This is a genomic window from Kitasatospora sp. NPDC088346, assembly GCF_044740765.1.
GTDB lineage: Bacteria > Actinomycetota > Actinomycetes > Streptomycetales > Streptomycetaceae > Kitasatospora.
This window is the reverse complement of the sequence record NZ_JBIURH010000002.1, coordinates 1-57,671: the sequence shown is the minus strand read 5'-3', so window position 1 is coordinate 57,671 and position 57,671 is coordinate 1. Positions and strand designations below refer to the sequence as shown.

The 57,671-nt window shown below is 73.6% G+C and carries 46 protein-coding genes, 1 tRNA gene and 1 pseudogene (1 of these 48 running past the window's edge); 29 read left to right on the top strand and 19 right to left on the bottom strand.

Features of this window, described 5'->3' with window-relative positions; genetic code table 11:
- Positions 1–1,677: the 5' portion of a glycoside hydrolase family 15 protein gene (locus ACIOFR_RS03950; protein ID WP_400992207.1), read on the bottom strand. It extends 141 nt beyond the left edge of the window; only the first 1,677 of its 1,818 coding nucleotides appear in the window; it begins with the start codon at positions 1,675–1,677; its stop codon lies off the left edge, out of view.
- A 165-nt stretch (positions 1,678–1,842) separates the two neighbouring features.
- Here ACIOFR_RS03950 and ACIOFR_RS03945 point away from each other — a divergent pair, with 165 nt between their 5' ends.
- From ACIOFR_RS03945 to ACIOFR_RS03930, 4 genes are all read left to right on the top strand, one after another.
- The gene (locus ACIOFR_RS03945; protein ID WP_400992205.1) at positions 1,843–2,796 is read left to right on the top strand and encodes a DUF389 domain-containing protein; all 954 of its coding nucleotides are present in this window, start codon (positions 1,843–1,845) and stop codon (positions 2,794–2,796) included.
- Positions 2,797–2,917: 121 nt separating this feature from the next.
- The gene (locus ACIOFR_RS03940; RefSeq protein ID WP_400992203.1) at positions 2,918–4,351 is read left to right on the top strand and encodes a DUF2252 domain-containing protein; all 1,434 of its coding nucleotides are present in this window, start codon (positions 2,918–2,920) and stop codon (positions 4,349–4,351) included.
- 152 nt (positions 4,352–4,503) lie between these two features.
- On the top strand, positions 4,504–5,844 hold the full coding sequence (locus ACIOFR_RS03935; protein ID WP_400992201.1) for a chloride channel protein: 1,341 nt from the start codon (positions 4,504–4,506) through the stop codon (positions 5,842–5,844).
- A gap of 10 nt (positions 5,845–5,854) precedes the next feature.
- Complete coding sequence (locus ACIOFR_RS03930; protein ID WP_400992199.1) at positions 5,855–6,793, top strand: aldose 1-epimerase family protein; 939 nt, start codon at positions 5,855–5,857, stop codon at positions 6,791–6,793.
- A 42-nt stretch (positions 6,794–6,835) separates the two neighbouring features.
- Here ACIOFR_RS03930 and ACIOFR_RS03925 read toward each other — a convergent pair whose 3' ends face one another.
- From ACIOFR_RS03925 to ACIOFR_RS03900, 6 genes are all read right to left on the bottom strand, one after another.
- On the bottom strand, positions 6,836–7,279 hold the full coding sequence (locus ACIOFR_RS03925; protein WP_400992198.1) for a hypothetical protein: 444 nt from the start codon (positions 7,277–7,279) through the stop codon (positions 6,836–6,838).
- Positions 7,280–7,450: 171 nt separating this feature from the next.
- Complete coding sequence (locus tag ACIOFR_RS03920) at positions 7,451–7,765, bottom strand: hypothetical protein (RefSeq protein ID WP_400992196.1); 315 nt, start codon at positions 7,763–7,765, stop codon at positions 7,451–7,453.
- On the bottom strand, positions 7,762–10,320 hold the full coding sequence (locus ACIOFR_RS03915) for an Hsp70 family protein (protein ID WP_400992194.1): 2,559 nt from the start codon (positions 10,318–10,320) through the stop codon (positions 7,762–7,764). The genes ACIOFR_RS03920 and ACIOFR_RS03915 overlap by 4 nt, the downstream gene beginning before the upstream one ends.
- Before the next feature lie 16 nt (positions 10,321–10,336).
- Entirely contained in the window at positions 10,337–11,029 is a 693-nt protein-coding gene (locus ACIOFR_RS03910) for a nucleotide exchange factor GrpE (RefSeq protein WP_400992192.1), read from the bottom strand.
- Positions 11,030–11,034: 5 nt separating this feature from the next.
- Positions 11,035–11,460, bottom strand: a complete 426-nt coding sequence (locus ACIOFR_RS03905) for a hypothetical protein (RefSeq protein WP_400992190.1) — start codon at positions 11,458–11,460, stop codon at positions 11,035–11,037.
- Between the two features lie 72 nt (positions 11,461–11,532).
- Positions 11,533–15,747: a hypothetical protein gene (locus tag ACIOFR_RS03900; RefSeq protein ID WP_400992189.1), complete on the bottom strand. Its 4,215-nt coding sequence runs from the start codon at positions 15,745–15,747 to the stop codon at positions 11,533–11,535.
- A 188-nt stretch (positions 15,748–15,935) separates the two neighbouring features.
- On the opposite strand from ACIOFR_RS03900, the gene ACIOFR_RS03895 reads away from it, so the two are divergent.
- Positions 15,936–17,729, top strand: coding sequence for a hypothetical protein (locus tag ACIOFR_RS03895; RefSeq protein WP_400992188.1), 1,794 nt, complete (start codon positions 15,936–15,938; stop codon positions 17,727–17,729).
- A gap of 192 nt (positions 17,730–17,921) precedes the next feature.
- Here the strand turns inward: ACIOFR_RS03895 and ACIOFR_RS03890 are convergent.
- A tRNA-Leu gene (locus ACIOFR_RS03890) sits at positions 17,922–18,009 on the bottom strand.
- Positions 18,010–18,251: 242 nt separating this feature from the next.
- Between ACIOFR_RS03890 and ACIOFR_RS03885 the strand changes: the two genes are divergently transcribed.
- The 3 genes from ACIOFR_RS03885 to ACIOFR_RS03875 all read left to right on the top strand — a co-directional run bounded on the left by ACIOFR_RS03885 (position 18,252) and on the right by ACIOFR_RS03875 (position 21,236).
- Entirely contained in the window at positions 18,252–19,589 is a 1,338-nt protein-coding gene (locus ACIOFR_RS03885) for a M20/M25/M40 family metallo-hydrolase (RefSeq protein ID WP_400992187.1), read from the top strand.
- A gap of 273 nt (positions 19,590–19,862) precedes the next feature.
- Positions 19,863–20,105 (top strand): chaplin, encoded by a 243-nt coding sequence (locus tag ACIOFR_RS03880; protein ID WP_400992186.1) that lies wholly within the window; start codon positions 19,863–19,865, stop codon positions 20,103–20,105.
- Positions 20,106–20,441: 336 nt separating this feature from the next.
- The gene (locus ACIOFR_RS03875; protein ID WP_400992185.1) at positions 20,442–21,236 is read left to right on the top strand and encodes a chaplin; all 795 of its coding nucleotides are present in this window, start codon (positions 20,442–20,444) and stop codon (positions 21,234–21,236) included.
- A gap of 142 nt (positions 21,237–21,378) precedes the next feature.
- On the opposite strand, the gene ACIOFR_RS03870 is transcribed toward ACIOFR_RS03875, so the two are convergent.
- A complete protein-coding gene (locus tag ACIOFR_RS03870; RefSeq protein ID WP_033817856.1) occupies positions 21,379–21,576 on the bottom strand; it encodes a DUF5703 family protein in 198 nt (65 codons plus the stop codon).
- 353 nt (positions 21,577–21,929) lie between these two features.
- On the opposite strand from ACIOFR_RS03870, the gene ACIOFR_RS03865 reads away from it, so the two are divergent.
- On the top strand, positions 21,930–22,547 hold the full coding sequence (locus ACIOFR_RS03865) for a hypothetical protein (protein WP_400992184.1): 618 nt from the start codon (positions 21,930–21,932) through the stop codon (positions 22,545–22,547).
- Between the two features lie 102 nt (positions 22,548–22,649).
- Here ACIOFR_RS03865 and ACIOFR_RS03860 read toward each other — a convergent pair whose 3' ends face one another.
- The 3 genes from ACIOFR_RS03860 to ACIOFR_RS03850 form a co-directional block, all read right to left on the bottom strand.
- Complete coding sequence (locus tag ACIOFR_RS03860) at positions 22,650–23,528, bottom strand: MBL fold metallo-hydrolase (RefSeq protein ID WP_400992183.1); 879 nt, start codon at positions 23,526–23,528, stop codon at positions 22,650–22,652.
- 96 nt (positions 23,529–23,624) lie between these two features.
- A complete protein-coding gene (locus tag ACIOFR_RS03855; protein ID WP_400992182.1) occupies positions 23,625–25,658 on the bottom strand; it encodes a helix-hairpin-helix domain-containing protein in 2,034 nt (677 codons plus the stop codon).
- A gap of 23 nt (positions 25,659–25,681) precedes the next feature.
- Complete coding sequence (locus ACIOFR_RS03850) at positions 25,682–26,662, bottom strand: aldo/keto reductase (RefSeq protein WP_400992181.1); 981 nt, start codon at positions 26,660–26,662, stop codon at positions 25,682–25,684.
- 260 nt (positions 26,663–26,922) lie between these two features.
- Between ACIOFR_RS03850 and ACIOFR_RS03845 the strand changes: the two genes are divergently transcribed.
- A complete protein-coding gene (locus ACIOFR_RS03845; RefSeq protein ID WP_400992180.1) occupies positions 26,923–27,969 on the top strand; it encodes an LLM class F420-dependent oxidoreductase in 1,047 nt (348 codons plus the stop codon).
- A gap of 58 nt (positions 27,970–28,027) precedes the next feature.
- On the opposite strand, the gene ACIOFR_RS03840 is transcribed toward ACIOFR_RS03845, so the two are convergent.
- On the bottom strand, positions 28,028–29,005 hold the full coding sequence (locus ACIOFR_RS03840; protein WP_400992178.1) for a magnesium and cobalt transport protein CorA: 978 nt from the start codon (positions 29,003–29,005) through the stop codon (positions 28,028–28,030).
- A 108-nt stretch (positions 29,006–29,113) separates the two neighbouring features.
- Between ACIOFR_RS03840 and ACIOFR_RS03835 the strand changes: the two genes are divergently transcribed.
- The 4 genes from ACIOFR_RS03835 (at position 29,114) to mshC (ending at position 32,698) form a co-directional block, all read left to right on the top strand.
- Positions 29,114–29,857 carry a histidine phosphatase family protein gene (locus ACIOFR_RS03835; protein WP_400992177.1) on the top strand — a complete coding sequence of 248 codons (744 nt, stop codon included), beginning with the start codon at positions 29,114–29,116 and terminating at the stop codon, positions 29,855–29,857.
- Positions 29,858–29,944: 87 nt separating this feature from the next.
- Positions 29,945–30,502 carry a DUF3090 domain-containing protein gene (locus ACIOFR_RS03830; protein WP_400992176.1) on the top strand — a complete coding sequence of 186 codons (558 nt, stop codon included), beginning with the start codon at positions 29,945–29,947 and terminating at the stop codon, positions 30,500–30,502.
- Between the two features lie 29 nt (positions 30,503–30,531).
- Complete coding sequence (locus ACIOFR_RS03825) at positions 30,532–31,356, top strand: SCO1664 family protein (protein WP_400992806.1); 825 nt, start codon at positions 30,532–30,534, stop codon at positions 31,354–31,356.
- Between the two features lie 112 nt (positions 31,357–31,468).
- Complete coding sequence (gene mshC, locus ACIOFR_RS03820; protein ID WP_400992175.1) at positions 31,469–32,698, top strand: cysteine--1-D-myo-inosityl 2-amino-2-deoxy-alpha-D-glucopyranoside ligase; 1,230 nt, start codon at positions 31,469–31,471, stop codon at positions 32,696–32,698.
- Positions 32,699–32,777: 79 nt separating this feature from the next.
- Here mshC and ACIOFR_RS03815 read toward each other — a convergent pair whose 3' ends face one another.
- On the bottom strand, positions 32,778–33,839 hold the full coding sequence (locus ACIOFR_RS03815) for a PAC2 family protein (RefSeq protein WP_400992173.1): 1,062 nt from the start codon (positions 33,837–33,839) through the stop codon (positions 32,778–32,780).
- 270 nt (positions 33,840–34,109) lie between these two features.
- A complete protein-coding gene (locus ACIOFR_RS03810; protein WP_400992171.1) occupies positions 34,110–34,907 on the bottom strand; it encodes an SGNH/GDSL hydrolase family protein in 798 nt (265 codons plus the stop codon).
- A gap of 142 nt (positions 34,908–35,049) precedes the next feature.
- Here ACIOFR_RS03810 and ACIOFR_RS03805 point away from each other — a divergent pair, with 142 nt between their 5' ends.
- The 8 genes and pseudogenes from ACIOFR_RS03805 (at position 35,050) to ACIOFR_RS03770 (ending at position 43,587) form a co-directional block, all read left to right on the top strand.
- Positions 35,050–36,063 carry a LacI family DNA-binding transcriptional regulator gene (locus ACIOFR_RS03805; protein ID WP_400992169.1) on the top strand — a complete coding sequence of 338 codons (1,014 nt, stop codon included), beginning with the start codon at positions 35,050–35,052 and terminating at the stop codon, positions 36,061–36,063.
- A gap of 405 nt (positions 36,064–36,468) precedes the next feature.
- Positions 36,469–37,290: pseudogene (locus ACIOFR_RS03800) on the top strand (discoidin domain-containing protein); the annotation flags it as partial.
- Between the two features lie 342 nt (positions 37,291–37,632).
- Positions 37,633–39,033, top strand: a complete 1,401-nt coding sequence (locus tag ACIOFR_RS03795) for an extracellular solute-binding protein (RefSeq protein ID WP_400992805.1) — start codon at positions 37,633–37,635, stop codon at positions 39,031–39,033.
- Between the two features lie 92 nt (positions 39,034–39,125).
- Positions 39,126–40,067, top strand: coding sequence for a carbohydrate ABC transporter permease (locus tag ACIOFR_RS03790; protein WP_400992167.1), 942 nt, complete (start codon positions 39,126–39,128; stop codon positions 40,065–40,067).
- 11 nt (positions 40,068–40,078) lie between these two features.
- Positions 40,079–40,948, top strand: coding sequence for a carbohydrate ABC transporter permease (locus ACIOFR_RS03785; protein WP_400992165.1), 870 nt, complete (start codon positions 40,079–40,081; stop codon positions 40,946–40,948).
- 42 nt (positions 40,949–40,990) lie between these two features.
- Positions 40,991–42,607 (top strand): glycoside hydrolase family 13 protein, encoded by a 1,617-nt coding sequence (locus tag ACIOFR_RS03780; protein WP_400992163.1) that lies wholly within the window; start codon positions 40,991–40,993, stop codon positions 42,605–42,607.
- Between the two features lie 57 nt (positions 42,608–42,664).
- Positions 42,665–43,027, top strand: coding sequence for a DUF1304 domain-containing protein (locus tag ACIOFR_RS03775; RefSeq protein WP_400992804.1), 363 nt, complete (start codon positions 42,665–42,667; stop codon positions 43,025–43,027).
- On the top strand, positions 43,024–43,587 hold the full coding sequence (locus tag ACIOFR_RS03770) for a TetR/AcrR family transcriptional regulator (protein WP_400992161.1): 564 nt from the start codon (positions 43,024–43,026) through the stop codon (positions 43,585–43,587). The genes ACIOFR_RS03775 and ACIOFR_RS03770 overlap by 4 nt, the downstream gene beginning before the upstream one ends.
- A gap of 31 nt (positions 43,588–43,618) precedes the next feature.
- Here ACIOFR_RS03770 and ACIOFR_RS03765 read toward each other — a convergent pair whose 3' ends face one another.
- A complete protein-coding gene (locus tag ACIOFR_RS03765) occupies positions 43,619–44,674 on the bottom strand; it encodes a hypothetical protein (RefSeq protein WP_400992159.1) in 1,056 nt (351 codons plus the stop codon).
- Between the two features lie 155 nt (positions 44,675–44,829).
- Here ACIOFR_RS03765 and metH point away from each other — a divergent pair, with 155 nt between their 5' ends.
- The 3 genes from metH to ACIOFR_RS03750 all read left to right on the top strand — a co-directional run bounded on the left by metH (position 44,830) and on the right by ACIOFR_RS03750 (position 51,144).
- A complete protein-coding gene (gene metH, locus ACIOFR_RS03760) occupies positions 44,830–48,354 on the top strand; it encodes a methionine synthase (RefSeq protein ID WP_400992158.1) in 3,525 nt (1,174 codons plus the stop codon).
- A 140-nt stretch (positions 48,355–48,494) separates the two neighbouring features.
- Positions 48,495–49,193 (top strand): HAD family hydrolase, encoded by a 699-nt coding sequence (locus ACIOFR_RS03755; RefSeq protein ID WP_400992157.1) that lies wholly within the window; start codon positions 48,495–48,497, stop codon positions 49,191–49,193.
- 346 nt (positions 49,194–49,539) lie between these two features.
- On the top strand, positions 49,540–51,144 hold the full coding sequence (locus ACIOFR_RS03750) for an ABC transporter substrate-binding protein (RefSeq protein WP_400992156.1): 1,605 nt from the start codon (positions 49,540–49,542) through the stop codon (positions 51,142–51,144).
- Between the two features lie 86 nt (positions 51,145–51,230).
- Here the strand turns inward: ACIOFR_RS03750 and ACIOFR_RS03745 are convergent, their stop codons facing one another.
- Positions 51,231–51,902, bottom strand: a complete 672-nt coding sequence (locus ACIOFR_RS03745) for a response regulator (RefSeq protein ID WP_371501246.1) — start codon at positions 51,900–51,902, stop codon at positions 51,231–51,233.
- Between the two features lie 45 nt (positions 51,903–51,947).
- Positions 51,948–52,841 (bottom strand): RecB family exonuclease, encoded by an 894-nt coding sequence (locus tag ACIOFR_RS03740; protein WP_400992155.1) that lies wholly within the window; start codon positions 52,839–52,841, stop codon positions 51,948–51,950.
- A gap of 236 nt (positions 52,842–53,077) precedes the next feature.
- Between ACIOFR_RS03740 and ACIOFR_RS03735 the strand changes: the two genes are divergently transcribed.
- The 3 genes from ACIOFR_RS03735 (at position 53,078) to ACIOFR_RS03725 (ending at position 56,108) form a co-directional block, all read left to right on the top strand.
- Positions 53,078–54,286, top strand: a complete 1,209-nt coding sequence (locus ACIOFR_RS03735) for a site-2 protease family protein (protein WP_400992153.1) — start codon at positions 53,078–53,080, stop codon at positions 54,284–54,286.
- 67 nt (positions 54,287–54,353) lie between these two features.
- Positions 54,354–55,319 carry a tRNA (adenine-N1)-methyltransferase gene (locus tag ACIOFR_RS03730; RefSeq protein ID WP_400992152.1) on the top strand — a complete coding sequence of 322 codons (966 nt, stop codon included), beginning with the start codon at positions 54,354–54,356 and terminating at the stop codon, positions 55,317–55,319.
- A gap of 195 nt (positions 55,320–55,514) precedes the next feature.
- Entirely contained in the window at positions 55,515–56,108 is a 594-nt protein-coding gene (locus ACIOFR_RS03725; RefSeq protein WP_400992150.1) for a hypothetical protein, read from the top strand.
- Positions 56,109–56,166: 58 nt separating this feature from the next.
- Here the strand turns inward: ACIOFR_RS03725 and ACIOFR_RS03720 are convergent, their stop codons facing one another.
- Complete coding sequence (locus tag ACIOFR_RS03720; RefSeq protein ID WP_400992149.1) at positions 56,167–56,454, bottom strand: ferredoxin; 288 nt, start codon at positions 56,452–56,454, stop codon at positions 56,167–56,169.
- A 288-nt stretch (positions 56,455–56,742) separates the two neighbouring features.
- On the opposite strand from ACIOFR_RS03720, the gene ACIOFR_RS03715 reads away from it, so the two are divergent.
- The coding region (locus ACIOFR_RS03715; protein ID WP_400992148.1) for an AAA family ATPase at positions 56,743–57,671 on the top strand (929 nt) is incomplete at its 3' end.

Here is a 57,671-nt window from a genome sequence, read left to right as displayed (position 1 = left end):
GTAGGTGTGCATCTTCTCGAAGGTGTAGCGCGCGGTGCGCAGCCGCCCGGCGCGGGCCAGCGCGTCGACGTACAGGTAGGTGCAGAGGCTGAAGGTGCCCTCCGAGCCGCGCAGGCCGTCCGGGGAGGCGGCGGGGTCGTAGCGGTAGACGAGGCTGTCGGAGACCAGCTTGCGCTCCATCGCGTCCAGCGTGGACAGCCAGCCCGGGCTCTTCGGCGACAGGAACCCGACCCGGGGGATCAGCAGCAGCGAGGCGTCCAGCACGTCGCCGCCGTAGTGCTGCACCAAGGCCTGTTCCCGCTGGCTCCAGCCCTTGTCCATGACCTGGTCGAGGATGGCGTCGCGGGCGCCGGTCCACAGCTCGGTGTTGGCGGGACGGCTCAGGTCGAAGGCCAGCCGCAGCGCGCGGTCGAAGGCGACCCAGCACATCACCCGGCTGTAGGTGAAGTCCTTGCGCCCGCCGCGGGTCTCCCAGACGCCCTCGTCCGGCCGGTCCCAGTTGTCGGCCAGCCAGTCCATCGAGCGGGCCAGGCCCTTCCAGCCGTGGTAACCGGTCTGCACCCCGACCTCCATGCTCTCGGTGAGGGCGTACATCGCCTCGCCGTAGATGTCGAGCTGGAGTTGGTCGGCTGCGGCGTTGCCGGCCCGCACCGGGCGGGAGCCGCGGTAGCCCTCCAGGTGCTCCAGGACCTCCTCGGTGAGGTACGGGTCGCCGTCGACCCGGTACATGATCTGGAGCCGTTCGCCGGGGATCTCCGCGCGGTCGCGCATCCGGTCGCCGAGCCAGCGGGTGAACTGCGTGGCCTCCTCGACGAACCCGAGGTCGAGCAGGGCGCGCACGGACAGCGAACCGTCCCGGACCCAGGTGTACCGGTAGTCCCAGTTGCGCTCGCCGCCGACCTGTTCGGGCAGCCCCATGGTGGCGGCGGCGACCGGGGCGCCGGAGGGCGCGTAGGTGAGCAGCTTGAGGGTGATCGCGGAGCGGTTCACCATCTCGGCCCAGCGGCCGCGGTAGTGCGAGGTGTGCAGCCACCTCTGCCAGAAGTCGACGGCCTCCCAGAGCTCCGCGGTGGTCTCCTCGACGGTGCGCGGCGCCGGCGCCGGCCCGTCGGGGTCGCAGGTCGTGAACGCGGCCATCGCGGACTCGCCGACGGCGAGCGTGACCGAGCCCCGCACGTCGTGGCCGTCGCGCTCCAGCGGGAAACTGGCCTGGAGGTGGCCGGTGATCCCGGGCGCCCGGAAGACCGCGCCCTCGGGCCGCAGGTCGAGCTCGTGGGCGGCGCGTCCGTAGTCGAACCTCGGCCGGCACTCCAGGGTGAACCGCACGGTGCCGCGCACGGCCCGGACCACTCGTAACAGGGTGTGCCGGTCGGTGGCGGTGCGACTGGTGTTCGCGTTCATCCAGTCGATCACCTCACCGACCCCCTCCGGCGACATGAACCTGGTCACCAGGACGCCGGTGTCCGGGTAGTAGAGCTGCCGGCAGGTCGAGTCGGCGCCGTCGGGCGCCAGCAGGAAGTAGCCGCCGCGGTCGTGGTCGAGGAGCGCGGCGAAGATGCTGGGGGAGTCGAACCGGGGGGAGCAGAACCAGTTGACGGCCCCCTGGGAGGACACCAGGGCGGCGGTCTGAAGGTCGCCCACCAGACCGTGGTCGGCGATCGGGGGATAGCGGTCCATGGGGCCGTCCAATCTCAGACTGATCCCTACACGGCCACTATCCGACAATCCGGGCACCGGTGCCTCCCGTACCCCGGCGGGCCGTCCGCGCGCGATTGCCGACCCCCTTGGGCGCGGCCTTACTTGAGGTGGGGACCGGGGTACCGCAGGCACGGAGGTTCGTGGATGGACCTGCTGCACATCAGGGTCGTGAGCCCCCCGGACCTCACCGGGCGGGCCGTCGCCCTGCTGAGCGCCGACCAGAGCGTGCTCAACCTGGTCGTCCAACCCGGTGTCGTCCGCCACCCGGACGGCGACGCCGTCGCCTTCGACGTCCTGACCGGCGCCGCCAACGAGATCCTGCGCGGCCTGCGCGACCTGGAGCTCGACCGCCGCGGCTCGATCGCCATCGAGCCGGTGGACGTGCACTTCTCCGGGGAGCTCGCCGAAGCCGCGGCGCGGCAGCTCGGCCCGGTCGGCGGCGCGCCCGTCTGGGAGCAGGTCGAGGCCCGGATCCGGGCCGAGGGCCGGTACGCGCCGAGCTTCTTCCTGTACCTCGTCATCGCCGGGATGATCGGCGCGGTCGGGATCGTCACCAACTCCCAGATCCTGATCGTCGCGGCCATGGTGGTCGGCCCGGAGTACGGTGCGATCGTCGGCATCGCGCTGGGCATCGACCGGCGCGACGGCCTGCGGATCCGGCGCGGGCTGCGGGCCCTGGTCCTCGGATTCCTGCTGGCCATCGCCGTCACCCTGCTGTTCGCCCTGATGATCAACGCGTTCGGGCTGGAGTCGAAGGCGTTCCGGCTCGGGGTGCGGCCGGTGTCCAACCTGATCAACTCGCCGAACTTCTTCTCCTTCGCGGTGGCGGCGCTCGCCGGGATCGTCGGGATCGTCTCGCTCACCGAGGCGAGGACCAGCGCCCTGCTCGGGGTGTTCATCTCGGTCACCACCATCCCGGCGGCCGCCGACATCAGCGTCTCCATCGCGTTCGGCGCCTGGAGCGAGGCCGGCGGGTCACTCGTCCAGCTGCTGGTCAACATCGTGGTCCTGGTGGTCGTCGGCACGCTGGCGCTCCGTGTCCAACGGGCGGTCTGGCGGCGGATCCGACTGCGCAACCGGCCCGCGGACACGCCGTAGCGGCCCCGATGGGCGGCGTCCGGGCGACAGCTGCGGCTGCGCCGCCGACACTGGAGACCGGGGCCGGGAACAGGTCCGGCCGCCGGTCGCCCGGCGGCCGTCACGAGCCAGGAGGGCCCGCATGCCGAAGAAGCAGACCACGGCGGCCGGCGGCGGCGCGTACCGCACGCCCCAGGAGCGGGCCGACCGTGGCAAGGAAGCCCGCCGTCACGTCCCGCGTTCGAGCCACGCCGAGTACGCGCCGACCAAGAAGCGGCCGGATCCGGTGGACCTGCTGGAGGCCCAGTCCGCGGCCCGGGTGCCCGAACTGGTCCCGGTCCGCTACGGCCGGATGATCGAGTCCCCGTTCCGGTTCTACCGCGGTGCCGCCGCGATCATGGCCAGCGACCTGGCCGATACCCCGAGGTCCGGGATCAGGACCCAACTGTGCGGCGACGCCCACCTGTTGAACTTCCGGATGCTGGCCTCGCCGGAACGGCACCTGCTGTTCGACCTCAACGACTTCGACGAGACCCTGCCCGGCCCCTGGGAGTGGGACGTCAAACGGCTCGCCACCAGCATGGTCATCGCGAGCCGCGCCAACGGCTGGGACGACGCGGAACGGTCCGCCATCGTGCTGGCCACCGTCCGCTCGTACCGCGAGACCATGCGGCAGTTCGCGGGGATGCGGACGCTGGACGTCTGGTACGCCCAGGCCGACGTGGAGCTCGTCCAGCAGCTGGCCGAGGGCCGGCTGGAGAAGCGCGGGCGCAAGAAGCTGGCCCAGGCCGCCGCCAAGGCCCGCGGCCGGGACAGCCTCCAGGCCTTCGACAAGCTCACCGAGACCGTCGGCGGCCGGCCCAGGATCGCCGCCGACCCACCGCTGCTCGTCCCGCTCACCGACCTGCTCCCGGACGTCGAACGCAAGGCGCTGATGGAGCAGTTCGGCGAGCTCGTCGACCGCTACGGCAGGACCCTGGCCGCCGACCGCCGGCACCTGCTCGGCCAGTTCCAGCTGGTGGACATCGCCCGCAAGGTGGTCGGCGTCGGCAGCGTCGGCACCCGCTGCTGGATCTTCCTGCTGCTCGGCCGGGACAACCGGGACCCGCTGTTCCTCCAGGCCAAGGAGGCCGACACCTCGGTGCTGGCCCCCTTCGCCGGCGCCAGCGAGTACCGCAACCAGGGCGAGCGCGCGGTCTCCGGCCAGCGGCTGATGCAGGCCGCCAGCGACATCTTCCTCGGCTGGGAGCGGGTGGACGGCCTGGACGGCCGCCGGCGCGACTTCTACATCCGCCAGCTGCGCGACTGGAAGGGCATCGCCGAGCCCGAACTGATGCTGCCGCAGGGGCTGGAGGCGTTCGGCCAGCTCTGCGGCGCCATCCTGGCCCGCGCCCACGCCCGGGCCGGCGACCGGATCGCCATCGCCTCCTACCTGGGCGGCGGCGACAGCTTCGACCGGGCCGTGGCCACCTTCGCCGAGCTCTACGCCGACCAGAACGAACGCGACCACCAGGCCCTGGTCGACGCCGTCCGCACCAGTCGGGTCGCCGCCCAGCAGGTTACCCCCGCCTCCTGACGCCGGCGTTGGGCCGGGGGGATGACAGTCGCACCGCCCCCGGGCCGCGGCGGTCGGCCCTCCCCGGGGTGCCGGCCGCCGCGTGGTAAACCGGCAGGGACGCCCGGGGAGGGCGGACCCCGAGCACGTCCGGCGCTGAGGAGACGGTGATCATGTCGGACCGGCCCGCCGGATCACCCGCGACGGCCCCGGCGGACCCGTTCGCGCTCGTGCGCACCCGCAGCTACCTCGGCCTGCTGGCGATGGCCGCGGTGCTCGGCGTCCCGATCTCGGCCATGGCGTTCGGCTTCCTCGCGCTGGTCTCCGAACTCCAGTCGCTGACCTACACCGACCTGCCCAGAGCCCTCGGCTTCGACGGCACGCCCGACTGGTGGCCCGTCCCGCTGCTCGCCCTCTCCGGCCTGCTGGTCGCGCTGACCATCCGCCACCTGCCCGGCATCGGCGGCCACAAGCCGGCCGCCGGACTGAACACCTCGGGCGCGCCCACCGCCGCCGAGCTGCCCGGCGTCCTGATCGCCGCCCTGGCCACCCTCGCGCTCGGCGCCGTCCTCGGCCCCGAGGCGCCGCTGATCGCCCTGGGCGGCGGGGTGGCGGTGGCCGCCGTCCGCCTGGTCAGGCGCGACCTCCCCCGGGACGCGGCCGCCGTGGTGGGGTCCTCCGGGAGCTTCGCCGCCGTCAGCACCCTGCTCGGCTCGCCGCTGCTCGGGGCGTTCCTGCTGATGGAGGCCTCCGGACTCGGCGGGGCGACGCTCGGCATGGTCCTGGTGCCGGGGCTGCTCGCGGCCGGGATCGGTTCGCTGATCTTCATCGGGCTGGGCTCCTGGACCGGCCTCGGCACGTACTCGCTCACCCTCCAGGGCGTCCCGCACGCCTCCGCGCCCGACATCGCCGGCTTCGGCTGGGCCCTGGTCATCGGGCTGGCCTCCGGCGTCGTGGGCGTGGGGATCCGCCGGGCCGCGCTGTTCCTGCAACCCCGGGTGGAACGGCGGATGGTCCCCGCCACCGTGCTGGCCGGCATCGCGGTCGGCCTGTTCGCCCTCGCCTACGCCGAGCTCAGCGGGAAGTCCGCCTCCGAGATCCTCTACTCCGGCCAGAACGCGCTGAGCCCACTGCTCGACGACCGGGCCCAGTACACCGCGGGCGGGCTGGTCCTGCTCGTGCTCTGCAAGTCCCTGGCGTACAGCGTCTCGCTCAGCTGCTTCCGCGGCGGGCCGGTCTTCCCGTCGATGTTCGTGGGCGCCGCGGGCGGGCTCGCGCTCTCCCACCTCCCCGGGCTGCCGACCGCGGCCGCCTTCGCGATGGGCATCGGCGCGATGTGCGTGGCCCTGCTCGAACTCCCCATGACGGCCGTGCTGCTGGCCACCCTGCTGCTCGGCGCCGACGGCCTCACCGTGATGCCCCTGGTGATCGTCGCCGTGGTGGTGTCGTACGTGGTGTCGCTGCGCCTGGCCCCCCGCCCGACGGCCGCCCCGGCCGCCCGACCCGCTCCGTAGGAGGTCCGCCATGTCCGCCGTCCGGCCCGAGGGCCCCACCGGACAGCAGCTGACGCTGCACCACGACGAGCAGACCGCCACCGTGGTCGAGCTCGGCGCCGCGCTGCGCGAGTACACCGCCGCCGGGCGGCCCGTCCTGGACGGCTTCGCCGCCGACCGGCCGATCACCGGCGGCCGCGGGCAGCTGCTGGTGCCCTGGCCCAACCGGATCGGCGGCGGCCGCTACCGCTGGCGGCGGCAGGAGCTGCAACTGCCGCTCACCGAGCCCGAGCGCCGCAACGCCATCCACGGCCTGCTCCGCTGGACGTCCTGGCAGGTGCTGGAGCGCGACCCGCACCGGGTCCTGCTCGCCGCCACCGTCTGGCCGCAGCCCGGCTACCCCTTCCACCTCGACGTCCGCGCCGAGTACCTGCTGACGGACGGCGGCCTGGAGGTCGCCGTCACCGCCCACAACCTCGGCGAGCACGCCGCACCCTACGGCGTCGGCCAGCACCCCTACCTGACGGTCGGCACCGACCTGGTCGACGAGGCCGTGCTCGGCCTCCCGGCCGGGAGCCGACTGCCGACCGACCCGCAGGGCATGCCCACCGGCACCGAGCCGGTGGCCGGCACGCCGTACGACTTCCGCACCCCGCGCCCGATCGGCGCCCAGCGGCTGGACACCGCCTTCACCGACCTGGAGCGGGACGCGGACGGACTGGCCGTGGTGAGCCTCGCCCACCCGTCCGGCTCGCACGGGGTCGACCTGACGCTCGGCGAGGGCGCCGAGTACGTCCAGGTGTACACCGGCGACACCCTCCCCGAGGCGGCCCGCCGCCGGGGCGTCGCGGTCGAACCGATGAGCTGCCCGCCGGACGCCTTCCGCAGCGGCACCGCCCTGGTGGAGCTCGCCCCCGGCGCCCGGCACACCCTGCGCTGGGGGCTGCGGCCGTGGCGCGCCGGGGGCTGACCCTCGGACCTTCTCCCGGAACTCGGACCTTCTCCGGGAACTTCAGACCTTCTCTCGGAACGCGCCCGCGCACAGCGCCCAGATGATGAAGATGTCCATCGCTATCACGATGACGGCCCAGAACGGGTAGTACGGCAGCCACAGGAAGTTGGCTAGCGCCGACAGGCCCGCGAGCACCACGCCGACCGTCCTGGCCCAGACCGCCCCGCTGAACAGCGCGAACCCGGCCAGCACGATGACGATGCCCAGGATCAGGTGCACCCATCCCCACCCGGTCACGCTGAACTGGAACGCGTAGTTCCTGGTGGAGACGATCAGGTCGTCCTTCGCGATGGCCGCGATCCCCTGCGCGATCGCCATCGCCCCGCCGAAGATCATCAGTACCGCGGCGAGCACCGTCCAGCCGGACCGGAACGGGTGCCCCGAACTCGCGGTGGCGGTGCCGGCCGTACCGGCGGCCCTCGGATCGTTGACGTTACCGGCCATCTCGGCCTCCTCGACTGGCGAAACCGCCGCGCCGGACGATGCCGACCCGCAGCGGCCTTTTCGTCCAGTTTTCCACGACCCGGCGGACTCGGCCCCCCGGCGCGGCCCGCCACCGTGCGGAGCCGGAGCCGGAGCCGGAGCCGCACGCGCGGTCCGGCCCCGGCTCCCGCCTCAGATCCGCAGCACCCCGGCCGCCGCGCCGGCGCCCTCCCCGGTACCCGCCCGCGCGGACAGCTCCGCCAGCAGCGCCCGCGCCGGACGCAGCTCCGGCTCCGCCGCCACCGCACGCCGCAGCAGCACCAGCGCCGACGCGCCGTCACCGGCCCGGGCCAGGGCGAGCGCCTCGTTGTAGTCGATCCGCCCGGCGTACCGCAGCCGCACCAGCGCCGCCAGGTCCTCCCGGCAGGACGGGCAGCGCAGGCTCTCCTGGTCCGCCGGCACCGCGCACTGCGGGCACGGCACCTCGATCGGGGCCACCTGGCTCATCGGGGACCGGCCTCCTCCGGGCGGACCGGGCCGACCTGCTCCGGCAGCGGGTCGTCGCCGAGCTCGCGTTGCGCCTCCGCGTACAGCAGCAGCAGCGCGGAGTTGTGCCGGTTGGCGGCCTCCATGTTGGCCGACTCCACCGCCCGGTCCAGGCCGCGCAGTTCGGCGATGATCCGCTGCGCCAGCGCGGGGGAGACCAGGCTCTGGTTGACGTACACGTTGCACATCGTCAGCATCCGGAAGGTGTGCCCGAGCGAGTCGCACAGCTCGTCCGCGTGGGCCGCCGCGGCCATCGCGCCCTCCCAGTCCGCCGCCTCGCGGCGCAGCCGGAGCTCGGCCGCCACCGCGCGCAGCCGGCTCAGGTCGCTCGGGTCGAGGTGCTTCTCGCAGTAGTGCAGGAACAGGCTCAGGTACGCCTCGGAGCCGCGCACCCAGCGCTGCGCCTTCAGCTGGAACTGGGCCCGCTCCAGGGCCGCGTCCACCGACTGCCCCTTGGTCTGGCCGGCGGCCATGTCGTCCAGGGTGTCCATCAGCTGCTGCGCCTCGCGCAACTCGGCCTCGGTGAGCTCGGCGCCCCAGCGGTCGGTGAAGCTCTCGATCTGCCGCTGCTGGTCCTCCACCTGCACCTTGAGCTCCGGGTCGAGGGTGACCCGCTCCAGCTTGACGGTCTTCTCGTCGCCGCCCTGGATCCGGACCGACAGGGTGATGGTGCGGTCCCGGTCGAGGCCGAACGAGACGTCCACCGGGGTGCGGCCGCCGAGGCCCGCCGGCAGCCGTAGGGTGAGGTGGCCGATCAGCTCGTTCAGCTGGGCGATCTCGTGCTCGCCCTCGTAGACCGCCACCTCCAGCCGCTGGCGCCCGCTGCCGGAGACCACGAACTCCCGGCTGACCGGTGCGGAGGTCGGATAACTGGTGTTCTTGGGGATGATGACGGCCAGCCGGCCGTCGTTGAGCTCGATGCCCAGGTTCTTCGGGGTGATGTCGAACGGGTTGGTGACCTGCATCAGCTCGCCGCAGGAGGCGCAGACCTCGGTGCCCGGCGGGTTGACCACCCCGCAGCCGGCGCAGCGCAGACCGATGTCCTCGGCGGCGCTGGAGACGGCCGCGGGCGGTGCGCCGCGGCCGTCCAGGGCCTGGCCGCAGAGCTCGCAGGCGGTGGCGCCGGCCGCGGCCGGGGTGCCGCAGCGGGGGCAGCCGAGGGTCTGCGCGGCGGGGGCGGCCTGGGCGGTGGCGACCGGCGACGCCCCGGCGGCCTCCAGCACGTGCTCGCACTTGGGACAGGCGTCCGCGGCCGGGTCCACCGGCAGGTGGCAGCCGGGGCAGGAGATCCGCGGGCCGCCCAGCAGGGAGGCGGCGCAGTTCGAGCAGGCCGAGGCGGCGAGGTCGCCCGGTGCCCGGCACTCCGGACACTCCACCTCGGACACCAGCGCGGACTGCACGGCGGCGCCCAGCGCCACGCACTGCATCGGGTTGACACCGCGCCGGATCCGCTTGGGGCCGAAGACCTCGCCCAACCGCCGTGCCACCAGCGGGATCGAGGTGGAACCGCCGACCAGCAGCACCTCGTCGATGTCCCCGACGGTGAGGTTGGCCTGCATGATGGCCTTGTGGGTGAGCTCGATGGTGCGTTCGATCCGGGCCTCGATCAGCTCCTCGAAGCGCGGCCGCTCGAACACCGTCTCCAGCACCAGCTGGCCCGCGCCGAGCCCGGCCAGCACCACGTCCGAGGCCTCCTGGTTGGACAGCTCGATCTTGACGACCTCGGCGGCCGAGGCGATCCGCGGCCGGTCGCGGCGGTCGGGCTGGTAGTCCGAGCCGTACTCCTCGCGGATGTCCTCCAGCAGCGCGGTGGTGATCGCGCGGTCGAAGTCGTCGCCGCCCAGCAGGTTGTCGCCCTCGATGCCGAGCACCGAGACCGATCCGGGCACCAGCAGCAGGATCGAGATGTCGAAGGTGCCGCCGCCGAGGTCGTAGACCAGGACCGTCCGGCCCTCGTCCCCGGCCTCGTTGGTCATCCCGTACGCGAGGGCGGCCGCGGTGGGCTCGTTGATCACCCGCAGCACGTGTAGGCCCGCCATCCGGCCGGCCTCCTGGGTGGCGGCCACCTGGCGTTCGCCGAAGTACGCGGGGACGGTGATGACGGCCCGCTGGAAGGGCTCGCCGAAGCGCTGCTCGGCGTCCTCCTTCAGCCGGTGCAGGATGATCGCGGAGATCTCGACCGGGGTGTAGGAGCGCCCGTCGAACCAGACGTTGACGTCGCCGTCGGTGCCCGCGGTGACCTTGTAGTCCAACTCGTCCAGGGCGGCCTGCACCTGGGGGTCGCGGAACCGGCGGCCGACGAAGCGCTTCACCGAGCGGATCACGTTCTCGCCGTCGAGCGCCAGCCGGCCCCGCGCCGTCGAGCCGACCAGCAGCTCGCCGCGCCGGCCGCGGCCGACGACCGAGGGCGTGGCCTCCTGGTTCTGCCGGTTGAAGATGATCTCCGGTTCGCCCCGGCGGAGGTGTGCCACGACGGAGTTGGTGGTGCCCAGATCGATGCCGAGTGTGCGGTACATGTCTTCCCCTCTGTTCCTAACGCTTCCGTCGCCTGCGCCGGCCGTGCCAGGCCGTGCCCTTGCGGGGGTCGCCGGCGGCCGTCCTCGGGGCCGGGTCCGGGGCCGGAGCCGGAGCCGGTGTCTCCGGCTGTGCCGGTGCCGGCGGTGGGTCGGCGGGCCCGGCTGCCGTCGGGTCGGGCGCCGTCGGGTCGGGCGCCGTCGGATCGGGCGGCGCCGCGTCCTCGGGTGGTGCCGCGTCCTCGGGCGGCGCGGTGGCGACCACCACCTGGGCCCGGCGCAGCACCTCGTCGTTCCAGAAGAAGCCGGTCACCACGGTCTGCACGACCGTCTCCGGCTCCAGACCGGGCCGCACCTCGCCGCCCACGATCTCGGACAGCGCCGGGTCCGCCGCCAGTCCCTCCAGCCGCATCGGCCGCACCCCGGCCTTGGCCAGCTTGCCCAGCAGCCGGCGGCGGGTGGCCTCGATCCCCGCGCCCCGGCCGAGCAGGACCAGTTCCGGGTCCAGGCCGAGCGCGGCCAGCGCGTCGTCCACCTCGACCAGCAGCCCGAGCAGGTCCCGCTGGGCGGCGGCTGCCGACCGCGCCTCCTCGCCCCGCAGCCGCTGGAGCAGTGAGGCTCGGAAGAGCAACTGGCTGAAGGCCTGGGCCAGATCGACCTCCAGGGCCCGCTCCGGCACCTCCAGCGGTTCGGCCGTCTCCAGTGCGGTCATGGCGCTCACTCCGGTATCTCGATCGGCGGCAGCACGGACAGGTCGACGGCGAAGCGCTCCGGGACGGGCGGCTCCGGGTCCGCCCCCGCCGGCGCCGGGTCGGCGAAGTCCGCTGCCAGCTCCGCCCGGTGCAGCACCAGGAACTGTTCGGCGGAGGGCGGTCCGGGCGGTTCGACCACCAGCAGCGGTTCGGCCAGGGCCGGGGCCAGCAGCTCGGCGACCCCCTCCACCGGGTCCGGCGGCAGCTGCTGCTGGACGTCCAACTCCAGCCGCCGGTCCGGGTTGCGCAGCAGCGCCGCGGCCTCCTGGATCTGCTGGCGGCTGTGGCGGCCCGCCCGCATGGCCGGGCCCACGGCGAGGTTGATCTCGCGCACCCCGGCCGTGAGCGGGATGCCCAGGACCTCGTACGGCGACGGTTCGTGCAGCGGCACGACGGCGGTCTCCTTGCTCCGGACGGCGTCCGGTCGGGCGGTGCGGTGCGGTGTGTACGGGGAGGGGTGCGGTCAGCGCAGGCTGTTGATCCGGCGCTGGAGCGCCCGCAGCTCCCGGTCGTTCGGGCTGTACTCGACGGCCTTGGCGATCAGCACCCGCGCCTGCCGGAACTGGCGGGTGTTCGCGTGGCCCACGGCCTGCGAACTCAGCACGATGCCCAGCTCGTTGCGGATCGCCGCGGTGTCCTCCGCGCTCTCGCACATCGCCAGCGCCTGCTCCAGCAGCGAGAGGGCGTCGGCGTAGCGGCGGGCGTTGTAGTCCTTCGCCGCCTCGCTGCGCCAGACGCTGACCATCACCCGGCGCAGCTCGGAGGAGTCGTCGTAGGTCTGGGCCTGCCGGAGCATCGCCGAGCGTTCCGCGAACGGGCGGTCCTGGAGGTCGTCGAGCACGTGGTTGGCCAGCAGCACGGAGACCCGGCGCGGCGCCTCCCGGGCGGTGTCGCCGGTCCACTCGGGGTCGGCCCTCAGTGCCGCGGTCATCCGCTCGACCGCCGCGGCACGGTCGTCGGCCAGCGCGGCGGCGCGCGCCAGCAGGCGCATCGCGTAGGCGAGCCCGAGCCGGTGCTCCGGGTCGGCGTCGAGGTCGACGAGCTCCTGCCACAGGGCCGCGGCCTCCCGGAGGTCCTTCTCCGAACCGGGCTTGGTCAGCTCGTTGGCGCGGTTGCCCAGGGCGGCCTGGAGGAAGTGCCGGGCCGTCGGGTCGGTGGGGGCCAGCTTGAGCGCCTTGCGCAGCAGGACCAGCGCGCTGGAGTAGTCCGTGCTCTCGTTGTTGATCTTCCGGGCGAGCTGGGCGTACGCCGCCCCGAGGTTGCTGCGGACCTCGGCGTGGTCGGGCGCCACGGCCAGCGCCCTCTCCAGCAGCTCCACCGCGCCCGACTGGTCGTCGTCGCTCTCCTTGAGCAGCGCACGGGCGGCCCGCAGCCCGGAGTCGGCCGCGAGCTCGGCCAGTTCGGCCGGGACCTCCCCGCCCGGCAGGGCCCGCAGGCGGTCCAGGACGGCCAGTGCCTCGCGCCAGTCCTGGTGCCGGTGGTGCTCCCTGGCCTGGCTGGTCAGGGCCTCCCGCAGCAGGGTGTGCCAGGCCTCGTCGCGCTCGGCCTCCGGTACCGCGTCCAGCGCGGCGACCGCCGCCGCGTGGCGGCCCTGGAGCAGCAGGTAGCGGTGCGGGCCGAGTGCGTCGAACAGGCCGAGCGCCTCGGTCAGCGGGTGCACGCCGAACGGTCCGGGCCGGCGCCACGGACGGACGGCGTAGTCGAAGTCGCCCGCCCAGGCGACCAGCGGGCCCGCGTGCGACACACCGCGCGACTCCTCGTGCAGCAGCCGGCCGAGCGCCGGACCGAGGACGAGCCGGCGGCCTGCGCCGCCGTCCCGGGCGACGTGCAGCTCCTGCTGGGCGAAGGCCTCGGCGCTGCGGGTCTCCATCCCGAGCCGGACGGTCCAGGCGTCCACGTCGTCCCCGCTGAGCCCGCGCGCCTGGTCCAGCTCGCGCAGGTCCCCGCGGAGCCGGTCGGTGAGCGCGGTGCGGGCGGCGGCGATCCGCGGCGCCTCGATCGGGCGCCCGGTGACGCTCGCCGTCCGGTCCCACAGGTCCGGCAGGTGCAGGGCGGACACCAGGCAGCCGATCGCCCACGGCCAGTACCGCGCGGCGTCCTCGCCGCCCGAAGGGCCCGCCGCCTCGCAGGCGACGGCCAGACGGTAGCTGACCAGGCCGAGCGAGTGCAGCAGCCGGGGGTGGCCCGGGTCCGCGAGCAGCAGCGCGTGGTAGCCGTCCCAGGCCTCCCGGTGCCGGCCCTCACCGGCGTGGTGCAGCGCCTCGTGCTCGGCCAGCGTGCCGAGTGCGCGGCCGGCGTGCGGGTCCTCCGGCGTCAGTCCCACGGCCTCGCGCAGGTCGGCGACGGCCCGTCCGGCGTCCTGCGCGTCCAGGGCGGCCGCCGCGCGGCGGACCAGGACGGCGCTGCGGGCCCGGGGGGCCGCGGTGGGCATCAGGGCCAGCGCGGCGTCCAGCTCGCCTGCCTCGGCCCGCAGCAGCGCCAGGTCCCGCCGGACCGGCACGGCGGCGGCGCCGTCGCCGAGGACCTCGGCCCACGCGGTGAGGATCCGTTCGGCCTCGGGGACCAGCCCGGCCCGCCGGGCGCAGCCCAGGACGGCCCGCAGGGCGGGCCCGGCGCAGCCGGCGCAGCGGGCGGAGGCGGCGGAAGCGGGCCGGTACAGGTGCGCGGCGCAGCCCTCGCGCCCGCAGCCGGCGCAGGCGTCCACGGCCGGCTCGGTGCAGTCGGCGGCCCCGGCGCCGCAGCGCGCGCCGCCCGGGGCGGCCGGCCCGGTGCCGGGCGCGTCGAGGAAGCTCCGGTGCCACTCCAGTGCCGCCGGCCAGTTCCCGGCCCGCTCGGCGAGCAGGGCCCGGAGCCGGGAGAGCGCCGGGTCGCCCGCCGGATCCGGTTCCACCGGCGCGAGCAGGGTCACCGTCTGCACCGCGCGGCCGGTCAGCAGGGCACCGGCCGCCAGGTGGTAGCGGTCCCGCGGGCCGTCGGCCTGGTCCAGCAGCCCGGCCTGGCCCTCGGCCGAGCCCGCGGCGAGGGCGATCGCGGCCCGCAGCCGCCGCTCCCGGACGGGCGGGGCGGCGGGGCCGGCACCGGTGGGCGGCGCGTCGGTCGGCTCGGTGTCGGCCGGCTCGGCGCCGGTCGGCGGTGCGGCGAGCGAGCCGGCCAGCGCGAGCGCCTCGGCGGCCGCGGCCCGGGCGTCCGGGAGGTCGCGGGCGGTGAGCAGCAGGTGCGCGGCCTCGCGCAGGGCGGCCTCGCGCAGCGCCAGGCGGTAGCCCGGTACGTCCGGCGCGTCGGCGACGGCCTGCTGCCACAGCGCGCGGGCCGCCGCCGGGTCGGCCGCCAGCCGGAGCCGGGCCAGCCGGTCGCGCACCAGGGCCAGCCGGCCCGTCAGATCCGCGTCGCGCAACGGCTCCCAGCGCTCCAGCGCGCCCGCCGGGTCGTCCGCGCGGGCCAGCGCCAGGCCGTGGTGGAAGGCGGCGCCGCGCTCCCAGTGCGAGCCAGTCCCGGCCTCCGCGCGCAGCAGCGGCTCCGCCTCGGCCGGCCGTCCGGCCGCCAGCAGCGCCGCACCGAGCCTGACCCGCGCCGGGCGCCACTGCGGCAGCCCGTCCAACCCGGCCCGGTACTGCTCCGCGGCCTCGGCCGGCCGCCCGGCGCGCTCGTGCAGCAGCGCCAGGCCCAGCCGGGCGGGCGCGTACGAGGGGCTGGCCGCCAGGGCGGCGGTGAACCGGTCGGCGGCCTCGTCGTCCGCGTGGTGCAGCAGGGCGAGCCGCCCGAGTGCGTACCGCGGGCGGGGATCCGCCGGGGCCTCGTCGGCCGCCGCCCGGAAGTCGGCCGCCGCCCCCGCGACGTCCAGCAGGAACTGCCGGGCCAGGCCCCGGAAGAGCAGCGACTCCGCCCGCAGCGCCGCGCCCCGCGCCCACGGGGACGCCTCGCCGGGGCCGCGCCGCAGCGCCTCGCCGAAGGCCTCCACCGCCTGGGCGTGCCGGCCCGGCGTGCTGAGCAGCGCGCCCAGGCGGAACCACAGCTCGCTGCCGCCGGCGGGCGCCGCGGTGGCCAGCAACGCCTCGGCCTCGGCCGCCCGCCCGCCCTCGCGCAGCAGCGCCACGCGGGCCAGGACCGGCCAGTCCCGCTCCGGCAGCGCGGCGCGGGCCGCCACCGTCACGTGCTCCCGCCGGTCGGTGGCGCCCTCCCGGCACAGCCGCTGCAGCCAGGCCAGCGAACGGGAGGCCGACTCGGCCTCGACGCCGGGCTCCGCGCCCGCAGCCGTCGCCCGCAGGAAGGCCAGAACCGGGGCGAGGTCGCCGTCCGGGGCCTGCATCCGCTCCTCGGCGAGCTGCCGCAGCACCCACCGGGGCAGCTGCCGGGCCGGCTCGGCCAGCAGGGGGAAGGCCTCGCGGTAGTGCGGGAGCGCGCCGGCCGCGTCGCCCAGGGCGGCGGTCGCCGCGGCCTGGCCGAGCAGGGCGAGACCGCGGTGCGGCCGCAGGGGCGGGGGCGCGACCGCCAGCCGGTCGACCAGCGCGGCGTAGCGGCGGCGGGCCTGCTCCTGCTGCCCGGCCGAGGCCTTGGCCGCCGCGGCGGTCAACGCCTTGGCCACCGAGTCGGGTTCCAGCGCCCGCCCGCGCCGGACCAGCGCGAACCCGCCCCAACCGGCCAGTGCCGCCAGCACAAGAAGCACCGCGAGCAGCGCCATGCCCGTCCCCCTGCAGTTCCGGATCCGCCGGCGCCGCTCAACCATGATGATGATCAAGGAGATTGACGCCTCGTCATGATGTTCCCCGAGTAGGGTCAGGATAGGGCTTCGGGGGGCGCCGGGTCGGAAAAGCGCACTATCCTGGGGCCGCGGAACGCTGGGGCCGGGTCGTGTCAGTCGGGGGTGGAGTGTCCGAGTCGCGTTGGGTGCCCGGGCTGCGGTTCGGGCCGGAGTTCGACCCCGAGCAGTACGAACTGCTGGAGTTCCACCACCGCGGCGGCGAGGCCGAGGTGTGGCGGGCCGTCCGCACCGGTCACAGCGGCCTCAAGGAGCTGGTCGCCGCGAAGATCATGCTGGAGCGCGACCCGTCCGAGGTCCGCCGCTGGCTCGGCCGCTGGGACGACGTCTCGCACAACGCCCACCGCCTCGGCATCACCGACCTGGTGGTGCCCTCCTTCCTGCTCGGGCCCTCGCCGCACCGGCCGGGCAGCCCACCCGGCAGCGGACTCCTCGGCTACCAGATCTCCCCCTGGGTCGAGGGCGTGCCGCTGCACACCTGGGCCCGGGCCAACCGCGGCGGGCTCCCGGCCGCCGCCGACGTGCTCGTCCGGCTCTGCCGCATCGTCGACGACCTGCACCGCAAACGCTGGGTCCACCGCGACATCTCCCCGGCCAACGTGCTGGTGGACGCCGACGGCCGGGTCAAACTGATCGACCTGACCTTCCTCGCCCCGCTCGACCACACCCTCACGGTCGCCGTCTTCACCCCCGGCCACGTACCCCCCGAGGCGGAACAGGTCGGCGGCTTCCCGGCCGTCGCCAAGGACCTCTTCGCCGTCGGCACCCTCGCCCGCGGCCTGCTGCTCCCCGAACACGGACGCCTCGACCACCGGTCCGCCGCCGACCAGGCCCGGCGCGAACTGTCGGCGGCCGGATTCGGCGAGGAACTGGCGCAGTGGGCCTGCGAACCGCTGCACCACGACCCGGCCCGGCGGCCCGCACCGCTCGGCCCCTGGGCGGCCCGCGGACGCGAACTGCTGCGCACCCAACGGGCCCTGCCGCGCACCTCCTGCCTGACCGTGCTCCCCGACACCGCCGGCCGGCCCCTGGTGGTCTCCGGCGGCGCGGCCGGAGTGGCCTTCGCCGGCCCCGGCCGCGCCGCGCACGAACTCCCCTCCGGCCGGGGGCCGGACGCCGTCGCCGACCTGGTGGCCGGCCGGGCCGGACGGCGGGCCGAACTCGCGGTGTTCGCCGAGGACCGCGCCGGCACCCTCTGGGTCGGCAACGCGGCCGGCTGGTGGGAGGCGGCCCGCGGGGTCAGTGGCGTGGCCGGAGCCGTGAACGGCTCGGGCGAGCTCGTCGTCTGGACGGCCCGGGCCGGTGCGCTGCACTCCTTCCGCTGGGCCCCGGGAGTCACCCTCACCGGCCAGGAACTGCCCCGCTGCCCCGCCGAACGGGTGCTCGCGGCCGTCGAGGAACGGGCCGGGAGCTGGTCGGTGCTGGTGGAACAGCGCGGACGGCTGCTGTGCTGGCGGGTGGGTGCCCAGGACCACCCCGAGCAACTGGGTGCCCCCGGCGCCGTCCGGGGCGCGGCGCTGGCCCGGTCCTCGGCCGGACCCCAGGCCGCGGTCCTGCGGCCGGACGGCTCCGTCCAGCTCCACCGGCTCACCGAGGCGCCCGCCGCCCCCAGCGAGATCGGCGAGGCCGAGTCCTTCCTCGGCGTGGCCATGGCCGGCCACCGCGGCGGCCCCACCATCGCCCTCGCCGGCGCGGGCGGCGTCCGCGTCCGCCTCCCCGCCGCCAACGGCGCCCGCCACCCCCGCTGGTGGCGTCCCACCCTCCGCCCCGCCACCCGGGTCGCCCTCTCCCTCGGCGAGGACTGGCGCCTGTCCCTCGCCGCGGTGGTCGAGGACGAACTGCAGTGCTGGCAGGAGGACGCGGCCTACCGCTGGCAGCCCGTCGCCCTCGACCAGGACCGCTGACGGCCGCCCGGCCCGTGACACGGGCCCGAGGCCCGGTGCGGCAGCCCGCCCACGGCCACCGGTGGACCGGCAGGGGGCAGGCGGTGGTGGGCCCCGGTCGGCCGTCGGTCGCGCCGTGGCCGGAAACGCGGTAGCCCGGAGACGATGTAGCCCGGAAACGCAGAAGACCCCAGATCAACTGGGGTCTCAAGCTGGTGTCCGAGGGGGGACTTGAACCCCCACGCCCGATAAAGGGCACTAGCACCTCAAGCTAGCGCGTCTGCCATTCCGCCACCCGGACTAGGTGTCGTCCGCGCCGCTCTCCGCCGCGCTGACTCCGTAACTGTAGCAAAGATCGGCTGGCTGACCCAAAACCGTCCCCGGGGCCGGCGCCGGCGGCCGGGGCTGCGGATATTCGCTCTTGGGCGGGGGCGTCCGGCGGGGGAGGATGGCGGGATGGGTGCCCGTGCCCGGCTGGGCCGGGGTGGTGTGCTGGCCGCGCCGCACGGGCCACGGAGACGTCGGCAGAGACGAGGAGTGACCGTGAGCGAGTCGAGGGCGGAGCGGGCGGGTGCCGCGCGGGTGACGGCGGAGTCGGAGGTCGCCGAGATCTGCCGTGACCTGATCCGGATCGACACCAGCAACTACGGGGACGGGTCGGGCCCGGGGGAGCGCAAGGCGGCCGAGTACGTCGCGGAGCAGCTGGCCGAGTTCGGCCTGGAGCCGACGATCATCGAGTCGGCGAAGGGGCGGGCCTCCACCGTGGTCCGGATCGAGGGGGAGGACCGCTCGCGCCCCGGCCTGCTGATCCACGGGCACACGGACGTCGTCCCGGCCGACGCGGCGGACTGGACCTACGACCCGTTCGGCGGCGAGATCGCCGACGGCTGCGTCTGGGGCCGCGGCGCGGTCGACATGAAGGACATGGACGCGATGACCCTGGCGGTCGTCCGCGACCGGCTGCGGACCGGCCGCAAGCCCCCGCGCGACCTGGTGCTCGCCTTCGTCGCGGACGAGGAGGCCGGCGGCACGTACGGCGCCCGCTACCTGGTGGACAAGCACCCGGACCTCTTCGAGGGCGTGACGGAGGGCATCGGCGAGGTCGGCGGCTTCTCGTTCACGGTCAACGACGACGTCCGGCTCTACCTGATCGAGACGGCCGAGAAGGGCATGCACTGGATGCGGCTCACGGTCGAGGGCCGGGCCGGGCACGGGTCGATGGAGAACGACGACAACGCCATCACCGAGCTGTGCGAGGCGGTGGCCCGGCTCGGCCGGCACACGTTCCCGCTGCGGATCACGAAGACCGTGAAGGCCTTCCTGGACGAGCTCTCGGACGCCCTCGGCGTGCCGCTCGACCCGAACAACATGGACGAGACGCTGCGGGTGCTCGGCGGCATCGCCAAGATGATCGGCACCACGCTGCGCAACACCGCCCAGCCGACCATGCTCGGTGCCGGCTACAAGGTGAACGTCATCCCCGGCCAGGCCAGCGCGCACGTCGACGGCCGTTTCCTGCCCGGCTACGAGGAGGAGTTCCTGGCCGAGCTGGACAGCGTGCTCGGCCCGCGGGTGAAGCGCGAGACCCTGCACTCGGACCGGGCGATCGAGACCGGCTTCGACGGCGCCCTGGTGGACGCCATGCAGCTGGCGCTGCGCGCCGAGGACCCGATCGCCCGGGCGGTGCCGTACTGCCTCTCCGGGGGGACGGACGCCAAGTCCTTCCAGGACCTCGGGATCCGCTGCTTCGGCTTCGCGCCGCTGAAGCTCCCGCCGGAGCTGGACTTCGCGGGCATGTTCCACGGCGTGGACGAGCGGGTGCCGGTGGACGGCCTGAAGTTCGGCGTGCGGGTGCTGGACCGGTTCCTCGACGCCTGCTGAGGCCCGGTGCGGCGGCGCGCGGCGGCGCCGTTCGGACGACGGCCCGTTCCGGGATGTCCCGGGGCGGGCCGTCCGCATTGTCTGAGCGGATGATTAGGGACAGTCCGACACGCGGGTGAAGAAACGATACGTCTTGGAATTCAGGGTCGTTTAAATGTTCGGCCTATCACCTCTGGGAGTGAACGGGTGATCCCCTCCGTACCCCGTTTGCCACACCCTCGTTCACCCATATGCAGTCCGGGGAACGGGCTGCGGAATCGACCAGGAGGAACCATGAAGGTCAAGAAGATCGCCGCCGTCGCCGCTGCCACCGGTGGCCTGGTGCTCGCCGGCGCGGGCATCGCGTCGGCCCACGGCGGGGCCACCGCCCAGGGTGCCGCGGTGGGCTCCCCGGGCGTGCTGTCGGGCAACCTGATTCAGGTCCCGGTGCACGTGCCGGTCAACGTCTGCGGCAACACCATCAGCGTGATCGGCCTGCTGAACCCCGCGTTCGGCAACGGCTGCCAGAACGTCTGAGCCGGCGAAGGCCCGTTCGGGCCCGCCCGGCCCGGGCAGGGCTCGACGGGGCCCGACGGCGACCGGGTGGCGGCCCCCTCGGGGGCCGAGGAGGGCCCGGTCGCGGCCCGCGGGTGACGATCGGTTGACCGAGGCGCCTCTGAGCGGTGGATCCGCCGCTCAGAGGCGCATCCGCGTGTCCGGGCGACGTCAACTCGGCGCGCTGCTATCACGCTCACTCGATCGGATGAATTGCGGCCTTCCGGCTCAACCTTCACCGGTCTCCGTCGTTGTAGAGGGGTACCGGCGATGTTATTCGTCGGGAATTCCGACAAGTACAGAAGTCAGGGGAGTCAATTGCGACAGGTCGCTAAGAAGGGCCTCCTCACTGCCGTGGCCACCGGCAGCGTGCTGGCCTCGACGGCGGGCTACGCCTACGCCGCCGGCAGCGAGGCCCAGGGCGGGGCGGCGAACTCGCCGGGCGTCGCCTCGGGGAACTCCGTTCAGGTCCCCGTGGACATCCCGGTCAACGCCTGCGGCAACACGGTGGACGTCGTCGGCCTGCTGAACCCGGCCTTCGGCAACCAGTGCGGCAACGCCACGCACAGCCGCAGCGCCCACCAGCCGACCCGGGCGGGCGGCGCCTCGGCGAGCGGGACGACCGCCAACTCGCCCGGCGTCGGTTCCGGCAACGCGGTCCAGGCACCGATCCACGTCCCCGTGGACGCCTGCGGGAACTCGGTCAACGTGGTCGGCATCGGCAACCCGGCGTTCGGCAACGACTGCGCCAACCACAGTCACCCGGCGCCGGTCCACCCCACGCCGTCCACGCCCCCGGCCGACGAGGACTGCCCGGACACCCCCGGGCAGCACAGCCCGCCGCCCACCCATGCCCCGCCCACGCAGACGCCGCCGACCCAGACCCCGCCGACCGGCACCACCCCGCCCGCCGGCACGGACCGCACCGGCGTCCCCGGCGGGAACCAGAACGGCCCCGGCACCACCCCGGTGGTCGACACCACCGCCCAGGCCGCCCCCCAGCACCAGCTGGCCTCCACCGGCGCGGCCGGCGTGGAACTGCTCGCCGGCACCGGCGCCCTGCTGCTGATCGGCGGCGGAGTGCTCTACCGCAGGGCCCGCGCCGCGGCCTGACGCCGCCGGGCGGCACACCCGCCGACCGGGCGCCCGTGGCCGTGGGGGCACGGTGACGGGCGCACCGCGCGCCACCCTGCCCGGGCCACCCTGCCCGGGCCGCGCGGCGGTGGCGTGCGGCGGTGGCGTGCGCCCGCCGCCGTCACCAGCTGCTGCGCACCTGTCGGATGATCCTCCGCCGCAGCAGGACCGTCCGGCTGCCGTCCGGGAACAGCCGCAGGCGGTCCAGCTCCCAGTGGCCGTACTCGGCGTGCTCGGTCAGCAGCTGGCGGGCCGCGTTGCGGGTCGTGCCCCGCGGCAGCCGAAGGGACTGGTACTCGTACTCCGGCTGCCGGGTCAGCTTGGGTGGCGTCAAGTCTCTCCTCCTGCGTTTCGGCTGTCGGCAAGCCTAGGGCCTGCCGGGGACATCCGGACCGGGCCGAGGGGCCGGGCCGGCCGGACCCGCAGTCCCTCCCGCCTGCCGGGTTGCCCGCCGAGCCTGCCCCGGCCCGCGCTGATCGTCCATCAGTTTTCGGATGTGGACGAGATACCCAGCGATCGGCCGCCGACGCCCGGAATCACCCGTTCCGCTGGAGTCGCGGTCCGGCACGAAACCACCCGGATCGGACATCGAGGGGTAACTTGCCGGGATTTAACGGCTGTAGGTGACAACCGCTGTGCGTGTCGCCGCCGGGTGGGGATAGCGTCTGCACCATGTCTGATGCCGCGCAGCTCACCGTCACAGAGGTACGCGCCGCCGCCGAGGCGGTCAAGGTCGCAATCGATCGCCACCTGGAAGCAGTTTCGAGTGCCACCGAGGCCGGCGAACCCGCTGTGGTCACTGCCTACGAGGAGCTCGCCGCGGCCGCCATCGCCTACGACCAGCTCCTCTACGAAGCCTACGACGAGGTCACGCCCTTCGAGGTCCCCGGTGACGAGGCGGGCGGCGCCTACCGCGGCCCCGACCAGCCGGAGGCGATCAGCGTGCTGATCCGCCGCGACTACCTGGTCGCCGACCCGTCCCGGCTGCGGGCCCAGGCCGAGCGGGTGGACAGCTCGCTGACCCCCGGCGGCGGCTCCGGCGACGGCGTGACGGCCGCGATCGGCGTGCTGTTCGGCGAGTTCGAGCCGGACGAGATCGCCGCCCGGGCGGAGGAGTTCGGGCTGGAGGAGGGCGACTCCACGCTCTGGGTCTCCGCGGCGGAGCCGAGTGACCCCGGCGAGTGGCTGCCCGAGCCGTTCGAGGCGCTGGACCCGGAGCTGCTGATCTGCCGCTTCGACGTCAGCGAGGTCTACGACGACGAGCTGGAGGGCTTCGAGCAGGAGCACTGAGCGGCCGGAGCGGGCGGGCCGGAGCGGAGCCGGGCCGCGGGCCCGGCTCCGGGTGGGGACGCGGGACCACGCGTCCCCACCCGGGCCACCGGCCGCAGGTGCTCAGGCGTCCCGGCAGAGGACGAAGTCCGGGAAGGCGTGCCGGCCGGTCCGCTCCCCGACCTCGTCGATCGCCCGGCGGATGTCCCGCAGCTGGGCGACGGACATCTCCAGCGGCGGCTCGTCCGGCTGGTAGACGGTGCGGATCGGGTAGTCCACACCCGGTTCGGTGGTCATCTCGATGTGGCAGCCGAGCACGTGGGTGACCGGGCGGGTGCCGGCGAAGTCGATCAGCCGGTCGACGGTCCGGCGGAAGGCCGGCCAGTCCGACACGTACAGCCGCCCGGGGTAGACCGTGTCGCCGGTGAGCAGGAAGCCGGTGTGCGGGTCGTAGTACGTCACGGCCGCCGGATGGTGCCCGGGCGTGGCGAGGCACTCCAGGACGCGGCCCCCCAGGTCCACCCGGGCCACCCGGTCCGGGTCCTCGGCGAAGCCGAAGTACGGCCAGGCCTCGTCCAGTCCGGCCGGGACCACGACGGTGTCGGGCCGGTCCGCGAACTGCCCGTCGCCCGCCACGTGGTCGCCGTGCGCATGGCTGTGCAGGACCAGCAGCGGGTAGTGCGCCCGCGGGTACGCGACCAACCGGCGTTCGACCAGCTCGTCGACGACCCGGCGCAGCGGGAAGAGCTCGGCGGACGCCGTGGCGCCGGTGTCGATCAGGACGGCCCGGTCGTCGCCGAACAGCAGGTAGAGGAACGGCGCCTCGTAGTCGATCGCCATGTTCTGGCGCAGGATGACGGTGTGCTCGTCGTGGACGTGCACCTGGATGTCCGGATCGGTGTTGTGCTTCGCCGACGGCGATCCGTGGATCCAGTCGACGCCCAGCGGGCGCGGCTCGGGAACGCCCGAGCCGAACTCCGCCTGCCGTGTGTCCGTGTTCATGCCGGCTCCCGCCCCCGCTGTGTCCGTACTCCCGACCCGGACCGGCGGTCCGGCCGACCTGCCGGCCGCCCTGGTCCCCGACGGCCGGCTCGCAGGCTACCCCTGCTCGGCGTGCTCGGCGAGGACGGCCCGCAGCCGGGTGCCGCGCGGCTGCGCGGGACGCTCGGCGACGGCCTGCGGCAGCGCCTGGCCGACGGCGTGGACCACCGACAGGTGGCGCTCCGCCCGGCCGAACGCGGTGTAGACCCACTGCCGGGTCAGGGTGGCCGCGGCGTCCTCCGGCAGGACGGTGACGACGGCGGCCCAGCGGCGGCCGACGGCCTGGTGGGCGGTGAGCGCCCAGCCGTGCCGGAGCCCGGCGGCCTGGGCGGGGGAGAGGGTCAGCCGCTCGCCGTCGGCCAGTTCGAGGTGCAGCCCGGCCGCGTCGCCGTCCAGGACCCGGCCGGGGCGGCTGACCCCGAGGGCGGGCGAGTGGACCACCCGGTCGCCCGGGTCGAAGCCGCCGAACCGGCCGGGCCCGGGGTTGAGCCGGGCCTTGGCCGCGGCGTTCAGCGCGCGGGTGCCGGCGCTGCCGCCGTGCCCGGGGGTGATCAGCACGGTGTCCTCGGCGGCGATGCCGAGCGCGCGGGGGATCGAGTCACCGAGCAGCTGCACCGCGCGGTGGACGGCCTCGGCGCCGTCCTTCGCCGCGAGGATCACCACCTCCTTCTCCGGTGCCTCGACGGTGAGCAGCTCACCGATGCCGATGCCGGAGACCAGTTCCCCGATCGGCCCGAAGTCGGGGGTGCGGGAGGCGACCACCGGGCAGAGCCTGCTCGCGGTCAGGTCGGCGAAGAACCGGCCCGGCCCGGCGGACCAGAGCTGGCCCGGGTCGCCGCTGAGCACCAGCCGGGTGCCGTCGGCGAGCGCCTCCAGCAGGGTGGCGGCCTGCTCGACGTCGAGCAGTGGGGCGTCCAGCACCAGCAGGAGGTCGAGGGCCAGCGTGCCGTCCGCGGCGCGGCCGGGGCCGGCGGTGCCGGAGAGCAGGTCGGTGAGGGTGGCCACCTGCCCGGCGGCGGGGGAGTCCGGGATCAGTGCGGCCATGTCCGCTCGGCCGCGGGCCGTCCAGGTGGCGGCCCAGGCGCGCAGGCCGAGGCCGTGGGCGGCGTCCAGGACGGCGGCCGGTTCCGCCCGGGAGGCCTCGCCGCCGGTGTGGACGACCAGGGCGCTGTCGGCGACGGCGCGCAGCAGGGCGGCGGCGGAGGAGGAGGGCGCGGCGGCGGCCGCGGCCGCCCAGGCGGACGGGCCGGGGGCCGCGGGACCGGCGGGGTGGGCGGAGTCGGCCTCGTCGCCGGAGCCGGCCTCGTCCTCGGTGGTGTCCTCGTCGGTTTCCACGTCCGCGTCCTCGGCCGTGGGGTCGGGGTCGGGGTCGGCCGCCTCGTCGGAGCCGGGATCGAAGGTGGAGAGCACCCGGACCAGGCCGTCGGCGAGGCTCTCCTCCGCCAGGGCGAGCCGTTCCAGGGCGAGCACCGTCCGGGTCGGCGGCTCCTCCTCGTCGTCGGCGCCGGGGCGGGTCGGGAGCTCCTCCTGGAAGGCCATGACCAGGCCGTCCACCACGACCGCCTGGAGGGCGGCGGCCGGGTCGGGCAGACCGAGCCGTTCCAGCCCGGTGGCGACCTCGCCGATCTCCTGGGCGGAGTGCCCGCGCAGCGCCGCCTGCTCCAGCAGCCACGGCACCAGGGCCGCGGCCCGCCGGGGGTCGCCCGGGCCGGCCTCCTGACCGAGCAGCCCGCGGGCGAACCCGTCCGCCTGCTCGGGACGGACGCCGGGGAGGGCGAGCACCGCCCACGGGTCGGCCCGCAGGGCCTCGGCGGCGTTCTCGCCGAGCTCGGCGACGGCGGCCGGGGCGAGCGCGGCCGGGGCGCCGCCCGCAGCCAGCACCTCGGCGGCGGCGCGCACCGCGGCGGCCCGCTGCTCGTCGGAGGGCGGGGCGCCGGCGTCGGCGTCGGAGGCCTCGGCGGGGGTGCCGGGGGCGTCCTCGGCGACGCCGCTCCGGCCGACCGTCCGGATCGCCTCCGCCAGCGCGGCCACCGCGCCCGCCCGCTCCTCGGGGGTGGTCGGTTCGGTCGCGCTGTTCGCCGCTTCGGTCATCGGTTCGCTCCTCACAGCCGGCGCTACAGCTCCGTCCAGCCCTGGTCCGGGTAGCGGCGCAGTGGAGCTGACACGTCGTCCAGCGCGCCGCGGATCTCATCCGGAAGCGTAAGGCTCTCCACCGACAGGGCCGCCAGCAGCTGGGTGGCGTTCCGGGCGCCGACCAGCGCACTCGCCACGCCGGGCCGGTCCCGGACCCAGGCGAGGGCGACCGCGAGCGGGCTGCTGGCGAGGCCGTCGGCGGCGGTGGCGAGGGCGTCCACGATCCGGCGCGAGCGGTCGCCGAGGTAGGGCTGGACGAAGCCGGACAGGTGGGCGGAGGCGCCGCGGGACTCCGGCGGCACGCCGTGTCGGTACTTGCCGGTGAGCACTCCGCGTCCGAGCGGGGAGCAGGCGATCAGGCCGAGTCCGGCGTCCCGGGCGGCGGGCAGCACCTCCCGTTCGATGCCGCGCTGGAGCAGGGAGTACTCCATCTGGGTGCCGGCCAGCGGGACCCGGTCGTGGCGGGCGCGCTGCCAGGTGGCGGCCTTGGCCAGCTGCCAGCCGCTGAAGTTGGACACGCCGACGTAGCGGGCGCGGCCGGAGGCGACCGCCAGGTCGAGGGCGTGCAGGGTCTCCTCGGTCGGCGTGGCGGGGTCGAACGCGTGCACCTGCCACAGGTCCACGTGGTCGGTGCCGAGCCGGCGCAGGGAGGCGTCGAGGGCGGCCAGCAGGTGGCCCCGGGAGCCGTCGAAGCGGCGGTCGGTGCCCGGCACGCTGCCCGCCTTGGTGGCGATGACCAGCTCGGAGCGGGGGACCAGGCTGTCGGTGAGCCGGGAGATCAGGTACTCGGCGCCGCCGTCCGCGTACACGTCGGCGGTGTCCACCAGGGTGCCGCCGGCGTCGACGAAGACCTTGAGCTGTTCGGCGGCCTCGTGTTCGTCGGTGTCCCGGCCCCAGGTCATGGTGCCGAGTCCGAGCCGGGAGACCCGGAGCCCGGTCCGTCCGAGGTGGCGCTGTTCCATCGGGCCGGCCTTTCGTCTGCTGACGAACTCGCAGGTCGGACAGGTTCCGCCCGCTGTCGCCCGAGCGTAGCGTCCACGCCCCCGGCCGCCTCGGAAAGACCCGCGCACACGCCGCGCGCGCCCCTTCGTCGCAGCGCGCAGCTCCTGCTGCGCGCCCTCCTCGTCCGGGTGACGCAGCACACACCTACCGGCCAGTAGCATGACTGCCGAAGGCAGGGCTACGCTCGCGCCACGGACCGACTGGAAGGCTTGGCACCCACATGCGACTCGGGATCAACCTCGGCTACTGGGGACTCGGCATGGACGCCGACAACATCGCCGTCGCCCAGGAGGCCGACCGCCTCGGCTACTCGGTCTGCTGGGCCGCCGAAGCGTACGGCTCGGACGCGGCCACCGTGCTCAGCTTCGTCGCCGCGAAGACCGAGCGGATCGACGTCGGCTCGGCGATCTTCCAGATCCCGGCCCGCACCCCCGCGATGACCGCGATGACCGCCGCCACCCTGGACACCCTCTCCGGCGGCCGCTTCCGGCTCGGCCTCGGCGTCTCCGGCCCGCAGGTCTCCGAGGGCTGGTACGGCGTCAAGTTCGACAAGCCGCTCGCCCGCACCCGCGAGTACGTCGAGATCATCCGCAAGGCGATGTCCCGCGAGCGCCTGGTCCACGAGGGCGCCAACTGGACGCTCCCGCTGCCCGGCGGCCCCGGCAAGCCGATCAAGCTGACCGTGCACCCCGTGCGCGAGCACATCCCGCTGTACATCGCCGCGATCGGCCCGAAGAACCTGGAGCAGACCGGCGAGATCGCCGACGGCTGGCTCGGCATCTTCTTCGCCCCCGAGCACGCCGCCCTGTCCGTCGACCCGCTCACGGCCGGCCGCGCCACGGCAGGCCTGACCCTGGACGGCTTCGACCTGTGCCCGACCGTCGCCATCTCGGTCGGCGAGGACGTCAAGGCCGCGGCCGACTCCCAGCGTTCCTACGCCGCGCTCTACATCGGCGGCATGGGCAGCAAGGACAAGAACTTCTACAACCAGCTCACCCGCCGGATGGGCTACGAGCAGGCCGCCGACGAGATCCAGGAGAAGTACCTCGCCCGGGACTACGCCGGCGCCGCGGCCGCCGTCCCGCACGACCTGATCGACTCCACCGCGCTGCTCGGCACCAAGGAGCGGATCGCCGACCGGATGCAGGCCTACGCCGACGCCGGCGTCACCACCCTCACCCTGGCCCCGGCCGGCTTCACGCTGGAGGAGCGGATGACCGCGCTGCGCACCGGCGTCGAGGCCCTGGAGCTGGCCGGCCTCGCCTGACGCGGACGCCGCCGGGCCGCCGGGGTCACTCCCGGCGCCCGGCGTGCCCGCGGGGCGCTCAGAGCCAGCCCGCCCGCTTGAAGGCCCGGTACAGCCACACGCAGACGCCCGCCATCACGGCCAGCACCGCCGGGTAGCCCCAGATCTGGTGCAGCTCCGGCATGTGCTCGAAGTTCATCCCGTAGATGCCGGCGATCATCGTCGGCACCGCCGCCAGCGCGGCCCAGGCCGAGATCTTCCGCATGTCGTCGTTCTGCTGCACGCTCACCTGCGCCAGGTTGGCGTTGAGGATGTCCGAGAGCAGCCGGTCCAGCCCGTCCACCAGCTCGATCACCCGGTGCAGGTGGTCGCCGACGTCCCGCAGGTACGGCCGCAGCGGCTCCGGCACGAACGGCACCTCGGGCCGCAGCATCCGGGCGGCCGGCTCCTGGAGCGGCAGGGTGGCCCGGCGGAACCGCATCACCTCGCGCTTGAACCCGTAGATCCGCTCCGCGACGCCGCGCGCCCGGCCGGGGGCGAAGACGTCCGCCTCCAGGTCGTCCAGCTCCCCCTGGAGCGTGGTGACCAGGTCCAGGTAACTGTCCACCACCAGGTCGAAGACCCCGTACAGCACCGTGGCCGGGCCCATCCGCAGCAGCTCCGGCTGCTTCTCCAGCTCCGCCCGCAGCCCCTTGAGCGGGCTGTCCGGTCCGTGCCGGACGGTCATCACGAAGGAGTCCCCGACCATGACCATCACCTCGCCGACGGTCATGCTGCGGTCGGCGGGGTGGTAGCCGACCGTCTTGAGCGCCATCAGCAGCAGGTCCTGGTACTCCTCCAGCTTGGGGCGCTGATGGGCCGTCACGGCGTCCTCGACGGCCAGCGGGTGCAGCCCGAACTCGGCGCTGACCAGGTCGAACTCCTCCTCCGTCGGGTCCGCCAGCCCTATCCACACGAAGCCGTCCCCGGCCGCCCGGGCTGCCTCCAGGGCATCCGAGAGGTCGTCAGGCCCCTCGGTGCGGTGGCCGTCCCGATAGACGGCGCAATCGACGATCATGCCGTCCATTCTCGCTCGCCCCGCGTCGAACGGCCGTCACATCCACGGAAAGCGCACGAGCCGGGCACCCGCTGCCACCCGCGCCCCGCACGTCGTACGCTTGGCCGCATGCCCACCCTGCTGCTCGTCCGCCACGGCCGTTCCACCGCCAACACGGCCGGCGTCCTGGCCGGCTGGACACCCGGCGTCGACCTCGACGGGACCGGGCGCGCCCAGGCCGCCGAGCTGCCCGCCAGGCTCGCCGGGATCCCGCTGGCCAAGGTCGTCACCAGCCCGCTGGAACGCTGCGGGCAGACCCTGGCACCGCTGCTCGCCGCCCGCCCCGAACTCGGCGCCGCCGAGCCGGACGAGCGGCTCGGCGAATGCCACTACGGCGACTGGACCGGCCGCCCGCTCGGCGAGTTGGCCAAGGAACCGCTCTGGCGGACCGTCCAGGACCACGCCTCGGCCGCCGCCTTCCCCGGCGGCGAGTCGCTGCGCGCGCTCAGCCACCGGACCGTGGACGCCGTCCGGGACTGGAACGACCGGATCGCCGCCGAGCACGGCCCGGACGCCGTCTGGGTCGCCTGCTCGCACGGTGACGTGATCAAGGCCGTGGTGGCCGACGCCCTCGGCCTGCACCTCGACCACTTCCAGCGGATCTCCGTCGAGCCCTGCTCGGTGACCGCGATCCGCTACACCGCGCACCGCCCCTACCTGCTGCGCCTCGGCGACACCGGCAGTCTGGTCTCGCTGGCGCCCCGGCCGGACCGCCCGACCGCCGACGAGGACGCGGTGGTCGGCGGCGACACCGGCGCACCCGCACCGGCCCCCGCGTCCGGGCCGGCACCCGAGCCCGCACCCGCGCCCTGACCCCACCCCACGCCGCACCCCGGCCGCGGTGCAAGCCGTAGGCTGGCCACAGACAGCCCCTGCCCGATCCCGATCCGGAGCGAGAGAGTGCCCCGTCAGGTCTACTTCTACGACCAGCCCGAGCGGTTCGTGGCCGGTACGGTCGGCCAGCCCGGCTCCCGGGCGTTCTACCTCCAGGCCAGCTCACGCGGGCGGATGACCAGCGTGCTGCTGGAGAAGACCCAGGTCGCGGCACTGGCCGAGCGCGTCGAGGAGGTCCTCGACGAGGCCCTGCGACGCACCTCCGGGTCCTCCGCGATCCCCGCCGTGGCCCCCGCCGACCTGATCGACACCGCCCCGCTCGACCTGCCGCTGGAGCAGGAGTTCCGGGTCGGCACCATGGCCCTGGCCTGGGACAGCGTGGACGAGTGCCTGGTGGTCGAGGCGCAGGCGGTGACCGAGGAGGAGGACGAGGAAGCCGCCCTGGAGGACGAGGAGAACGGCCCGGACATGCTCCGGGTGCGGCTCAGCGGGGCGATGGCCCGGGTCTTCGCCAAGCGCGCCCTCGACCTGGTCGCGGCCGGCCGCAAGCCCTGTCCGTTCTGCAACCTCCCGCTGGACCCCGAGGGCCACCTGTGCCCCCGCGCGAACGGCTACCGGCGCTGAACACCGAGCCGGACAGCGACGCCGTCCCGGTGACGGACCCGGCCACCAGCGCGGCCCTGGCGGCCGACACCGGCACCGCCCTGGACCTGCTGGGCTCCGGCGCGCTCACCGTGCACGGCCGGGTCACCGAGGCCTCGAACGCCGTGCTCTACTGCACCGCCGAGCTGGACGGACTGACCGCGCCCTGCGTCTACAAGCCGGTCGCCGGGGAGCGCCCGCTCTGGGACTTCCCGGACGGCACCCTGGCCGGCCGGGAGGTGGCCGCCCACCGGCTGGCCGCCGCCACCGGGTGGCAGCTGATCCCGCCGACCGTCCTGCGCGACGGCCCGCACGGCCCCGGCATGGTCCAGCTCTGGATCGAGCCCGACCCGGGCGCCCCCGAGCTGCTGGCCCTCCAGGACCCGGCCGGACCGGAACGGGGCTGGCTCCCGATCGTCCGGGCCGAGGTGGGCGAGGGCCGCACCGCGCTGCTGGTCCACCGCGACGACGAGCGGCTGCGCCGGCTGGCCGTGCTGGACGCCGTCCTCAACAACGCCGACCGCAAGGGCGGCCACTGGCTGCCCGCCGCCGACGGCCGGATCTACGGCATCGACCACGGGGTGACCTTCGCCGTCCCCGGCAAGCTGCGCACCCTGCTCTGGGGCTGGGCCGAGCAGCCGCTCACGGACGAGGCCCGCGAGGTGCTCGACCGGCTGGCCGCCGGACTCGACGGCCCGCTGGCCCGGGAGCTGGGCCCGCACCTGACGGCGGCCGAGCTGACCGCCACCCGGCAGCGGGTGGCCGCGCTGCGCCGCACCGGGCGCCACCCGCTGCCCTCGCCTGACTGGCCGTCGATCCCCTGGCCGCCGGTCTGACCGGAGTCGCCCGAGGTGCCCCGTTCCGCACCCGAAACGGTCGGAAGGCGATTCAAGCCGATCCTCGCGACTGGTTAGCCTTTCAAATGATCGCAAGGTTAGAGTCGGATCCATGCATTCCTGGCCCGCCTCCGAGGTTCCCGCCCTGCCCGGTCAGGGGCTTCCCCTGCGCATTCACGACACCGCCACGAGCAGTGTCCGAGAGGTCGCTCCCCAGGGGCCGACCGCCCGCCTGTACGTCTGCGGCATCACTCCGTACGACGCCACCCACCTGGGCCACGCTGCCACCTACAACACCTTCGACCTGGTGCAGCGGGTCTGGAAGGACGCCGGCCACGACGTCCTCTACGTGCAGAACGTCACCGACGTGGACGACCCGCTGCTGGAGCGGGCCGTCGCCACCGGCCAGGACTGGACGGCCCTCGCCGAGCGCGAGACCGCGCTGTTCCGCGAGGACATGACCGCCCTGCGGATCCTGCCGCCCGCCCACTACATCGGCGCCGTCGAGTCCATCCCGTGGATCGTCCCGCTGGTCAAGAAGCTGCTGGCGAGCGGCGCCGCGTACGAGCTGGACGGCGACGTCTACTTCTCGGTGGAGTCCGACCCGCGCTTCGGCGAGGTCTCCGGCCTCACCCGCGAGCAGATGCTGCCGGTCTTCGGGGAGCGCGGCGGCGACCCCGAGCGGCCCGGCAAGAAGCACCCGCTGGACGCGCTGCTCTGGCTGGCCGCCCGCCCCGGCGAGCCCGCCTGGGACACCGAGCTCGGCCACGGCCGCCCCGGCTGGCACATCGAGTGCGTGGCGATCGCCCTGCAGTTCCTCGGGATGTCCTTCGACATCCAGGGCGGCGGCACGGACCTGTCCTTCCCGCACCACGAGATGGGCGCCGCGCACGCCCAGGTCGCCACCGGCGAGCACCCGTACGCCCAGGCCTACGTGCACGCCGGCATGGTCGGCCTGGACGGGCACAAGATGTCCAAGTCCCGCGGCAACCTGGTGTTCGTCTCCGCGCTGCGGCGCGAGGGAGTCGACCCGGCGGCGATCAGGCTGGCGCTGCTGGCCCACCACTACCGCAGCGACTGGGAGTGGACCGACGGGGACCTGGAGCGCGCCGTCGAGCGGCTGGCCCGCTGGCGCGCGGCGGTCTCCCGGCCGGACGGGCCGTCCGCCGAGGGCCTGCTCGCCGAGGTCCGCGCCGCGATGGCCGAGGACCTGGACGCGCCGGCCGCGCTGGCCGCCGTCGACCGCTGGGCCGCGCTCCAGGCCGAGACCGGTGGCGAGGACATCGGCGCCCCCGGGCTGGTCTCGCGGACCGTGGACGCGCTGCTGGGCGTCGCGCTGTAGGAACCCGGCACGGCACTCGACGCACCGACGCCGGAGGGGGCGTCAGGACCTGGTCCTGACGCCCCCTCCGGCGTCGCGTTCAGCCCGTGGCGCCGTCGCCGTCCCCGTCGGCGCGGTTCTCCGGCCGGTCCTCGGGCTCGTCGCCGGCCCTGTCCTCGGCCGTTCCCCCGGCCGTGCCCTCGGCGGTGTCGTCGGACTTGGCGTCGGCCTTGTCCTCGGCGGACCTGACCCCCGGTTCGGGGTCGGCCGGGCGCTCGGCGGTGGCGTGCCCGGCCACCGGCTTCTCCCCGGTCGGCCCGAGGTTGTCGCGCCGCCGCAGGTAGCGCTCGAACTCGCGGGCGATCGCGTCGCCGGAGGCCTCCGGCAGCTCCGCGGTGTCCTGGGCCTCCTCCAGCTGCTGCACGTACTCGGAGACCTCGCTGTCCTCGGCGGCCAGCTGGTCCACCCCGAGCTGCCAGGCCCGGGAGTCCTCGGCCAGCTCGCCCGGCGGGATCCGCAGGTCGAGCAGGTCCTCCAGCTTGTTGATCAGGGCCAGGGTGGCCTTCGGGTTCGGCGGCTGGGCCACGTAGTGCGGGACGGCGGCCCAGAGCGTCACGGCCGGGACCCCGGCGTGCGCGCAGGCCTCCTGGAGCACGCCGACGATGCCGGTCGGCCCCTCGTAGCGGCTCTCCTCCAGGTCGAGCGTGCGGGCCAGCGCGGCGTCCGAGGTCACCCCGCTGACCGGGACCGGCCGGCTGTGCGGGGTGTCGCCGAGCAGCGCGCCCAGGATCACCACCAGCTCGACGCCCAGCTCGTGCGCGAAGCCGAGCAGCTCGTTGCAGTACGAGCGCCAGCGCATGCTGGGTTCGATCCCGCGGACCAGGACGAGGTCCCGGGGTTTGGGCTCGGTCACCCGGACCACCGAGAGGCGGGTGGTCGGCCAGGTGATCCGGCGGACCCCGCCGTCCAGCCAGACCGTCGGGCGGTTGACCTGGAAGTCGTAGTAGTCCTCTGCGTCGAGTGCGGCGAACACCTTCCCGCCCCAGGTCTCGTCGAGGTGTCCCACGGCCGCGGAGGCCGCGTCACCCGCGTCGTTCCAGCCCTCGAAGGCGCAGACCATCACCGGGTCGATCAACTCGGGAACGTCCTCCAGCTCGATCACCCAGCGTCTCCCTCCATCGGTCAGCCGCCGCCCCCGTCCGGTGCGCACCGGCTGGCCGGCCGCCGACTGTTCAACTCACCCGTGGAACGCCCCGTTCCACGGTCCCTACCTGCCCAGCCTACGGTCTTTGATACCTGCCCCGGCCGGAGGGAGAGAGCCTATCCGAGGGCACCTGGGGCGGTGCGGAATTAGGTCCGGTCCGGTCGGTCCTGTCGGATCGGCCGGCCCGGGCCCGGACCCCGCGGCAGCCCGCACGGCGGCGGGGGCGGTTCACCCCGCGAGCGCCGCGGTGACGGCCGGGAGGTAGCCGTCGGACTGGCCGCGGGCGGTGGGGTGGAAGGACTCCCACAGGTGGGTCAGGACGAACCGGGTGATCCACTCCTGGCTGCCGCCCGAGCAGACGCCGTGGCCGGCGAAGGCGGGCCGGACGTCCGCGAACTCGAAGCCCTGCTTGGTGGCCTGCTGCTCGATCAGCTCGTCCAGCCGGTCGGTGAGGGCGTTGAAGCGCACCCGGCGGGGTTCGGTGCCGATGATGCAGACGGTGCCGGTGTGCAGCAGGTGCGGGTAGCCGGTGACCACCACACGGGCCGCCGGGGCGGCGCCGCGCACCTCGCCGTAGAGCGTGGCCAGCCGGTCGGGCAGCTCCTCGCGCAGCCGGCGCTCGGTCTCGTCCAGCGCGCGGTCGCAGCGGCTGTCGGTGGTGATCGGCTGGAGGCAGGCGACCACCCCGTCGGCGAACCCCAGGTCGTTGCCGCCGACCGTCAGGGTGACCTCGGTGGCGTCGGCCGGAACCCGGGGCAGCTGGTCGCGCCGGACGTCGTCCACGGTGGCACCGATGCAGGTGACGTCGACGAAGGCGTCCGGCCGATGCGCGGCGGCCCACAGCGCGGGGTAGGACCGGGTGCTGCGGTGGCAGTCACCGCTCGCGGCGTCGTACGCGCCCGCGGCGACCCCCGCGGCGTACGAGTCGCCGAGGGCGGCGTAGCCCCCCGTGGCCGCGGCCGCGGGCGGGGCGCCCGCCAGCAGCAGCGGGAGGGCGACGAGGGCGGCGAGCAGGCGGTGGCGCACGGGTCTCTCCGGAGGTGCACGGGCAGGCCGGACGGCCTGCGGTTCGACCACGGATCGTAGTCGATCGAATGCGGAGGGTGTGCGTGTCTCGATGTGCAAATCAGCGCAAGCCGTTTGCGTGATCTGACGTAGACTCGCCGACATGACACGACGACTTGCCGAGGTGGCCAAGAAGGTCGGGGTGAGCGAGGCGACCGTCAGCCGGGTGCTGAACGAGAAGCCCGGCGTCTCCGAGGCGACCAGGGCCGCGGTGCTGACCGCGCTGGACGTCCTCGGCTACGAGCGGCCCACCCAGCTGCGCGGCGAACGGGCCCGGCTGGTCGGTCTGGTGCTGCCCGAGCTGCAGAATCCGATCTTCCCCGCGTTCGCCGAGGTGGTGAGCGGCGCGCTGGCCGGCCAGGGCTTCACGCCGGTGCTCTGCACCCAGACCGCGGGCGGGGTCTCCGAGGCCGACTACGTGGACCTGCTGCTGGAGCAGCAGGTCTCCGGCGTGGTCTTCTTCGGCGGCCTGTACGCCCAGGGCGACGCCCCGCACGAGCACTACGACCGGCTGGCCGAACGCAGCCTGCCGACCGTGCTGCTGAACGCCGCCATCGACCACCTGGACTTCCCCCGGGTCTCCTGCGACGACGCCGTCGCGGTCGAGCAGGCGATCGGCCACCTCCGACAGTTGGGCCACCGCAGGATCGGCCTGGTGCTCGGCCCGGCCGACCACGTGCCGTCCCACCGCAAGCTGGCGGCGGCCCGTGCGGCGATGGCCAGGGCCGGTCTCGACCTGCCCGACGAGCACGTCGAGCGGGCCCTGTTCAGCCTGGAGGGCGGGCAGGCGGCGACCACCCGGCTGCTCAGGCGCGGGGTCACGGGTGTGGTCTGCGCCTCCGACCCGCTCGCGCTCGGCGCCGTCCGGGCGGTCCGCCGGGCGGGGCTGGCCGTCCCCGACGACGTGTCGGTGATCGGCTACGACGACTCCTCCTTCATGATGTGCACCGATCCGCCGCTGACCACCGTCCGGCAGCCGATCGAGGCGATGGGCCGGGCCGCCGTCGAGCTGCTGGTCGGGGAGATCGCCGGGGTCAAGGTGACCCACGACGAGTTGCTGTTCGAGCCGGAGCTGGTGGTGCGCGGCTCGACCGCGCCGGTGCGCGAGCGGGACTGACCGCGGCGGGCCGACGGGCCCTCGCCGAGCGGGCGGGCACTTCGGTGCCCGCCCGCTCTCGTGTGTCCGGGCGCGCTCGGGGCCGGGTCGGCGGGCGGCTCCGGATCCGGGTCCGGACCTGACGGGCGATCTGATGCCGGGGCGGTACGGGCCGTTGACATGCCCGTAGCCCCTCTGTAGCTCTTGGCTGCCATCGCGCAAAAATTGTACAGATCTACGTCATTTTCTTGATTTGATCTGCAACTTCCCTGGGGTGTGCGGTTCTCAGGGCCGTCGCACCACCAGAGCTCCGGGTCACCGCCCTGACAGCGGCGGCCCGGCCAGGCCCGGACCCGGACCCGTCGACGGGTCGCGCGGGCGCCGTGAGCCGTCATCGATCGCCGAATCTCGGGACAGAGGGACGCAATGAGATCGAAGCGCACACTGCCGCGGCTGACCGCGGGGTCGGCCGTGCTCGCAATGCTCCTGCTGGCGGGCCCGCTGCTGCCCGCCGCCCAGGCCGCGGGCGGCCCGAACCTCGCGGCGGGCAAGGCCGTCACCGCGAGCAGCGTCGGCGACGTGTACGCCGTCACCAACGTCAACGACGGCAACCAGGGCAGCTGCTGGGAGAGCGCGGGCAACGCCCTCCCGCAGTGGGTGCAGGTCGACCTGGGAGCCGCGGCCGCCGTCGACCAGGTGGTGCTCAAGCTCCCGGCCGCGTGGGAGTCCCGCACCGAGACGCTGACCCTCCAGGGCAGCACCGACGGCTCGAACCTCTCCACCCTCGTCGGCTCGGCCGCCTACACCTTCGACCAGGGCGCGGGCAACACCGTCCGGATCACCTTCGCGTCCACCACCACCCGCTACGTGCGGGTCGCCGTCTCCGCGAACAGCGGCTGGCCGACCGCGCAGTTCTCGGAGTTCGAGGTCTACGGCGCGGCGTCCTCCTCGGCCAGCCTGCTCGCCGGCCGGACCGTGACGACGAGCAGCGCCACCGCGCTTTACACCGGCGGCAACGCCGCGGACGGCAACCAGGGCAGCTACTGGGAGAGCGCCGACAACGCCTTCCCGCAGTGGATCCAGGGCGACCTCGGCTCGGCCGTGCCGGTGAACAGGCTGGTGCTCAGGCTGCCGGGCGGATGGGAGCGGCGCAGCGAGACCCTCAAGGTCCAGGGCAGCACCGACGGGACCACCTTCACCGACCTGGTCGCCTCCGCCGCGTACACCTTCGATCCGGCGGGCGGGAACACCGTCACGCTCAACCTGGAGACGGCCACCACCCGCTACCTGCGGCTGACCTTCTCCGCCAGGTGGGCGGTGGCCGGCAGGCGCCGTCCCGGGCGCTCCGGCCGGGCGGACGCAAGCGAGCAGTCGCTATTTTGCGAAGTCTCGTCGACATATTGTGGCCATCTGTCGAGACTGGTTAAGTGGTCGACGCCAGCAGGCGATGCGTCACCGCAGCGGCCGAGGTACCACCTCGCTCACCCTTCCCCGCCACCCGACCGTGTTTCTCGGGGGCGGCCCCTACCGGAAATCACGGGCTACTCCCGCGCCTCGGCGCTGCCCACGTGCTCGAAAGGGTCCACCCGTATGAACAGAGACCGGCTCCTCCGCAGATCCGTCGCCCTCGTCGCCGCCGCCGGCCTGGCGCTCGGCGCCGCCGCCTGCAGCTCCTCGGGCTCCTCCGGCGGCTCCGCGGGCGCGGGCGGATCGTCCGACGCCGCCACCCCGCTCGACCCGGCCACCAAGGTGACGATCAGCATCGACTGCCAGCCGCCGGTCACCAAGGCCGCCGAGCGCAAGCAATGGGCCGACGACGTGGCGGCCTTCAACAAGCTCTACCCGAACGTCACCGTCAAGGCGAAGGACGGCTTCCCGTGCGAGGAGCCCGCCGCCTTCACCGCGCAGCTCAAGGGCAAGGCCCAGACCGACGTCTTCTACAGCTACTTCACCGACCTCGACCAGGTGCTGGACGCGGACGGCGCCGAGGACATCTCCGCCTACGTCAACGAGAAGTCCGTGCCGGCCCTCGCGGACATCGACCCCTCGGTGCTGGCCACCCTGAAGTCGGAGGGCAGGTTGTACGGCCTGCCCTACTCCAACTACAAGATGGGCCTGCTCTACAATCGCAAGCTCTTCACCCAGGCCGGCCTGGACCCGGACAGGCCGCCGACGACCTGGGAAGGCATCCGCGAGGCCGCCGGGAAGATCGCCGCACTCGGCAACGGCGTCAACGGCTACGGCGACTACAGCGCCACCAACCAGGGCGGCTGGCACTACACCGCGGAGCTGTACGGCCTCGGCGGGTCGATGACCACCGAGGACGGCAGGAAGGCGGCGTTCAACACCCCCGAGGGCAGGAAGGTCCTGCAGAACCTGTACGACATGCGCTGGACCGACCACAGCATGGGCGCCACCCAGGGCCTCAAGTGGCCCGACCTGATGACCCAGATGTCCACCGACAAGCTCGGCATGTACGTCGGCGCCCCGGACGACATCACGTACATGGTCCAGACCCTCAAGGGCAACTACGACGACTACGGCATGGGCCCGATGCCCGGCGGCAAGGCGGCACTGCTCGGCGGCAACGACTACCTCTTCAAGAAGGGGTCCGGCCCGGACCAGATCAAGGCCGGCATCGCCTGGATCAACTTCAAGTTCCTCACCATCGGCAAGGGCCAGTTCGACTACGCCCGCAACAAGGCCGACGGCCTGCCGGTGGGCCTGCCGCAGCCGTTCTTCTTCACCGGCGCCAGCCTGGAGGCCGACAACCGGGCCAAGGCCGCCGACGCCACCGTCCCGGTCGGGAACTACGCGCCCTACCTGGCCGCGTCGGTGCCCGGCAGGACCGAGCCGGCCAACGCCCAGCAGATCTACAAGATCCTCGACAACGCGGTCTCGGGTGTCCTGACCGACCGGAACGCCAACGTGGACAAGCTGCTCGCGGACGCCGAGAGCCAGGTCGACCAGGTCCTGGCGAGCCTCGGCTAGCGCGGCCGACGGGGGCCGGCGCGGCCCCCGCGCCGCCGGCCCCCGCGCCGCCCCGCACCTCTCCCGCCCGCAGACCCAGGAGCCCCCTCCCGATGGCAGCGATCAGCGTCTCCGCCCGCCGCCGGCCCGCCGGCCCGGCCCCGGACCCCGCCTCCCGCCGCGCCGGCCTGAAGCAGCGCGTCCGCCGGAACCTCACGGCCCACGGATTCCTGCTCGGCGCGCTGCTCTGCTTCGCCTGCTTCTCGTGGTACCCGATGGTCCGCGAGGTGGTGATGAGCTTCCAGCGGACCAAGCGCGGCCGGACGACCTGGGTCGGCCTGGACAACCTGCACCGGATCCTCCAGGACCCGGCCTTCTGGCAGGCCTGGCGCAACACCCTGCTCTTCACCGCGCTCGCCCTGCTGCTCGGCTTCGCGGTGCCGTTCGTGGTCGCCGTCCTGCTGAACGAACTGCGGCACGCCAGGGCGTACCTGAGGATCCTGGTCTACCTGCCGGTGATGATGCCGCCGGTCGCCTCGGTGCTGCTCTTCAAGTACTTCTACGACCCCTCGTACGGCCTGTTCAACTCCGTCCTGCGCTTCCTCCACCTGCCCACCTCGGCCTGGCTGAACTCCTCGTCCACCGCGATGCTCTCGGTGGTGATCGCCGCCACCTGGATGAACATGGGCGGTGCCACCCTGGTCTACCTGGCCGCGCTGCAGGGCATCCCGGGCGAGCTGTACGAGGCGGCCGAACTGGACGGGGCCGGCCTGCTGCGCAGGATCTGGCACGTCACGATCCCGCAGACCCGGCTGATCCTCTCGCTGCTCCTGCTGCTCCAGATCGTCGCCACCATGCAGGTCTTCGTCGAACCCTTCCTGCTCACCGGCGGCAACGGCCCGCAGGGCTCCACCACCACCGTGGTCTACCTGATCTACCAGTACGCCTTCAACTTCAACAACTACGGCAGCGCCTCGGCGCTCGGCCTGGTCATGCTGATCGTCCTCGCCAGCTTCTCCGGCCTCTACGCGCGGCTCAGCCGCGCCGCCGACTAGGGAGTGACCGGATGCGCACCCTGATCTCCGACGCCCGGATCAGCCGCCGCGGCGGCCGGATCGCCTACTGGGCGGTGCTCACCCTGGTGGTGGCCGTCTTCACGCTGGTCTTCCTCGGGCCGCTGTACTGGCTGGTCACCGGCGGCCTCAAGTCGGCGCGGGAGGTGGTGCAGAGCCCGCCGACGCTCTTCCCCGAGCAGGTCCACACCGCCACCTACGGCGAGGCGTGGAGCCAGCTGAGGATGGGCCGGCTGCTGTTCAACACGCTCTACTACGCCTTCGGGGCGCTCGCCTTCCAGCTGGTGTTCGACGTCGCGGCGGCCTACGCCCTGTCGAAGCTCCGGCCGGTGCTGGGCAAGCTGATCCTGGGCATGATGCTCGCCACCCTGATGATCCCGGCGGCTGTGCTGCTCGTGCCGCAGTACCTCACCGTGCTGGACCTGCCGCTGCTGCACGTCAACCTGGTCAACACGCCCTGGGCGATCTGGCTGCCCACGGTGGCCAACGCGTTCAACGTCTTCCTGCTGAAGCGCTTCTTCGACTCCGTCCCCGAGGAGCTGATGGCCGCCGCCGCGATCGACGGCGCCACCCCGCTGCGCGCGCTGTGGTCGATCGTGCTGCCGATGTCCCGGCCGATCCTCGGCGTGGTCTCCATCTTCGCCGTGGTGAACGTCTGGAAGGACTTCCTGTGGCCGATGCTGGTCCAGCCCGACCCCGCCCGGCAGCCGCTCAACATCGGCATCAACTCGCTCTCGCTGGGCGTCTCGCAGAACGTCGTCATCGCGGCGCTGGCCATCGCCTCGGCGCCCACCGTCGTGTTCTTCCTGATCTTCCAGCGCAACATCATGGCCGGTCTGACCTCCGGCAGCCTGAAGGGCTGACGGACCGTCGACCGCATCGAGCCTTCTGAAAGGGGCCCCACCGTGGCACAGCAGCCCGAGCCTTCGGACTGGTGGCGGGACGCCGCGATCTACCAGGTGTACCCGCGCAGCTTCGCCGACGGCAGCGGCGACGGCACCGGGGACCTTGCCGGGGTCCGCTCCCGCCTGCCGTACCTCGCCGAACTCGGCGTCCAGGCGGTGTGGTTCAACCCCTGGTACCCGTCGCCGATGGCGGACGGCGGCTACGACGTGGCGGACTACCGGGACGTCGACCCGGCGTTCGGCACCCTCGCCGAGGCCGAGAAGCTGATCGCGGAGGGCCTGGAACTGGGCATCCGGACGATCGTCGACATCGTGCCCAACCACGTCTCCGACGCCCACCCGTGGTTCCGCGCGGCGCTGGCGGCCGCCCCCGGCAGCCCGGAGCGAGAGCTCTTCCACTTCCGGCCCGGGCGCGGCGAGTCGGGGGAGCTGCCGCCCAACGGCTGGACGTCGGAGTTCGGCGGCTGCCCGTGGACCAGGACGGTGAACCGCGACGGCACCCCGGGGGAGTGGTACCTGCACCTGTTCGCCGCCCAGCAGCCGGACCTCAACTGGGCGCACCCGCAGGTGCGTTCGGAGCACGAGTCGATCCTGCGGTTCTGGTTCGACCGGGGGGCGGCCGGCGTGCGGATCGACTCGGCCGGCCTGCTCGCCAAGGACCCGGCCCTGCCGGACTTCGAGCCCGGCCGCGACCCGCACCCGTTCGTCGACCGCGACGAGCTGCACGGGATCTACCGTTCGTGGCGCGCCATCGCGGACTCCTACGCCGAGCCCCGGGTGCTGATCGGCGAGATCTGGGTGCCCGACACCGAGCGCTTCGCCCGCTACCTGCGTCCGGACGAGCTGCACACCGCCTTCAACTTCGACTTCCTGGCCCGGCCCTGGGAGCCGACCCGGCTGCGGGCCTCGATCGACGCCACGCTGGCCGCGCACGCCCCGGTCGGCGCCCCCGCGACCTGGGTGCTGTGCAACCACGACGTGACCCGCACCGTCACCCGCTACGGCCGGGCCGACACCCGCTTCCACTTCGCGGCCAAGGCCTTCGGCACCCCCACCGACCTGCCGCTCGGGCGCCGCCGGGCCCGGGCGGCGGCCCTGCTCTCGCTGGCGCTGCCCGGTTCGGTCTACCTCTACCAGGGGGAGGAGCTCGGCCTGCCCGAGGTGGAGGACCTGCCGCTGGAGCGGCTCCAGGACCCGATGCACCTGCGGTCCGGCGGCACCGACCCCGGCCGGGACGGCTGTCGGGTGCCGCTGCCGTGGTCGGGCTCCGAGCCCCCGTACGGCTTCGCGCCGCCGGGGGTCGAGCCGTGGCTGCCGCAGCCGGCGGGCTGGGGTGCGCTCACGGTCGAGGCGCAGTCCGGGGACCCGTCCTCGATGCTCTCGCTCTACCGTGCCGCGCTGCGGATCAGGCGGGCCACGGTGACCGGCGGTTTCGCCTGGCTGCCCGCGGGGCCCGAGGTGCTGGCGTTCCGGCGGGCAGGCGGCTTCAGCTGTGTGGTCAACCTGGGTGCGGAGCCGGTGGCGCTGCCGCCGCACGGCGCGGTGCTGCTGGCCAGCGCGCCGCCGGCCGGGGGTCTGCTGCCGCCGGACACGGCGGTCTGGCTGCAGGGCTCGTAACTTTCTGGACGTCTGTCTATGATGGGTGGACAGTTGTCCAGAAAGCGGTGAGTGGCGATGCAGATCCTGTCCGTCGTGCTGGTGGCCCTGGTGGCGCTGCTGCACACGTACTTCCTCGTGCTGGAGATGTTCCTCTGGCAGCGCCGGCCCGGGCGCGAGCTCTCCGGCTTCGACGCGGAGATGGCCGCGGCCACCGCGCCGCTGGCCGCCAACCAGGGCCTCTACAACGGCTTCCTGGCCGCCGGCCTGGTCTGGGGCCTGGTCGCCGCCGACCCCACCGGCCACCGGGTGCAGGTGTTCTTCCTCTGCTGCGTCGTGGTGGCGGGCGTGTACGGGGCCGCCACCGCCAACCGGCGGATCCTGTTCGCCCAGGCACTGCCGGGCGCGGCCGCGCTGGCCGCCGTCCTGGTCGCGGGATGACCCCGGCGGGCGACCCGCGGGCCGAGCGCACCAGGGCCGGCCTGCGGGCGGCGCTGCTCGCCGAGTGCGCCGAACGGCCGCTGGAGCAGGTCAGCGTCTCGGCGGTGGTCCGCCGCGCCGGCGCCGGCCGCGCCACCTTCTACCTGCACTACCAGGACCTCCAGGCGCTCGCGGTGGACGCCTGCGCGGACGTGGTCCGGGAGGCGGTCGACGCCCTGCACGCCTGGCGCGGCACCCCCGACCCGGCCGCGCCGCCGCCCGCCCTGATCGACTTCCTCGACCAAGCGCGCGGCCGGCGCGACCTGTACCGCTCGCTGCTCCACCCGGGCGGCAGCGGGCCGCTCGGCGAGCTGCTCAACCTCCAGCTGCGCGAACGCAGCCGGACCGAGCGCGCACTGGCCGGCGCCCCCCACCCGGACGTGGTCGCCGCCGCGGTGGCCGGGGCCTTCACGGCCCTGTTCGCGGACTGGCTCCACAGCGAGCGGCCCGCCGACCCGCCCGACACCGCAGGTCAGGTCTGGCGGCTGCTGATCTCCCTGCACCGCACCCGCTTCGCCTGACCGGCGCTGCCGCGAGTGCCGTCACCGGCCCCTACCGGGCGCCCCAGCCGTCGCGGTACTCGGCCCAGTGCCGGTCGGTGGCGGTGAAGTCGACGTACAGCGCCAGGCCGAAGGACCGGCGGTCGCTGTCGCCGAGGCCGAGCCGGGCGCCACGGACGGCGGCGGCCACCGTCTCGGCGGAGCCGCGGTGGCTGAACGTGTCGTCCCAGTAGGCGGGCAGGCCCATGAGCAGGTCGACCCGGTCCGGGGTCACCTCCAGCGCGAGCCGGGTCTGGTGGACGACGTAGCCGCCGTACAGCGACTCCAGCTGCATGCTGGTGTCGTAGGACATCAGCGCGATCTGGTCGACCCGCCGGGCGGTCTCGGCGAAGTACGCCTGCGACCACCACTTTCCGTGGCCGGTCAGGCCGGTGCCGGCGACGTGCAGTCCCGGCACCGGGTCGATCTGCGGGGCCGCCACCGACAGCGGGACGCCCCGGGCGGCGGTCATCGCGTGGGTCCGGTCGAGCAGCGCCAGGAAGCCCGGGTCCTCGGAGTGCACCGGCTCCATGTCGAAGTGCACGCCGTCGAAGCCGACGTCCAGCACCTGGGCGGCCGAGGCGGTGATCCGGTCGCGGACCTCCGCCCGGTCCAGGTGCAGGCCCTCCTTCTCCGGCGCGACCACGTCGCCGAGCCAGGACTGCACCCGGACCCCGGGCAGCGTCCGGTGCACGCCCTCCACGAACTGCCGGGCCCGCGGGTACAGGGCGGGGTCGAGCGAGCCGTCGTGGGCGAGCGGCCCGGTGTGCACGTACAGGTCGCGGATCCCGGTGCCGGCCAGCCGCGCGCCGAGTGCGGCGAGCTCCGCGTCCCCCTTTCGGCCGTCCACCCAGGCATGGCCGAGCCAGACGGCGTCGCGGCCCCTGGTGCGGGCGTCGGTGGCGGGCTCCCCGGTGTACGCGAGCCGCAGGGCGGCGGCCGCGGTCGCGATCGGCAGCAGCACCAGGGCCAGGCCGAGCAGCGCCGCGACACCCGTCCGGCGCCATCGGCTCCACCTTCGCCACCGGGCGCGGATCGCCCTCAGCCTCGCCCGTATCGCTCGTCGCACAAGCCCTCCCCGTCCTCGTTCGGCGTCCATCAGGACGCCCACGATGCGAAACGGGTTCCGTGCGCGGGCCCTCGGCCGGATACCCTGACCGCGTGCGTTCCGGATCACAGGCCGGGACCGCATAGCCGACAGCCGTCGCACCCAGGAGCAGCCACATGGCCACAGCCGTCCCTTCGCCCTCCCAGACCGCGTCCGCCCAGCAGGGCCGCGCGAGTGCCCTGCGTGAAGCCCTCGCCACCCGGGTGGTGGTGGCGGACGGTGCGATGGGCACCATGTTGCAGGCGCAGGATCCGACGATGGAGGACTTCGAGCAGCTGGAGGGCTGCAACGAGATCCTGAACGTGACCCGTCCGGACATCGTGCGTTCGGTCCACGACGCGTACTTCGCGGTGGGTGTGGACTGCGTGGAGACCAACACGTTCGGTGCGAACCATGCGGCGTTGGGGGAGTACGACATCCCGGAGCGGGTGTTCGAGCTGTCGGAGGCGGGTGCGCGGATCGCCCGTGAGGCGGCGGACGCGTTCACGGCGGTGGACGGCCGGGTGCGGTGGGTGCTGGGGTCGATCGGTCCGGGCACCAAGCTGCCGACGCTGGGCCACGCGCCGTACGAGCTGCTGCGGGACGGGTTCCAGGCGAACGCGGCGGGGCTGGTGGCGGGCGGGGTGGACGCGCTGCTGGTCGAGACCAGCCAGGACCTGTTGCAGACCAAGGCGGCGGTGCTGGGTTCGAAGCGGGCGCTGGCCGAGGCCGGGGTGGATCTCCCGGTGCTGGTGCAGGTGACGGTGGAGACCACCGGCACGATGCTGCTCGGTTCGGAGATCGGTGCGGCGCTGACGGCGTTGGAGCCGCTGGGTGTGGACTACATCGGTCTGAACTGTGCGACCGGGCCGGCGGAGATGAGCGAGCACCTGCGGTACCTGGCGAAGAACGCCCGGGTGGGGCTGTCGTGCATGCCGAACGCGGGTCTTCCGGTGCTGGGCAAGGACGGTGCGCACTATCCGCTGTCGCCGGGTGAGCTGGCGGACGCGCACGAGGTGTTCGTGCGGGACTACGGCCTGTCGTTGGTCGGGGGGTGCTGCGGGACGACGCCGGAGCACCTGCGGGCGGTGGTGGAGCGCGTGCAGGGTCGGCCGGTGGTGGGGCGTGAGCCGCGGCCGGAGCCGTCGGCGGCGTCGCTGTACCAGTCGGTGCCGCTGCGGCAGGACACCTCGTACCTGGCGATCGGGGAGCGGACCAACGCCAACGGGTCGAAGAAGTTCCGCGAGTCGATGCTGGCGGGGGACTGGCAGGCGTGCGTGGAGATCGCCCGGGAGCAGATCCGGGACGGTTCCCACCTGCTGGACCTGTGTGTGGACTACGTGGGCCGTGACGGTGTGGCGGACATGAAGGAGATCGCCGGGCGTCTGGCGACCGCGTCCACGCTGCCGATCGTGCTGGACTCCACCGAGCCGGACGTGCTGCGGGCGGGTCTGGAGGCGCTGGGTGGGCGGGCGTTGCTGAACTCGGTGAACTACGAGGACGGTGACGGTCCGGACACCCGGTTCGGGAAGGTGGCGTCGCTGGCGCGCGAGCACGGCGCCGGCCTGATCGCGCTGACCATCGACGAGGACGGTCAGGCCCGCACGGCCCAGACGAAGGTCGCGATCGCCGAGCGGTTGATCACCCAGCTCACCGGCGAGTACGGCATCGAGGAGGGCTCGATCCTGGTGGACTGCCTGGCGTTCACGCTGGGCACCGGTCAGGAGGAGTCGCGGCGCGACGGCATCGAGACGATCGAGGCGATCCGCGAGCTCAAGCGGCGGCATCCCGACGTGCAGACCACGCTCGGTCTGTCGAACATCTCGTTCGGCCTCAGCCCGGCCGCCCGTATGGTGATCAACTCGGTGTTCCTGCACGAGTGCGTCGAGGCCGGTCTGGACTCGGCGATCGTGCACGCCTCCAAGATCCTGCCGATGGCCCGGATCCCCGACGAGCAGCGCACCGTGGCCCTCGACCTGGTCTACGACCGCCGCACCGCTGACTACGATCCGCTGCAGAAGCTGCTGCAGCTGTTCGAGGGCGTCTCGGTGGCCTCCAGTGCGGAGTCCAAGGCGCAGGAGCTGGCGGCGCTGCCGCTGGAGGAGCGGTTGCAGCGCCGGATCATCGACGGTGAGCGGGCCGGTCTGGAGGCGGACCTGGACGAGGCGCTCACCGGGCGGCCGGCGCTGGAGATCGTCAACTCCACGCTGCTCGCCGGGATGAAGGTGGTCGGTGAGCTGTTCGGCTCCGGGCAGATGCAGCTGCCGTTCGTGCTGCAGTCCGCCGAGGTGATGAAGACCGCGGTGGCGCACCTGGAACCGCACATGGAGAAGTCCGACGACGAGGGCAAGGGCACCATCGTGCTGGCCACCGTCAAGGGCGACGTCCACGACATCGGCAAGAACCTGGTCGACATCATCCTGTCGAACAACGGCTACACCGTCGTCAACCTCGGTATCAAGCAGCCGGTCGCGGCGATCCTGGACGCCGCCGTCGAGCACAAGGCCGACGTGATCGGCATGTCCGGCCTGCTGGTCAAGTCGACGGTGATCATGAAGGAGAACCTCCAGGAGCTCAACCAGCGCAACCTCGCCGCCGACTACCCCGTCATCCTCGGCGGCGCCGCCCTGACCCGCGCCTACGTCGAACAGGACCTGCACGAGATCTACGAGGGCGAGGTCCGCTACGCCCGGGACGCCTTCGAGGGGTTGCGGCTGATGGACGCCCTGATCGCGGTCAAGCGCGGCGTTCCCGGCGCGAGCCTTCCGGAGCTGCGGCAGCGGCGGCACGCCCGCACCGAGGTGGAGGAGCCGGAGGCGGAGGTCAACCTCGGGCAGATCCGCTCGGACGTGTCGGTGGACAACCGGGTGCCCGAGCCGCCGTTCTGGGGCGACCGGATCGTCAAGGGCATCCCGTTCGCGGACTACGCGTCCTGGCTGGACGAGGACGCGCTGTTCAAGGGGCAGTGGGGTCTGAAGGCGTCCCGCAGCGGGGAGGGGCCCTCGTACGAGGAGCTGGTGGAGACGGAGGGGCGGCCGCGGCTGCGGATGTGGCTGGACCGGCTGCAGACGGAGGGCTGGCTGGAGCCGGCCGTGATCTACGGCTACTACCCGGCGAACTCCAAGGGCGACGACCTGATCGTCTTCCACGAGGACGGCTCGGAGCGGACCCGGTTCAGTTTCCCGCGTCAGCGGCGCGGGCGGCGGCTGTGCCTGGCGGACTTCTTCCGGCCGGAGGAGTCGGGGCAGCGGGACGTGCTGGGTCTGCAGGTGGTGACCATGGGCAACCGGGTCTCCGAGGCGGCGAACGAGCTGTTCGCGGGCAACGCCTACCGTGACTACCTGGAGCTGCACGGCCTGTCGGTGCAGCTGGCGGAGGCGCTGGCGGAGTTCTGGCACGCCCGGGTCCGCTTCGAGCTGGGCTTCGGCGACGAGGACCCGCAGGACGTCCGGGACATGTTCGCCCTGAAGTACCGCGGTGCCCGGTTCTCGCTCGGCTACGGGGCCTGCCCCGAGCTGGAGGACCGCGCGAAGATCGCCGACCTGCTCCGGCCCGAACGGATCGGCGTCGTCCTCTCCGAGGAGTTCCAGCTGCACCCCGAGCAGTCCACCGACGCCATCGTCATCCACCACCCCGAGGCCAAGTACTTCAACGCCCGGTAATGCGCAGCTCGCGCTCCGTTCGCTGCAAAAGGCGAGGGCAAGCGTAAGCTTGATGATCCTGAACGGGCCGGCTCGCTCACCAGCGGGTCGGCCTGTGCCATCCCCCGGGGGTGGCCGGCTCTTCGGAAGGGACCATCGGCATGACGACCGTTTCCACCTCCGCCCCGACCACGGGCGCCGGCGCGGGCCTGCAGGCGGTGCTGCTCGACATGGACGGCACCCTGGTCGACACCGAGGACTTCTGGTGGCAGGCCGAGGCCTCGCTGTTCGCCGAGCTCGGCCACGAACTGGACGAGGCGGACCGGGCGCACGTGGTCGGCGGCCCGATGAGCCGGGTGATCGACTACCTGCGGGCACGGACCGGGGTGAGCCTCACCCCGCCCGAGCTGACGGTCCTGATCAACCAGCGGTTCGTGGACCTGCTGGCCGGCGGCGTCCCGCTGATGCCGGGCGCCGAGCGGCTGCTGAACACGCTGGCCGCACACGGCGTCCCGGCCGCACTGGTGTCCGCCTCGCACCGGCACATCATCGACATCGTGCTGCGGAGCCTGGGCGCCCACCACTTCGCGTTCACGGTGGCCGGCGACGAGGTGGCGCGCACCAAGCCGTTCCCCGACCCGTACCTGGCGGCGGTCGCCCGGTTCGGTGCCGAGCCCGGCCGCTGCGTGGTGGTCGAGGACGCGCCGACCGGTGTGCTGGCGGCCGAGGCGGCCGGCTGCCCGGTGATCGCGGTGCCGTCGGTGGCCGCGATCGAGCCGGGCCCGGGCCGGACGGTGCTCGGCTCGCTCGAACAGGTGGATCTGGAGCTGCTGCGCGCCGTGGTGGCGTCGCGGGTGTGAGATTGCTCTCCCCCGGGCGATGGATCGTTTCCGCACCGCACTTCCACCGCCACCCTGCGTGTTCATGATCAGGGGATAAATCGGGCATTGACCGCCAATCCGGCCGTGCCCGTCCGGCGTGTGCGTGCAGGGCGTACACAGGGGTGCAATTCGTACATCTTCGATGTGGCACGCTACATCCGAATCAGTGCCCCGCCCTCATGCCGTGTCAGCTCCACCGCCGGGAACGCCCGTCGGCGGCGCCAGCACGGTCGTACGGACCTCCGCGGCCTGCCCCACTCCGGCAGGTCGGGCGAGGCCGCCGGCGCCCACCGGAGCCGACCGCATGCAGAAGGAACCCAACCGAATGACTTCCGCCAACCGCCTGGCCGTCCTCAGCTGTGCGGCTCTGGTGGCCACCACGGCCGCCGGCTGCGCCTCCGCGACGAAGGCCGTCACCGGTGGTGACTCCAACGGCGCGATCACCATGGGCACCACCAACGTGACCACCGTGCTGGACCCGGCGGGCGCATACGACGCGGGTTCCTGGATGGTGCTGAACAACACCTTCCAGTCGCTGCTGCGCTTCCCGGCCGGCGCGACCGTGCCGCAGCCGGACGCCGCGCAGTCCTGCGAGTTCACGGGCGCCGACACCAAGACCTACCACTGCACCCTGCGCAGCGGGCTGAAGTTCTCCAACGGTCACCCGCTGACCGCCGAGGACGTGGTCTTCTCGGTGCAGCGGATGCAGAAGATCGCCGACGAGAACGGCCCGTCCTCGCTGCTGTCCACCATCCAGTCGGTCGAGGCCAAGGGCGACGGCGAGGTGGTCTTCCACCTGGCGGCGCCGGACGCGGTCCTCCCGGCCAAGCTGGCCTCGGCGGCCGGCTCGATCGTCGACCACCAGGTGTTCCCGGCCGACAAGCTGCTGGAGAACTCCAAGCTGATCGGCTCGGGCCCGTACAAGATCGACTCGATCGAGGAGCTCGCCGGGGGCCACCAGCCCGGCAAGGTCGTCCTCTCGGCGAACTCCTCCTACAAGGGCGACGCCAAGCTCCAGAACACCAAGTTCGCGCTGCGCTTCTTCAGCCAGGCCGACGAGCTGAAGACCGCCCTGGACAAGGGCGAGGTCGACCTGGCCGACAACAGCCTGGAGCCGACCGCCGCCGCCCAGATCAAGGCCGACGAGCTGGCCGGCAAGGGCGACCTGAAGGTGGCCGAGGGCGACGGCGCCGAGACCCGCTTCCTGGTCTTCAACGCCAAGGACCCGGTCGGCGGCAACGTCGCCGTCCGCCAGGCCGCCGCCCAGCTGCTGGACCGCAAGGCGATGGCCCGCGACGTGTACGCCAACACCGTGCAGCCGCTGTACTCGGTCGTCCCGACCGGTATCACCGCGCACAACACCGCGTTCTTCGACCGCTACGGCGACCCGGACCTCAACAAGGCCAAGAAGATCCTGACCAACGCCAAGGTGGCGACCCCGGTCAAGATCACCATGACCTGGTCCCGGTCCCGGGCCGGCGCCGACGAGCTGGAGCTGGTCAAGAAGCAGCTGGAGGCCGGCGGCCTGTTCCAGATCACGGTCGAGCAGGAGCCGAACTGGGACGCCTACAAGGAGGGCTGGAAGTCCGGCAAGTACCAGGCGTACAGCGTCGGCTGGACCCCCGACTACGCGGACCCGGACGACTTCATCACCCCGCTGGTGGTCGACGGCGGCGCGTTCCACAACGGCTGGGACGACCCGAAGATCAGCCAGACCCTGGTGCCCGAGAGCATCAAGTCCACCGACCGCACGGCCGGCGGCAGCTACACCCAGATCCAGAAGCTGGTCGCCGAGTCGGCGCCGCTGCTGCCGCTGTACCAGAGCAAGTCGTTCTTCGCCTCGCGCAACAACATCACCGGCGTGGAGTCCACCATGGACACCACCGGCGTGGTCCGCTTCTGGGAGATCGGCCGGGTCAAGAAGAAGTGACCTGACCGCCCGCACGCCGAACGGCCCGCACCTCCTTCCGGAGGGGCGGGCCGTTCGGCGTGCGGGGTCTCGGCGCGGCGCCGGCCTCAGAGCGCGCCGGGGCGCACCAGACCGCTCTCGTAGGCGTACACCGCGGCCTGCACCCGGTCGCGCAGCTGGAGCTTGGTGAGCACGTGCCCGACGTGGGTCTTCACGGTCGTCTCGCTGACGAACAGCTCGGCGGCGATCTCGGCGTTCGACAGCCCGCGGGCGACCAGCCGCAGCACCTCCACCTCGCGCTCGGTCAGGACGGTGAGGGCCTGCGGGGGCAGTTCCTCGCCGGACGGCAGCCGGGTGGCGTACATGTCCAGCAGCCGTCTGGTCACCGAGGGCGCCAGCATCGCAGCGCCGTCCGCGACCACCCGGATCGCCTGCACCAGCTCCTCGGCCGGCACGTCCTTCAGCAGGAACCCGCTGGCGCCCGCCCGCAGCGCCTCGACCACGTACTCGTCCAGGTCGAAGGTGGTCAGCACGAGCACCTTGGCCGGGCCGTCCCGCCCGGGGCCGGCGATCCGGCGGGTCGCCTCCACCCCGTCCATCCGGGGCATCCGGATGTCCATCAGCACCACGTCCGGCTGGAGCGCCCGGACCTGGTCCAGCGCCTGCTGGCCGTCCCCGGCCTCGCCGACGACCACCAGGTCCGACTCGGCCTCCAGGATCATCCGGAAGCCGGTGCGCAGCAGCGGCTGGTCGTCCACCAGCAGCACTCGGATCGTCACCTGTGACTCCTCTTGCTCATGTCTCTGTCCCCCGTCGGGCTCTCGTCAGCTCTGTTCGGGCAGGGTGATGCGGACCGGCAGCGGGTACGGCGGCGTGGTGCCGCCGAACTCCGGGCAGCTGGCCTTGTGGTCGCACCAGTCGCACAGCCGGTTGCGGGTGGCCGGGAAGTCCCCGGTGGACACCGCGTGGGTGATGGTCTCCCAGAGCGCCTCCAGCTTGCGCTCCACGGCGAGCAGGTCGGCCTCGTCCGGGTCGTAGCTGACCACGTCGCCCCCGCCTCCGAGGTAGACCAGCTGCAGCCGCTTGGGGACGACGCCCTTCCAGCGCCAGACCACCAGCGCGTAGAACTTCATCTGGAACATCGCCTTGCCCTCGAAGTCCCGCGAGGGCGCCCGGCCGGTCTTGTAGTCCACCAGCCGGACCTCGCCGGTCGGGGCGACGTCCACCCGGTCGATGTAGCCGCGCAGCAGCAGGCCGGACTCCAGGGCCGTCTCCACGTAGAGCTCGCGCTCCACCGGGTGCAGCCTGGTCGGGTCCTCCAGCCGGAACCACTGGTCGACCAGCTTCCCGGCGTCCGCCAGCCAGCGGGTCAGCGCGGCCGCGGCGGCGTCCTCGTCCTGCCCGGGGAGGCCGAACAGCTCGGCCAGCTGCGGGCGCTCGGCGAGCAGCCGGTCCCACTGCGGGCGCAGCAGATCGCGGGCGCTCTCCCGGGTGCGGTCGCCGGCCGGGCTGTCGAACAGCCGCTCCAGCACCGCGTGCACCAGGGTGCCGCGGGTGGCGGCCGGGCTGGGCGGCTCCGGGAGCCGGTCGATCACCCGCAGCCGGTAGAGCAGCGGGCAGGTCATGAAGTCGCCGGCCCGGGAGGGGGACAGGCCGGTCGGGGCGGTGGCCGGCCTCGGCTGCGCGGTCGCGGCGGGGTCTCGGTCGGTCTGCTGCATACCCCGACCCTATTGCCCGCCGCTCTCATCCCGCTGTCAGGTCGCTGAGCGGACGCACACGTCTGCCGGCGGCGCCCGGTCGCGGGCGGCACCGCACCCGGCCGTCGGCGGCACCAATAGGGGCGCGCGCGGCGTTGAACGGGGTATAGAGCCTAGCGAGGGGCGCGCACCGAATCGCGCACGCGATCACGTAGCGTGGGCGCACCGACCGAGGGACCGACGTGCGAAGGGACAGCGTGAGCGACACCAGGGGGCAGCAGACCTCCGCCGAGCCTCCGGCCCGCGAGCCGGACGGCCCCGACGCGGACGAGCCGCGCGGCGGCATCCTGATGGGGCGCCCGTTCGGGGTGCCGGTCTACGTGACCCCGTCCTGGTTCGTGATCGCCGCGCTGATCACCTGGGTGTTCGGCGGCCGGCTGACCGAGATCCTGCCGGAGCTGGGCTACACCCGCTACCTGGTCGCCTTCTCGTTCGCGGTCGCCTTCTACGCCTCGGTGCTGGTCCACGAGCTGGCCCACACCGTGGTGGCACTGCGCTACCGGCTCGGCGTGCGGCGGATCAGGCTGCAGTTCTTCGGCGGCGTCTCGGAGATCGAGAAGGAGGCCGAGCGCCCCGGCCGGGAGTTCTGGCTGGCCTTCGTCGGGCCGCTGCTCTCGCTGGTCCTGGGCGGCCTGTTCTACCTCGCCCTGCGCGCCGTCGACCCGGGCACCGTGCCCGGGGTGCTGCTGGCCGGGCTGATGGTCTCCAACCTGGTGGTCGCCGCGTTCAACCTGCTGCCCGGGCTGCCGCTGGACGGCGGCCGAATGCTGCGGGCGGTCGTCTGGGGCCTGACCGGACGGCCGATGGCCGGCACCGTCGCGGCCTCCTGGGCGGGCCGCATCCTGGCCGTCCTGGTGCTGTTCGGCCTGCCGCTCTTCAGCGTCCTCCAGGCGGGCGCCGCGCGGTCCACCACCGACAGCCTGATCGACGGCGTGCTCGCGGCCGTGCTCGCCGCGATCATCTGGAACGGCGCCACCGCGGGCCTGCGCAACGCCCGGTTGAAGCAGGCCCTGCCGCTGCTGCACGTCCGGGACGTCACCCGCCGGGCCGTCCACGTCACCGCGGACACCCCGCTCGGCGAGGCCATGCGGCAGGCCCGGGAGGCCGAGGCCGGCGCGATCCTGGTGGTGGACGGGCGCGGCGAGCCGACCGGACTGGTCAAGGAGCACGCGGTCACCACCGTCCCCGAGCACCGCCGCCCGTGGGTGGCGGTGGGCGCCCTGGCCCGGGACCTCGAACCGGGCCTGCGGATCTCCGTGGAGCTGACCGGCGAGCAGTTGCTGACCGCGCTGCGCCGCACCCCGGCCACCGAGTACCTGGTGGTCCGGCCGGACGGGACGCCCTACGGCGTGCTCACCCTGGTCGACCTGGAGCGCCGGCTGTCGGCCGCGGTCGCCGGCCGGTAGGCCGCCCGGGGCCCGCGGGCACGGGGGCTGGTCGGACGGACGTCCGGCTTCCCCTAAGATTGTCCGCATGTCCGAACCGACCGGTGCCACCCGCCGACGCGGGCCCTTCCAGGTCGGGGACCAGGTTCAGCTGACCGACCCCAAGGGCCGTCACTACACGTTCACGCTTCAGGCCGGGAACCAGTTCCACACCCACAAGGGTGCGTTCCCGCACGACGAGCTGATCGGTGCCCCCGAGGGCACTGTTGTGCGTACCACGGGGAACGTGCCCTATCTGGCGCTGCGACCCCTGCTCCCCGACTACGTCCTGTCCATGCCCCGCGGCGCGGCGGTGATCTACCCCAAGGACGCGGGCCAGATCCTCGCCATGGCCGACATCTTCGCGGGTGCCCGCGTGGTCGAGGCCGGAGTCGGCTCCGGAGCGCTCAGCAGCTACCTGCTGCGCGCCGTCGGCGACACCGGCATGCTCGCCTCCTACGAGCGCCGCGAGGACTTCGCCGAGATCGCCAAGGGGAACGTCGAGCGCTACTTCGGCGGCCCGCACCCGGCGTGGAAGCTCACCGTCGGCGACCTCCAGGACAACCTGGTCGAGACCGACGTCGACCGCGTCATCCTGGACATGCTCGCCCCCTGGGAGTGCCTGGACGTCGCCTCCAAGGCGCTCGTCCCCGGCGGCCTGATCTGCTGCTACGTGGCCACCACCACGCAGATGTCGCGGACCGTCGAGGCCCTGCGCGAGCACGGCACCTTCACCGAGCCGCAGGCCTGGGAGACCATGGTCCGCACCTGGCACCTGGAGGGCCTCGCCGTCCGCCCGGACCACCGGATGATCGGCCACACCGGCTTCCTGCTGACCTCCCGCCGGCTCGCCGACGGGGTCGAGCCGCCGCTGCGCCGCCGCCGCCCCGCCAAGGGCTCGTACGGCGAGGACTACGAGACCGGCGCGGAGCCGGAGCTCACCCTGGCCGAGCGCGCCGCCGTCCGGCGCGCCACCCGCAAGGCCGCCGCGGCCGACGGCCGCGACCTCGACTGACGTCGTGACGGCACACCCGCGAGGGGTGGCACACCGGGCCAGGGCCCACCGTGCCACCCCTCGCGGGCGTCCGGACAGCCCGGCTGACCTGCCGTCGACCCGGTGCGGACACCGCCGCCGGCATGTGGGACGATGCTCGCTCACAACACCCGCCGTGCCGATCAGGGGCACCGTACCGGTGGAGGGAACTGCCCGGTGGACGCAGCGGTCGAGACGGCGCAGACGATGACGACGGACGCCGGGCCCTCGCACGCCCGGCCGGGACTGCGGCACTGGGCGCTGGTGGCCGCCGGCTGCGCCGCGGTGGTCGGCGGGGCCGTCGCCGCGAACCCGGCCACCGGATCCGTCACGGCGAGCCGCCCGTCCGCCGTGACCACCCCGCCGGCCGCCGCCCCCGACCCGGCCCGGGCCGAACTGCCGCTCGACTGCGGACCGTTCCCGGTCGGCATCGGGGCGAGCTTCCCCGCCGACCTGGGCGGCGGGCGACCGGTCACCGTGGTGGCCGCGCACTGCGCCGCCGACAACGGCACCCCGCCCGACGGCATATGGCTGCTCGGACCCGGCGCCGACGGCCGCCCGGTGGTGCTGGAGACCCTGCTGCGCCCGGACGAGAACCTGACCGTCACGGCGCTCGCCCCCGCCGGCGGGTACGTCACCGCGCACGTCCGGGGCTACTCGGACGACGACGTCCCGCGGTGCTGCCCCGACGTCAGCAAGGACCTGAACTGGGTCCGCAAGGACGGCCGGTGGACCCGCGGCGAGACCACCGCCGCGGCCGCCCAGGCCTGACACGCCGTCGCCCCGGCCGTCCGGCCGACCTTGCGCCGCCCCGCCTTCCGGCCCGGCGCTACTCGGCGTCGGGCCCGTAGACCTCGACCCGGTCGGCGACCCGGCGCACGTGGATGCAGTCGCCGGGGCACTCCTTGGCGGAGTCCACCACGTCCTGAAGCAGCGTCAGCGGCACCGGAGCGGTCTCGCCGGGCTGCTGGCGCAGCTCGTCGTCGTCGCCCTTCACGTACGCCAGGCCGTCGATGTCCAGTTCGAAGACCTCCGGCGCGTACTGCACGCAGATGCCGTCACCGGTGCAGAGGTCCTGGTCGATCCATACCTCGAGCTCTTCGCCCGTCCCGGACATGTTCCCTGCCGTTTCTGATCCGGGATGCCCCGGTTTCGGAGGCAATCCCGCCATTCGTACAACGATCGCACCGCTTTCCACGGTCACGATCAGGTATTGACTCGATCGACGATACATCTGGTCCGCTTTGAATCGTCGGCCGGTGGGCATCTCCTCTACCAGAGGGGAAGCACGCGAGGGCGAAGATCGGACACGCCCACTCCATCTTTCTTGATCTAGGGGTTTACAGACCCCTGGTCCCAGGTAGGGTCTGGAAGCGTCCAGCTCCCCCAGGAGGAGGTGAGGACCGTGGCCGCCCACGATGACGACTTCAACCGCAGCGCCGGCCGGCCTGCTCGTGGTTCAGACGAGGCCGCACAGGTCTCGTACCTCGAGCAGGAAATCGCCGTGCTGCGCCGCAAGCTGGCCGACTCCCCGCGAGGCTCGAGAGTTCTCGAGGAGCGCATTGTCGAGCTCCAGACCAATCTGGCCGGGGTCACCGCCCAGAACGAACGGCTCGCCTCCACCCTCCGAGAGGCCCGCGACCAGATCGTGGCCCTCAAGGAGGAGGTGGACCGGCTCGCCCAGCCCCCCGCCGGATTCGGCGCCTTCCTCAATCGCAACGAGGACGGCACCGCCGACATCTTCACCGGCGGGCGCAAGCTCCGCGTCAACGTCAGCCCCAGCATCGACCTGGACGACCTGCGTCGCGGCCAGGAGGTGATGCTCAACGAGGCGCTCAACGTCGTCGACGCGATGGCCTTCGAGAGCATCGGCGACATCGTCACCCTCAAGGAGGTCCTGGAGGACGGCGAGCGCGCCCTGGTCACCGGCCACACCGACGAGGAGCGGGTGGTGCGGCTCGCCGAGCCGCTGCACGGCCTCACGCTGCGCCCCGGTGACGCCCTGCTGCTGGAGCCGCGCTCCGGCTACGTGTACGAGGTGGTGCCGAAGTCCGAGGTCGAGGAGCTGGTCCTCGAAGAGGTCCCGGACATCGACTACCGGCAGATCGGCGGCCTGGGCAACCAGATCGAGCAGATCCGCGACGCGGTGGAACTGCCCTACCTGCACGCGGAGCTGTTCAAGGAGTACGAGCTGCGACCGCCCAAGGGCGTCCTGCTCTACGGCCCGCCCGGCTGCGGGAAGACGCTCATCGCCAAGGCGGTGGCGAACTCCCTCGCCAAGAAGGTCGCCGAGGTCACCGGCCGGCCGCAGGGCAAGAGCTACTTCCTCAACAT

Coding starts and splice junctions, on each gene's coding strand:
- ACIOFR_RS03730 (WP_400992152.1), top strand. CDS start 54,354: ATGTCCGAACCGACCGGTGCCACCCGCCGACGCGGGCCCTTCCAGGTC.
- ACIOFR_RS03880 (WP_400992186.1), top strand. CDS start 19,863: ATGAAGGTCAAGAAGATCGCCGCCGTCGCCGCTGCCACCGGTGGCCTG.
- ACIOFR_RS03790 (WP_400992167.1), top strand. CDS start 39,126: ATGGCAGCGATCAGCGTCTCCGCCCGCCGCCGGCCCGCCGGCCCGGCC.
- ACIOFR_RS03740 (WP_400992155.1), bottom strand. CDS start 52,841: ATGCAGCAGACCGACCGAGACCCCGCCGCGACCGCGCAGCCGAGGCCG.
- ACIOFR_RS03840 (WP_400992178.1), bottom strand. CDS start 29,005: ATGATCGTCGATTGCGCCGTCTATCGGGACGGCCACCGCACCGAGGGG.
- ACIOFR_RS03855 (WP_400992182.1), bottom strand. CDS start 25,658: ATGACCGAAGCGGCGAACAGCGCGACCGAACCGACCACCCCCGAGGAG.
- ACIOFR_RS03845 (WP_400992180.1), top strand. CDS start 26,923: ATGCGACTCGGGATCAACCTCGGCTACTGGGGACTCGGCATGGACGCC.
- ACIOFR_RS03795 (WP_400992805.1), top strand. CDS start 37,633: ATGAACAGAGACCGGCTCCTCCGCAGATCCGTCGCCCTCGTCGCCGCC.
- ACIOFR_RS03770 (WP_400992161.1), top strand. CDS start 43,024: ATGACCCCGGCGGGCGACCCGCGGGCCGAGCGCACCAGGGCCGGCCTG.
- ACIOFR_RS03850 (WP_400992181.1), bottom strand. CDS start 26,662: ATGGAACAGCGCCACCTCGGACGGACCGGGCTCCGGGTCTCCCGGCTC.
- ACIOFR_RS03940 (WP_400992203.1), top strand. CDS start 2,918: ATGCCGAAGAAGCAGACCACGGCGGCCGGCGGCGGCGCGTACCGCACG.
- ACIOFR_RS03750 (WP_400992156.1), top strand. CDS start 49,540: ATGACTTCCGCCAACCGCCTGGCCGTCCTCAGCTGTGCGGCTCTGGTG.
- ACIOFR_RS03935 (WP_400992201.1), top strand. CDS start 4,504: ATGTCGGACCGGCCCGCCGGATCACCCGCGACGGCCCCGGCGGACCCG.
- ACIOFR_RS03860 (WP_400992183.1), bottom strand. CDS start 23,528: ATGAACACGGACACACGGCAGGCGGAGTTCGGCTCGGGCGTTCCCGAG.
- ACIOFR_RS03920 (WP_400992196.1), bottom strand. CDS start 7,765: ATGAGCCAGGTGGCCCCGATCGAGGTGCCGTGCCCGCAGTGCGCGGTG.
- mshC (WP_400992175.1), top strand. CDS start 31,469: ATGCATTCCTGGCCCGCCTCCGAGGTTCCCGCCCTGCCCGGTCAGGGG.
- ACIOFR_RS03720 (WP_400992149.1), bottom strand. CDS start 56,454: ATGTCCGGGACGGGCGAAGAGCTCGAGGTATGGATCGACCAGGACCTC.
- ACIOFR_RS03945 (WP_400992205.1), top strand. CDS start 1,843: ATGGACCTGCTGCACATCAGGGTCGTGAGCCCCCCGGACCTCACCGGG.
- ACIOFR_RS03775 (WP_400992804.1), top strand. CDS start 42,665: ATGCAGATCCTGTCCGTCGTGCTGGTGGCCCTGGTGGCGCTGCTGCAC.
- ACIOFR_RS03910 (WP_400992192.1), bottom strand. CDS start 11,029: ATGACCGCACTGGAGACGGCCGAACCGCTGGAGGTGCCGGAGCGGGCC.
- ACIOFR_RS03930 (WP_400992199.1), top strand. CDS start 5,855: ATGTCCGCCGTCCGGCCCGAGGGCCCCACCGGACAGCAGCTGACGCTG.
- ACIOFR_RS03835 (WP_400992177.1), top strand. CDS start 29,114: ATGCCCACCCTGCTGCTCGTCCGCCACGGCCGTTCCACCGCCAACACG.
- ACIOFR_RS03915 (WP_400992194.1), bottom strand. CDS start 10,320: ATGTACCGCACACTCGGCATCGATCTGGGCACCACCAACTCCGTCGTG.
- ACIOFR_RS03925 (WP_400992198.1), bottom strand. CDS start 7,279: ATGGCCGGTAACGTCAACGATCCGAGGGCCGCCGGTACGGCCGGCACC.
- ACIOFR_RS03755 (WP_400992157.1), top strand. CDS start 48,495: ATGACGACCGTTTCCACCTCCGCCCCGACCACGGGCGCCGGCGCGGGC.
- ACIOFR_RS03865 (WP_400992184.1), top strand. CDS start 21,930: ATGTCTGATGCCGCGCAGCTCACCGTCACAGAGGTACGCGCCGCCGCC.
- ACIOFR_RS03900 (WP_400992189.1), bottom strand. CDS start 15,747: ATGGCGCTGCTCGCGGTGCTTCTTGTGCTGGCGGCACTGGCCGGTTGG.
- metH (WP_400992158.1), top strand. CDS start 44,830: ATGGCCACAGCCGTCCCTTCGCCCTCCCAGACCGCGTCCGCCCAGCAG.
- ACIOFR_RS03785 (WP_400992165.1), top strand. CDS start 40,079: ATGCGCACCCTGATCTCCGACGCCCGGATCAGCCGCCGCGGCGGCCGG.
- ACIOFR_RS03805 (WP_400992169.1), top strand. CDS start 35,050: ATGACACGACGACTTGCCGAGGTGGCCAAGAAGGTCGGGGTGAGCGAG.